Origin of the sequence: Oceanospirillum sediminis, from assembly GCF_014164585.1 — a bacterium.
Taxonomy (GTDB): domain Bacteria; phylum Pseudomonadota; class Gammaproteobacteria; order Pseudomonadales; family Halomonadaceae; genus Oceanospirillum; species Oceanospirillum sediminis.
On record NZ_JACJFM010000005.1, the window covers coordinates 115343 to 173013 of the forward strand.

51 protein-coding genes and 1 pseudogene (2 of these 52 running past the window's edge) are annotated in these 57671 nt (G+C 45.0%); 21 read left to right on the forward strand and 31 right to left on the reverse strand.

Features of this window, described 5'->3' with window-relative positions; all coding sequences use genetic code 11:
* The 4 genes from H4O21_RS05850 to H4O21_RS05865 all read left to right on the forward strand — a co-directional run.
* Positions 1-737 carry the end of a putative bifunctional diguanylate cyclase/phosphodiesterase gene (locus H4O21_RS05850; RefSeq protein ID WP_182807907.1) on the forward strand. It extends 1126 nt beyond the left edge of the window, so 737 of the gene's 1863 nt are visible here — the last part of the coding sequence; its start codon lies beyond the left edge, outside the window; the stop codon is at positions 735-737.
* Between the two features lie 236 nt (positions 738-973).
* Entirely contained in the window at positions 974-1483 is a 510-nt protein-coding gene (locus tag H4O21_RS05855) for a hypothetical protein (RefSeq protein ID WP_182807908.1), read from the forward strand.
* Between the two features lie 459 nt (positions 1484-1942).
* Complete coding sequence (locus H4O21_RS05860) at positions 1943-2479, forward strand: YaeQ family protein (protein WP_182807909.1); 537 nt, start codon at positions 1943-1945, stop codon at positions 2477-2479.
* 136 nt (positions 2480-2615) lie between these two features.
* The gene (locus tag H4O21_RS05865; protein WP_182807910.1) at positions 2616-3476 is read left to right on the forward strand and encodes an urea transporter; all 861 of its coding nucleotides are present in this window, start codon (positions 2616-2618) and stop codon (positions 3474-3476) included.
* Between the two features lie 67 nt (positions 3477-3543).
* Here the strand turns inward: H4O21_RS05865 and H4O21_RS05870 are convergent, their stop codons facing one another.
* A complete protein-coding gene (locus H4O21_RS05870) occupies positions 3544-4827 on the reverse strand; it encodes a glycerophosphodiester phosphodiesterase family protein (RefSeq protein WP_182807911.1) in 1284 nt (427 codons plus the stop codon).
* Positions 4828-5479: 652 nt separating this feature from the next.
* On the opposite strand from H4O21_RS05870, the gene H4O21_RS05875 reads away from it, so the two are divergent.
* Positions 5480-8122, forward strand: coding sequence for an MFS transporter (locus H4O21_RS05875; RefSeq protein WP_182807912.1), 2643 nt, complete (start codon positions 5480-5482; stop codon positions 8120-8122).
* Between the two features lie 328 nt (positions 8123-8450).
* On the opposite strand, the gene H4O21_RS05880 is transcribed toward H4O21_RS05875, so the two are convergent.
* Together H4O21_RS05880 and H4O21_RS05885 are read right to left on the reverse strand one after the other, a co-directional pair.
* Positions 8451-10157 (reverse strand): protein adenylyltransferase SelO, encoded by a 1707-nt coding sequence (locus tag H4O21_RS05880; RefSeq protein ID WP_182807913.1) that lies wholly within the window; start codon positions 10155-10157, stop codon positions 8451-8453.
* Between the two features lie 158 nt (positions 10158-10315).
* A complete protein-coding gene (locus H4O21_RS05885; RefSeq protein WP_182807914.1) occupies positions 10316-10927 on the reverse strand; it encodes a LysE family translocator in 612 nt (203 codons plus the stop codon).
* Positions 10928-11188: 261 nt separating this feature from the next.
* On the opposite strand from H4O21_RS05885, the gene H4O21_RS05890 reads away from it, so the two are divergent.
* The 3 genes and pseudogenes from H4O21_RS05890 (at position 11189) to H4O21_RS25770 (ending at position 13362) form a co-directional block, all read left to right on the forward strand.
* The gene (locus H4O21_RS05890) at positions 11189-12157 is read left to right on the forward strand and encodes a GlxA family transcriptional regulator (protein WP_182807915.1); all 969 of its coding nucleotides are present in this window, start codon (positions 11189-11191) and stop codon (positions 12155-12157) included.
* Between the two features lie 183 nt (positions 12158-12340).
* Positions 12341-12816 (forward strand): annotated as a pseudogene (locus tag H4O21_RS25765) (CobW family GTP-binding protein); the annotation flags it as partial.
* Between the two features lie 57 nt (positions 12817-12873).
* The gene (locus H4O21_RS25770) at positions 12874-13362 is read left to right on the forward strand and encodes a GTP-binding protein (RefSeq protein ID WP_255487167.1); all 489 of its coding nucleotides are present in this window, start codon (positions 12874-12876) and stop codon (positions 13360-13362) included.
* A 163-nt stretch (positions 13363-13525) separates the two neighbouring features.
* Here H4O21_RS25770 and H4O21_RS05900 read toward each other — a convergent pair whose 3' ends face one another.
* Positions 13526-15787 carry a transporter substrate-binding domain-containing diguanylate cyclase gene (locus H4O21_RS05900; RefSeq protein ID WP_255487159.1) on the reverse strand — a complete coding sequence of 754 codons (2262 nt, stop codon included), beginning with the start codon at positions 15785-15787 and terminating at the stop codon, positions 13526-13528.
* A gap of 490 nt (positions 15788-16277) precedes the next feature.
* Here H4O21_RS05900 and H4O21_RS05905 point away from each other — a divergent pair, with 490 nt between their 5' ends.
* From H4O21_RS05905 to H4O21_RS05915, 3 genes are all read left to right on the forward strand, one after another.
* Positions 16278-17288, forward strand: coding sequence for an alpha/beta hydrolase family protein (locus H4O21_RS05905; protein ID WP_182807917.1), 1011 nt, complete (start codon positions 16278-16280; stop codon positions 17286-17288).
* 327 nt (positions 17289-17615) lie between these two features.
* On the forward strand, positions 17616-19040 hold the full coding sequence (locus H4O21_RS05910) for a JHBP domain-containing protein (protein ID WP_182807918.1): 1425 nt from the start codon (positions 17616-17618) through the stop codon (positions 19038-19040).
* A gap of 149 nt (positions 19041-19189) precedes the next feature.
* Positions 19190-20941, forward strand: coding sequence for a lipase family protein (locus H4O21_RS05915; protein ID WP_182807919.1), 1752 nt, complete (start codon positions 19190-19192; stop codon positions 20939-20941).
* A gap of 272 nt (positions 20942-21213) precedes the next feature.
* Here the strand turns inward: H4O21_RS05915 and H4O21_RS05920 are convergent, their stop codons facing one another.
* From H4O21_RS05920 to H4O21_RS05955, 8 genes are all read right to left on the reverse strand, one after another.
* Entirely contained in the window at positions 21214-21882 is a 669-nt protein-coding gene (locus H4O21_RS05920) for an HAD family hydrolase (RefSeq protein WP_182807920.1), read from the reverse strand.
* The gene (locus H4O21_RS05925; protein WP_182807921.1) at positions 21882-22901 is read right to left on the reverse strand and encodes an ABC transporter ATP-binding protein; all 1020 of its coding nucleotides are present in this window, start codon (positions 22899-22901) and stop codon (positions 21882-21884) included. Before H4O21_RS05925 ends, H4O21_RS05920 begins: the two co-directional genes overlap by 1 nt.
* Before the next feature lie 8 nt (positions 22902-22909).
* Entirely contained in the window at positions 22910-23683 is a 774-nt protein-coding gene (locus H4O21_RS05930; protein WP_182807922.1) for an ABC transporter permease, read from the reverse strand.
* A complete protein-coding gene (locus H4O21_RS05935; protein ID WP_182807923.1) occupies positions 23673-24572 on the reverse strand; it encodes an ABC transporter permease in 900 nt (299 codons plus the stop codon). Before H4O21_RS05935 ends, H4O21_RS05930 begins: the two co-directional genes overlap by 11 nt.
* Entirely contained in the window at positions 24569-25381 is an 813-nt protein-coding gene (locus tag H4O21_RS05940; protein ID WP_182807924.1) for an alkaline phosphatase family protein, read from the reverse strand. Before H4O21_RS05940 ends, H4O21_RS05935 begins: the two co-directional genes overlap by 4 nt.
* Positions 25382-25474: 93 nt before the next feature.
* Positions 25475-26539: an ABC transporter substrate-binding protein gene (locus H4O21_RS05945; protein ID WP_182807925.1), complete on the reverse strand. Its 1065-nt coding sequence runs from the start codon at positions 26537-26539 to the stop codon at positions 25475-25477.
* Between the two features lie 39 nt (positions 26540-26578).
* Entirely contained in the window at positions 26579-28072 is a 1494-nt protein-coding gene (locus H4O21_RS05950; protein ID WP_220495526.1) for an inorganic phosphate transporter, read from the reverse strand.
* The gene (locus H4O21_RS05955) at positions 28072-28734 is read right to left on the reverse strand and encodes a DUF47 domain-containing protein (protein ID WP_182807927.1); all 663 of its coding nucleotides are present in this window, start codon (positions 28732-28734) and stop codon (positions 28072-28074) included. Before H4O21_RS05955 ends, H4O21_RS05950 begins: the two co-directional genes overlap by 1 nt.
* A 183-nt stretch (positions 28735-28917) precedes the next feature.
* On the opposite strand from H4O21_RS05955, the gene gcvA reads away from it, so the two are divergent.
* Entirely contained in the window at positions 28918-29823 is a 906-nt protein-coding gene (gene gcvA / locus H4O21_RS05960) for a transcriptional regulator GcvA (protein WP_182807928.1), read from the forward strand.
* A 117-nt stretch (positions 29824-29940) separates the two neighbouring features.
* On the opposite strand, the gene H4O21_RS05965 is transcribed toward gcvA, so the two are convergent.
* From H4O21_RS05965 to H4O21_RS06000, 8 genes are all read right to left on the reverse strand, one after another.
* Complete coding sequence (locus H4O21_RS05965; RefSeq protein WP_182807929.1) at positions 29941-30453, reverse strand: hypothetical protein; 513 nt, start codon at positions 30451-30453, stop codon at positions 29941-29943.
* 62 nt (positions 30454-30515) lie between these two features.
* Positions 30516-31328 (reverse strand): hypothetical protein, encoded by an 813-nt coding sequence (locus H4O21_RS05970; protein ID WP_182807930.1) that lies wholly within the window; start codon positions 31326-31328, stop codon positions 30516-30518.
* A 90-nt stretch (positions 31329-31418) separates the two neighbouring features.
* Positions 31419-32003, reverse strand: coding sequence for a hypothetical protein (locus H4O21_RS05975; protein WP_220495527.1), 585 nt, complete (start codon positions 32001-32003; stop codon positions 31419-31421).
* Between the two features lie 401 nt (positions 32004-32404).
* Positions 32405-33265: a CsgG/HfaB family protein gene (locus H4O21_RS05980; protein WP_182807932.1), complete on the reverse strand. Its 861-nt coding sequence runs from the start codon at positions 33263-33265 to the stop codon at positions 32405-32407.
* Positions 33266-33269: 4 nt separating this feature from the next.
* Positions 33270-33665, reverse strand: a complete 396-nt coding sequence (locus H4O21_RS05985; protein ID WP_182807933.1) for a curli assembly protein CsgF — start codon at positions 33663-33665, stop codon at positions 33270-33272.
* Positions 33666-33675: 10 nt separating this feature from the next.
* Positions 33676-34095 carry a CsgE family curli-type amyloid fiber assembly protein gene (locus tag H4O21_RS05990; RefSeq protein WP_182807934.1) on the reverse strand — a complete coding sequence of 140 codons (420 nt, stop codon included), beginning with the start codon at positions 34093-34095 and terminating at the stop codon, positions 33676-33678.
* 29 nt (positions 34096-34124) lie between these two features.
* Positions 34125-34778 carry a response regulator transcription factor gene (locus H4O21_RS05995; protein WP_182807935.1) on the reverse strand — a complete coding sequence of 218 codons (654 nt, stop codon included), beginning with the start codon at positions 34776-34778 and terminating at the stop codon, positions 34125-34127.
* 718 nt (positions 34779-35496) lie between these two features.
* Positions 35497-36396, reverse strand: coding sequence for a LysR family transcriptional regulator (locus H4O21_RS06000; RefSeq protein WP_182807936.1), 900 nt, complete (start codon positions 36394-36396; stop codon positions 35497-35499).
* A 104-nt stretch (positions 36397-36500) separates the two neighbouring features.
* Here H4O21_RS06000 and H4O21_RS06005 point away from each other — a divergent pair, with 104 nt between their 5' ends.
* Positions 36501-37667, forward strand: coding sequence for an FAD-dependent monooxygenase (locus H4O21_RS06005; protein ID WP_182807937.1), 1167 nt, complete (start codon positions 36501-36503; stop codon positions 37665-37667).
* A gap of 217 nt (positions 37668-37884) precedes the next feature.
* On the forward strand, positions 37885-38349 hold the full coding sequence (locus H4O21_RS06010) for a nuclear transport factor 2 family protein (protein WP_182807938.1): 465 nt from the start codon (positions 37885-37887) through the stop codon (positions 38347-38349).
* 63 nt (positions 38350-38412) lie between these two features.
* On the opposite strand, the gene H4O21_RS06015 is transcribed toward H4O21_RS06010, so the two are convergent.
* Entirely contained in the window at positions 38413-38982 is a 570-nt protein-coding gene (locus tag H4O21_RS06015; protein ID WP_182807939.1) for a hypothetical protein, read from the reverse strand.
* Positions 38983-39034: 52 nt separating this feature from the next.
* Positions 39035-40222 carry an MFS transporter gene (locus tag H4O21_RS06020; RefSeq protein WP_182807940.1) on the reverse strand — a complete coding sequence of 396 codons (1188 nt, stop codon included), beginning with the start codon at positions 40220-40222 and terminating at the stop codon, positions 39035-39037.
* Positions 40223-40353: 131 nt separating this feature from the next.
* On the opposite strand from H4O21_RS06020, the gene H4O21_RS06025 reads away from it, so the two are divergent.
* On the forward strand, positions 40354-41313 hold the full coding sequence (locus H4O21_RS06025; protein WP_182807941.1) for a LysR family transcriptional regulator: 960 nt from the start codon (positions 40354-40356) through the stop codon (positions 41311-41313).
* Between the two features lie 417 nt (positions 41314-41730).
* Entirely contained in the window at positions 41731-42483 is a 753-nt protein-coding gene (locus tag H4O21_RS06030) for a substrate-binding periplasmic protein (protein WP_182807942.1), read from the forward strand.
* Between the two features lie 120 nt (positions 42484-42603).
* On the opposite strand, the gene H4O21_RS06035 is transcribed toward H4O21_RS06030, so the two are convergent.
* The 3 genes from H4O21_RS06035 to H4O21_RS06045 form a co-directional block, all read right to left on the reverse strand.
* Positions 42604-43806 carry an MFS transporter gene (locus H4O21_RS06035; RefSeq protein WP_182807943.1) on the reverse strand — a complete coding sequence of 401 codons (1203 nt, stop codon included), beginning with the start codon at positions 43804-43806 and terminating at the stop codon, positions 42604-42606.
* 54 nt (positions 43807-43860) lie between these two features.
* Positions 43861-44445, reverse strand: coding sequence for a TetR/AcrR family transcriptional regulator (locus H4O21_RS06040; RefSeq protein WP_182807944.1), 585 nt, complete (start codon positions 44443-44445; stop codon positions 43861-43863).
* 246 nt (positions 44446-44691) lie between these two features.
* Complete coding sequence (locus H4O21_RS06045; RefSeq protein ID WP_182807945.1) at positions 44692-45795, reverse strand: hypothetical protein; 1104 nt, start codon at positions 45793-45795, stop codon at positions 44692-44694.
* A gap of 953 nt (positions 45796-46748) precedes the next feature.
* Here H4O21_RS06045 and H4O21_RS06050 point away from each other — a divergent pair.
* Both H4O21_RS06050 and H4O21_RS06055 read left to right on the forward strand, forming a co-directional pair.
* Positions 46749-47165, forward strand: coding sequence for a hypothetical protein (locus tag H4O21_RS06050; protein WP_182807946.1), 417 nt, complete (start codon positions 46749-46751; stop codon positions 47163-47165).
* Between the two features lie 252 nt (positions 47166-47417).
* Positions 47418-48086: a YoaK family protein gene (locus H4O21_RS06055; protein ID WP_182807947.1), complete on the forward strand. Its 669-nt coding sequence runs from the start codon at positions 47418-47420 to the stop codon at positions 48084-48086.
* An 84-nt stretch (positions 48087-48170) separates the two neighbouring features.
* On the opposite strand, the gene H4O21_RS06060 is transcribed toward H4O21_RS06055, so the two are convergent.
* Positions 48171-49046 carry an MBL fold metallo-hydrolase gene (locus tag H4O21_RS06060; RefSeq protein ID WP_220495528.1) on the reverse strand — a complete coding sequence of 292 codons (876 nt, stop codon included), beginning with the start codon at positions 49044-49046 and terminating at the stop codon, positions 48171-48173.
* A gap of 693 nt (positions 49047-49739) precedes the next feature.
* On the opposite strand from H4O21_RS06060, the gene H4O21_RS06065 reads away from it, so the two are divergent.
* From H4O21_RS06065 to H4O21_RS06075, 3 genes are all read left to right on the forward strand, one after another.
* Complete coding sequence (locus H4O21_RS06065) at positions 49740-50015, forward strand: hypothetical protein (protein ID WP_182807949.1); 276 nt, start codon at positions 49740-49742, stop codon at positions 50013-50015.
* Positions 50016-50253: 238 nt separating this feature from the next.
* Positions 50254-50565: a hypothetical protein gene (locus tag H4O21_RS06070; RefSeq protein WP_182807950.1), complete on the forward strand. Its 312-nt coding sequence runs from the start codon at positions 50254-50256 to the stop codon at positions 50563-50565.
* A 103-nt stretch (positions 50566-50668) separates the two neighbouring features.
* The gene (locus H4O21_RS06075) at positions 50669-51166 is read left to right on the forward strand and encodes a DUF4351 domain-containing protein (RefSeq protein WP_182807951.1); all 498 of its coding nucleotides are present in this window, start codon (positions 50669-50671) and stop codon (positions 51164-51166) included.
* 43 nt (positions 51167-51209) lie between these two features.
* Here H4O21_RS06075 and H4O21_RS06080 read toward each other — a convergent pair whose 3' ends face one another.
* From H4O21_RS06080 to H4O21_RS06100, 5 genes are all read right to left on the reverse strand, one after another.
* A complete protein-coding gene (locus tag H4O21_RS06080) occupies positions 51210-52973 on the reverse strand; it encodes a hypothetical protein (protein ID WP_182807952.1) in 1764 nt (587 codons plus the stop codon).
* Between the two features lie 246 nt (positions 52974-53219).
* A complete protein-coding gene (locus H4O21_RS06085) occupies positions 53220-53921 on the reverse strand; it encodes a response regulator (RefSeq protein WP_182807953.1) in 702 nt (233 codons plus the stop codon).
* Positions 53918-55141 (reverse strand): tetratricopeptide repeat protein, encoded by a 1224-nt coding sequence (locus tag H4O21_RS06090; protein ID WP_182807954.1) that lies wholly within the window; start codon positions 55139-55141, stop codon positions 53918-53920. The genes H4O21_RS06085 and H4O21_RS06090 overlap by 4 nt, the downstream gene beginning before the upstream one ends.
* Positions 55142-55434: 293 nt before the next feature.
* Entirely contained in the window at positions 55435-56316 is an 882-nt protein-coding gene (locus H4O21_RS06095; RefSeq protein ID WP_182807955.1) for a hypothetical protein, read from the reverse strand.
* Positions 56310-57671, reverse strand: partial view of an ATP-binding protein gene (locus H4O21_RS06100; RefSeq protein ID WP_182807956.1) — the 3' portion only. The gene runs 264 nt beyond the window's last position; the window shows 1362 of its 1626 coding nt (coding positions 265-1626); its start codon lies beyond the right edge, outside the window — the gene reads right to left on this strand; it ends in the stop codon at positions 56310-56312. The genes H4O21_RS06095 and H4O21_RS06100 overlap by 7 nt, the downstream gene beginning before the upstream one ends.

Here is a 57671-nt window from a genome sequence, read left to right on the forward strand (position 1 = left end):
GTCTCAGAAAAGCAGTGCAGAATGAAGAGTTTCAGCTGTTCTATCAGCCTAAAACAGATCTTGCCTCAGGTCAGATTAAAGGTATGGAGGCTTTATTACGCTGGCCACAACCTGATGGCAGTATGGTTCCTCCTGATGAGTTCATACCTTTAACGGAGGATACAGGTCTGATAAATCCTCTTGGATACTGGATTGTGCGCCAGGCTTTTCTGGATACGAACCGTATTAATAAGCTCACTGAATTTCCACTGCAAGTTGCTATCAATCTTTCAGTACGACAGTTCCGCAACCCGGAGCTGGTGATTATGGTGTCAGACCTGATCCGTGAAACAGGCATCAATCCGGAATGGGTTGAGTTTGAAATTACCGAAAGCATGCTGATTGAAAAAGTAGACGAAGCCTGTGAGGTGATGAAGGGTTTGAGAAAACTGGGGGTAGAGCTTGCGATTGATGATTTTGGTACAGGCTACTCCTCATTATCCTATTTGCGTCACTTCCCGGTTAATACATTGAAAATTGATCAGACATTTATCAGAGATCTTTCCAGTGATGAAAGCAGTGAGAGTATTGTGCGTGCAATCATTGGTCTGGGTCATGGGCTTGGCCTTAAAATTGTCGCTGAAGGTATTGAGACTCAGGTGCAGTCCGATTTTCTGAAATCGACGGGATGCCAACTTGGGCAAGGATATTATATGTCCCGGCCATTACCTTTAAAGGACTTTATTAAGCTACTTTAATGCATGTTTCAGAGTATTGAGTTATCAGCGAATATTGTTACAGAAGTGCTTTTCGTCGGGTTATAGTTAATTTTATAAACTGATTCCATTTTTTTTCTTGTCTGTGTTTTCACTCCCACGGCATAATCAATGCGTAGCCTTTTTGAAAGAGGCTTTTTTTACCGTGAGTCCTGGCCAGAACTCTGCTTTATTGTATGTTTATCGATTAAACGTGTACCAGGGAGATTCAGGTATATATGACGGAATATTTTGGACTTGTAATAGTGGTTACATCGGTCACTCTGGCATTAGTTGCATCGCTGATGGCTTTATCTTTCAAACAGAAGATGGACTATGCTATGAGTCGTGTCGGTGTAGAAATCGAAGTTCTTAAAGCCCGGCAACAGGTTTATACCAGAGCTGCGGTTATGATGGAAAGTGCTGTGTCGTCAGTGAATAAAGGCAAAGATTATGCCTTTGATGAACTTTTTAATAAGCTGACACCTGAACTCAATTTACATGCTTCTGAAGAGATTAACTCTTGCTATATTGAAGTTTGTCTTTTATTGGAGAACTGGACGGCGATGAGAGATGATCTGAATAAAACGCGCAGAGAGATACAAGCCGCTCCAGAACTCAGTCCTCAGCTTCAGGGACTGTTGAAAAGGCAAGGACAGCAGGAGAGTGATGCTTGTCAGTTATTTCAGAAAAAATTCAGCAAACTGATATCCAGAATGCGTGATGAAATTAACCCTGACAAAGTATAGCTTCCATATAATATCTGTTTAGCTATATTTATAGTCTGTACCTGAATGAAAGTCGTGCGGAATGTTCTGGTATGCAGGTAAGCCGAGTAGCCAGTTATTCCAGCCAAGTGCCTCAGAATAGATCTTTATTACCTCTCCGACTAGTGGTCGGGGAGGTAAAAGATTAAATATCCAGAGAATTTTTGTACAGGTGCTTAAGGCATTTTTCTTCAGTTAATTATCTGCTTATATTCTATGGTTATTGATCAGTGGATACAAAGATTTCTTATTCCAGTCTTATTTATTCAGCTCCTCTGTAGACATTTTTTTCTTTCGTGCCCGGAGAGACAAAGGGTAGAAATATCGAAAAAATTTCTGCAGGTCATTTCAGAATATTATAGATATTGTTCTGAACATCTATTGTGCTTCTGCTGATCAGGCTTTATATTCCTCGCAAAATAAATTTGTCAGGAGTGCTCTATGGCACTAAAAGCAACGGTATTTAAAGCAACGGTCAATATGGCTGATATGGACCGAGGGGTCTATCTGGAAGAGCATCTGACTATCGCTCAGCATCCCTCTGAGACAGATGAGCGTATGATGCTGCGTATTCTGGCGTGGGCACTCAATGCTACAGAAGGTCTTGAGTTCACTAAAGGGTTATGTGCCGATGATGAACCAGAGGTCTGGAAGAAAAATTATTCAGATGACATTGAATTATGGATTGATCTTGGATGTCCGGATGAAAAGTGGTTGCGTAAAGCATCTGCCAGAGCGAAGGAAGTGATTCTGTACGCATATGGTGATAATGCTGCGCCAGTCTGGTGGGATCAGACCAGAAATAAGCTGACCCGTTTCAGTAATCTGCGGGTGTTCTTTATTCCCGATGAGGTTGTGAAGGGGCTTTCTGAAATGACAGAAAGAACTATGCAGCTTCAGGTGACAATTCAGGATGGTACTGCCTGGATTAATGCCGGGGGAAAAACAGTCGAAGTCACACCTGAAAGCTGGAAATAATTGTCTTCATCATGATATTACTTCAGGTTTACTCTGATTGATTATTTCTTTCTGCCCGGCAGTTTTCCAGCGAACCTGTCGGGGCCTATCGTGCTAACGAACAAAGAATGTCGAAATATTTTTATCCATATATGTCATGGTGAAATTTCAGTGGATTTCTTCAACCCTGAATAGCTTTGCTCAAATCGGCTTTCAGCAAAACCGGTTTATTGGGCTGCTATTTATGCTGGCTATTGTAGCAGGTGCTCCCATATTGCTTCTGAGTTCTCTGATTACGGTGCAAATTGCAAACCTGACTGCTTCATTATTACAGGTTGATAAAACCCTGCTTAACTCAGGGATATATGGATACAATGCAGCCCTTCTGGGCATTGCTCTGGCAATCTGGTTGCCACTATCTCCTATAACAATTATGGTGCTCATTATTGGAGCGGTCATGACCGTTATCATTATGGCGCTCTGGCTAAAGCTCTTCTGCTTTAAGCCGTACAGTTCCCCTTTTATTGTCAGCAGCTGGTTGGTAATAGCTGCTTTGAGCGCTATTGACTATCCATTTAATGCGTTTAGCGTAACGTCGTCCGGGTGGTCACTCCCGGAGGCTGTATTGAATGGTATTGCACAGGTTGCTTTTCAACAAAATGAGCTAAGTGGTGTGATTATCCTGATTGCTCTGGTAATAAGTCGATGGCAATGTACTGGCTGGATATTGTGGGCGGCAGTGAGCAGTTCACTTTTCGCTGATATTCTGGTTACAGATGCAGCGCTTATTCAGCAGGGTTTTTTCTGCTTTAATGCTATTCTTGCCATTCTGGTTCTATTAAGTAATCCATCATTCAAAAAGCGGTGGTGGTTACTGTTCCTGTCGCCATTTGCCTGCGTCTTACTGAGCCAGGCTTTCCTCGGGATGAATATTATTGCTTTTACCGCTCCTTTTGTCTTGCTTGTATATAGCCTCCTGATCATTGATTTTTTGAAGGAAAAACAGCCTTCAGGCTGAATTTAAAAATAATGGATTAAAAGTGATCTGTCATACCAAAAGTCCCTGAATATCTCTGTTTTCCGGGTTAATTGGCAGGTGTGTTATATTCGATGAAAGACGATGTTGTATTCATACAGCCTGCATAATAAGTCACTGTAGCAGGCCAGTCTGAAAATATACCCCGTATACCGATATCCTGCACCAGGACATCCAGAATCTTATATACATCGCCATCATTGCTGATAGCATCAGAAATACTTCTGTAATACCAGCCCCCACCTTCGGTCAGATTGCCTGAACGCTCCAGAGTCCAGGTAATAATACCAAGTCCTGCTTTTTGCGCTTCTGTTGCATAAGGTGATGGGATAATTCTGTTACTATCAATGGCTTCTGAAGTGGTTACCAGCATCCATAAAGGTGGAGCAATAATATTAATACCACGGGATTTCAGTTCTGCCATTGAAGGAGTAAAGGTGTCCGGATCTGTTGGTATAAAACTCTTATCCCGGTAGCGACCATCCAGATAAACGGCTTGTTCAGCAAACTCAGGAGTGTGTTTTATCCAATAGGCTATATCCTGCAGGCTGAAGGACTGAGGGTATACATCAGCAGCAGGAATCCCGGCTTCTTTGTATTCATTAATGAGCTTTCGGGCATAATCCTGCTGGCTGAAACTACTCTTAAAGGGCATCTTTTCCACAGGCTGCTTCAGTTCCGGTGTCATTTTTACACCGAGTTGCCTGAAAAGCTCAATACTTTGTTTGTGGCTCATCAGAGTACCTTCACTGGCATATAAATCTGTACGGAAAGATGCTGTGGCACTCATATACTCTTTCAGTGTGCTGGCTTGAGGGTTTCCTGAATCCATTTTCCCCTTTAATGACAGAAACTCTGTCAGGGTGATATCGCTGGTACGGCACTCAACCTGTTTAAACGGCGTTGAACTGCTGTAGTCAGGCGGTGTTGAGCATTTTGCGGCCAGTTCAGGTCTGGTCAGTATATCTGTTGTCGTGTGCAGATCATTCTGAGAGTGCCTGCATATGAGTTCCTTATCCTGAGTGAAGGTTACATCGCATTCCAGGATTCCGGCTCCCATTCGGGCTGCTGCAATATAAGATTCACGAGTATGTTCAGGAAACTGCAGAGGGGCGCCACGATGACCAATTGATAATAGGCTGGGAGGAAATGACTGGTTCTGGCATTGAGTCAGGCGCTCTTTTAATGGGCTGTCTGTCATAGCATCAACCAGAAAAAAGGGGCGAGGGCCAAGTTGGGCAGTGGTGATTGGGGCCAGGGCCAGACTGACAGGGCTCAATACTGTCAGAATTAATCCTGCCCATCTTCTCAGGATGGTTGTTCTCTGCTTCATAATCGTGCATGCCTTAATATATAAACAGTCCGGGTATTCAGGTTTTGCTTATGAGCAGTATTGGATCTGCCTGATACTGATGATACACACTTACATTAAAGTTTTTCGACATTTATTCCCTGTGCCTCTCTGGCCAAGGAGCGAAGAGGAAAGCTGTATTTATATTGAGACATTGATAGAGTAATGAAAAAATAGCAAAATCGAATATGTTCAGGACTTAATAATTATCAGGTTATTTTATTAAGGAGTCGAATGAAAGAGGGAATGGAATTGTCATATAATCATTCTGCCTGTGGGCTGACACTATCCGGGAACGAGCTTATGTTGCCGTCTTTATGACTTGACTGATCGAAGATGCGGGACTGTCGAGCCATTGAGTTGTGAATCCATATATATAAATTTTCTATATATTGTCTTTGTTATTCAGTTTGGTGATAACTGCTAAAAAAATACTCAGGAGACAAATATTTTTCTGCTAATCTGGTAATGAATAAACCGTTTATATAAAGGACAGATACAATAATATAAAAATAATTGCATTCTGAGGGGTTCACATCTGCTTTTTCTGGCCCTATACTCGCCCCCTCGTTAACCTGTTCAGGTTAACTCCTGATAAATTTTCTTAAATTCATTTTTACCTGAGTAATCGCCTGTGCGCTCGACAATTGTGTCGCTGCTGTCGTTGTTCATCAGTTGTTTTATCCTGATGCTCGGCAATGGCCTTATTAATATTCTACTACCCGTTCGTATGCAGCTGGAGCTGATGAGTACAGACACTATTGGTCTTGTGCTTTCACTCTATTTTGTAGGTATGCTAGCTGGTAGTGTAATAAGTAAAAGCCTGATTAGTCGGGCTGGGCATATTCGCATGTTTGCCGGATCTATTGCACTGGCTGCAGTGAGTATTCTGGTGTGCAGTCTGTATGCTGATCCAGTCCTATGGGGAGCCATGCGTATCCTGATTGGTTTCTGTAATGCCTGTGCTTATACCGCAATGGAAAGCTGGTTGAACGGTGCTTCGACCAAAGATACCCGTGGTAAAATTCTGGCTTTCTACAATGCCGTTATTCTGGGGGCTACCTTTGCAGGACAGTTTCTGATTAATATTGCTTCTCCGACAGAAGCTATCTTGTTTGTACTGAGTGGTATTATTCTGTGTCTGGCTGTGATTCCTATGTCCTGGAGTCGTCACCGAGGGCCTGAAGTGACTGAAACTGTCTCAATGTCTATTGTGGCCTTGTTTCGTCGTTCACCGCTTGGGGTTGTCGCCTGCTTTACCTCTGGCATTGTGTATGCAGCTGTTTTCAACCTGATTCCCCTGTTTGCTTCCCACTATGGAATCGAGGGCTTTGATCTGTCTATCTATGTCGGTTCTGCCACGCTGGGTGCATTTTTACTGCAATTCCCGGTGGGCTATCTGTCTGATCGTTTTGATCGCCGTTCCGTATTGTTGATGGCGTTACTGTTGTCCAGTGCTGTGGGATTCTCAATCCAGCTTCTGGCTGATCTGGAAATGTTTGTTGCTATGTCCGTTGCCACGGCAATTTCTGCCGGGATTATCGCCTGTACCTATCCGCTCAGTATTTCGGAGACTTTCGATAAACTGAAACAAAGTGAAATGGTTTCGGCGATGGGAAGTCTGATTCTGGCTTTTTCCATTGGCGGGATGATAGGTCCATATTCTATTTCACTGCTAATGGGCTTGTTTGGCAGTCAGACATTGTACTACCAGGTGGGTGTTGTTCAGCTGATTCTGGCTGCATTTGTGGTTCTGAGAATGCGTATTCGCCCGGCTCTGCCTGCAGAAGATCAGGAAAACTTTGTGATGCAAAGTGGTGCTGTACCGGCATCTGTTGAGCTGGACCCGCGTATTGAGTACACCGAAGCGACTATGCCTTTAAGCCCTGAAGTCAGAACGGCAGTTGAGATTGCAGAAAGTGATCCGGGGACTGCTGTACGTATGGCTAAAACGATGGTCCAGGCTAAACCTGAGCAAGGTGTGGATATTGTTGCTGAGGTTGCCAAAGTAGAAGGGGTTGATCCGCTGCGACTGTATGAATCTATGCTTGATGTTGTGCCGGATCAGATTCTGGAGATTACTTCCGCCATGGTTAAAGCAACACCTGAGCTGGGGTATGAGCTGGTACGCAAACTGGCAGAGAGCAACCCGGATGATGTTGTAGCCGTTGCCGCAGAAATTGGCAGAATCTCTCCGGAGCTGCGTGTTGATATGGCGCGGGTTGCTGTTGAATCTGCGCCTGAATCTGCTCTTGAGGTCGCTGAATATTATGCCCAGGTGATGGGAGATGAATATGGCGCAGTCAGACCGGCAGACAGAGAAGATGACACCTCTGATCAGGCTGCGGCAGAGCTGGTAAGTCAATTGTCTGAACTGGCACCTGAACAGACTTTGGATGTGGCGTCGGCTATTGTTGAAGCAGTACCGGATAGTGCCGCCACAGTGGCAGCGGAAGTTGCCAGTAATTTATATGAAAGGCAGGCTGATCTTTCAGATTCAGGTCCTGAAACTGCCGAAACAGCGATAACGGAGAGTTCTGCAGAGTCCGAGATGATAGCGAATACCGGTGATGAATCCTGGCAGCAGGATGCAGTAGACCTGGTAACCCGCCTTGCCGAGGTTGCTCCGAAGCAGGCAATTGATATTGGTGTGGCGGTTGTTGAAGCCCAGCCTGATGTGGCTGTTGCTGTTGCGACTGAGTATGCCAGCACTATTTCGGATCGTCAGTCAGAACTGGCTGAAGCGGATTCAGAAACGTCTGTGCAGGATCAGGGGTACACAGAGACCATCGGTGTATCTGACGATAATCCGGAAAAAAATAGTGTGGCGGCTGAAGCTGCCGAACTGGTATCCCGACTGTCGGATGCTGTACCTGAGCAGGGGGTTGATATTGGTGTGGCTGTTGCTGAAGCGCTGCCTGAAGCTGCCGTTGCTGTTGCAACGGGATATGCTAATGCCCTGTCTGAACGTCAATCTGATGATGAGAATGACTCGGAGGCTGTGAATATTGAGATACAGGCTGAGTGGGAAACATCGGTGGATAATCAGGGTGACGGCACAGAACAAACGGCTCGTTTGGAAGTAGCACAAGAAGCTGCTGAACTGGTATCTCGTCTGGCGGATGCTATGCCTGAGCAAGCTGTTGATATCGGTGCTGCAGTGGTTGATGCTCTGCCTGAAAGTGCATCAGATGTTGTTGAAGCTCTAGAAGGATCGGATCAGGTGCAATCCAGTGATCTGGTCTCTGATCTGGATAAGAATAAGAGGCAGGATTAATATTGATACTTCCATCTTTGAGTGACATTGGCTCAAAAAACGATCGCTACTGCCCTTGACGGGTTGGGTTTGAAAGACCTGCCATAGTAAAACGATGTTTGCCGAACATAGATAGCTGAACCCGGTTACAGCAACCAGCCACTACAGAAGATCTGTTTGTTCTGCTTAATCTACCTATTATGGCGTACACCGAGGCGGGAGTATTTTTTCATCATTCACATCCATCACTGCCTGACTAAGCTATCCAGATTATTAGTCAGACAGTGATAATGTTTTATCTGCGGGCTTTTACAGCAAGCTACGTCTATTCAAAGCATTTATTTCCAGGTCAGGAAGAGCAACTGTAGTGTGATACCCCGCCAGCATTAAAAAACTCTTTCGGTTTAAGGCGATAGTATTTCTCTTCCGTTTCGGCAGACTGTTCATCATAGGGATGATTCAGTACCGTTTGCAGCTCTTTAACCAGGCTGTAGTCTCCTTCCATCGCTTTCTGATAAGCCGGGGCCACCAACCATTCCCGCCAGGCGTATTTAGGATTCGTCCGCTTCATCCGGATTGAGAGCTCTGTCTGATCACTACCTTGTTCTGCTAGCAGGACATGCCAGTTTATCAGCCATGCTTTCCATTGTTCATCCAGTGATGATGACGTGTTGACGTAGAAGCTTTTTTTCAGTGCTGAGATATCTTCTGGTAAGTCTGACAGTTCACGGAAGAAAATGGTGTAATCCACTTCTGCACGTTCCATCAACTCTTTCAATGCCGAAAATAATTCCGGATTAAAGTACTCCAGGCCCAGTTTAGCCGCCCACATTATTTCAAGCTGTTGTTTCATTGTTTCGGCAAAGCCACGGCGAATCTGGTCCAGTTCATTCATCGCGCTGGAATCATCAGCTAGCAATGGCCGAACTGCGCTGAAGAACATATGAAAGTTCGCCTCAGCGGCAAGGGGCTGATTAAAGAATGAAAAATGTCTGCCGCCGCCAGTCCAGGGCTGAAACTCAGGATCAAATGCTTCGCAGAAGCCAAAAGGTCCATAATCCAGGGTAAAGCTGCCTGCTGCGCAGTTATCGCTGTTAAAATTACCCTGGCAATAGCCAACTCGCATCCAGTTAGCGACTAATGAGGTTAAGCGCTGGCGGAATAACCGGGCCAACTCTACCACTTGCTGTGTAAAAGCCAGTTCTGAATCGATCTCTTGTTTATACTCCCGCTCAATCAGGTGGGTAACGATCATTCTTAGTTCTTCAAGTGCATGAGGATAGGCACTTTTACGAACGCGACGGGCAAATAACTCGATCTGCCCCACACGTAAAAAAGAGGGGGCGACGCGGGTCGAAATCGCGACCGGGTTGTCGATCATAATATCCGGATCGGTAGAATATGATCCCGGAGAGTACCAGGGACGCGCGACCGTTTCAGATTTTGAAGTATACAGCGTCAGTGAGCGTGAGGTCGGTACTCCCAGGGCATGCATATATTCCTGGGCTAAAAATTCACGCACACTGGAGCGCAGTACAGCACGTCCATCCGCTCCACGACAGTAGGGTGTTGGGCCTCCTCCTTTAAGCTGCATCTCCCAGCGCTGACCGTTGATGTTTGCTTCAAATACTGAAATGGCCCGGCCATCGCCATAACCATTACCGGTACGAAACGGGCATTGCTGAGTGTATTCGGTACCATAAATAGATAGCGCGTATCCTGTTGCCCAGCCTTTTTGGCTCATGGGCTCTGGTGCTACTGAAAGATCGCCGGAAAAGATCCGGCGAAAGGCATCATCCTGCGCCAGAGCATCACTTAGCCCCAGCTCGTTAAAAAAAATACTGCTGTGGCTGACATACTCTGGTTCGGTTATCGGTGTTGGTATTACAGGCACAAAATGACCAGAGAACACCTGACGAGGACGATGATCGTAACCGTCTTCTGTTGCATCAGGGTCAGCATTCAGGCTGTTTATCAGTGAATAATCAGCAAGTTGTGCAAATGCTTCCAGGCTGGCCACTTCTGATGGCACTGAAGATTCGGATGGAGATGTCATAGTAGCAAAACCTTTTATAGTCAGTCAGATACGATATATCGCAGCCGTATACGCAAATGTATCTACAGTGGTTTAAATAAAAATATACTTCAGTTTTTTGCTCAGGAGCATAGCACATACAGAGCTTTGAAGCCTGATTAGGTGATACTGTAACGTTCTTATTGTGAAAACGGCAGAATAACTGCCAGTGCGATGAACAGCGAGCCGCATAATTGATTAAACTGCTGGCCTTTTTTTTGTAACCATGGACGAGCTTTAAAAGCTGCCATAGCGACCAGAAGTTCCACCACAAACTCAATGATCACCAGAGTTAATGCCATAGTGATAAACTGGTTTTCCAGCGGTTGGCTGGTATCAATAAACATGGCCAGAAAGACGCCCAGAAACAGAATCACTTTAGGGTTGGACAAAGCGACCAGCACACCTTGCCTGAACAGCTGACTTTTACTTCGCAGTGGCTCTGTGCCTGTTTGTTCTATACCGGTAAATGGCTTACGCCATAGCTGCATTCCCAGCCATGCCAGATACAGACTGCCAAAAATTTTACACAGTGTCAGAGCCAGTGGGGAGCTTTGCAGCAATAGCCCCAGTCCAGCGACAGAGATGGCAAAAAGAATCAGAAAACCCAGTACACCACCCAGAATAGTAAAGCAGGTCCGCCTGTAGCCATATGTGACGCCGTGTGTCAGCGCCAGTAAGCTATTTGGTCCGGGAGTGATTGATAAACCAAGAGCTGCAGCAGCAAATGTCAGCCAGATATAAAAATCCATAACGCTATTCCGTCATATCGTTGATCAGTCAATTGTTTCAGGGAGAGATCTTTGTGTTCATGTTCTGAACGCTGGCAAGATTCACCCTATTACATTGTGAACAAAGGTATTGCAATATTTCCTCGTTGTTACTGGAGAAGACTGTTGTCTTTTACAGCGACACTTTTGCTCAGATCTTCAGTTTAAGTGTCATTGGTGTTTTTGTTTCTGTATTATCTGGACGTATTTTAAGATGTTCTGGACATTTTGAGACAAACCATAATGAGCTCTTTGCTTTCATTTCTTCTGGTGCCCCTGCCTGATTTTGCCCTGTTACCGTTTTCCGGGTTTATCGAGAAACTACGCTTCACGGCAGATGAAGAAGATCTGAGTCGCCAGAAATTCTGCCAATGGCAGGTGGCGAGTATCAATCAGTTACCTCTGTATTCCAGTAGTGGTATCCGGGTTGAATCAGATATTGCTCTGGAGGCAGTAGATTTTCAGTCTGTGGATTATCTGATCCTATTTGGCTGCCGAAGCTCGCAGCAAGCCTGTTTACAGGCTGATCTGGTCAGACCCTGGTTAAGAAAAGCACTGGCACAGGGGATTCATCTGGTGTCAGTGGATAATGCTTGCTTTACGCTGGCAGAAGCCGGTGTGCTGAGAAGGAAAAAAGTAGCGGTACACTGGCGCCATCGTCAGGAGTTTAAAAGTCTTTTTCCGAATATTTCAGTGCTGGAAAATGATCTGTTCTGTACTGACGGACAAGTTAGTAGTTGTGGTGGTGGAACTGCGGCAATCGATCTGGCTGTGGAGCTGCTAGCCAGGCACTTTGGCAGAGAAATGGCGCTTAAAGGGCTGGCAGATATGATGGTGGATGAATCGAGAGGGCAGTCGCATTTACTGCGCTCTATCGAAGTCAGTCTGCCTCCTAATGAGCTGTTGCATCGGGCCATTGCGCTGATGCGCAGCTGGATGGCAGAGAGCAAAACAATAGCCGATATCGCGTCGGCTACAGGTATCAGCCGGCGGCAGCTGGACCGGCAGTTTCAGGAAAGTTTTGGGGTAACCGCTCACGCTTACTGGATCGAGATGAAACTCCAGTATATATGCTGGCGTTTAACCAATAGTCACTACTCACTGACTCAGATTGCTCTGGAGACCGGTATCAACGATGTGAGCTACCTGAATCGATTGTTTAAGAAACACACAGGTATCACCCCTGGCGAGTATCGCAGGCAGAGCCTGTAAGAAAAATATTCTCGACAGTAAAGTTGTTGATCATATCTTGCGGATTAAAACAAAATGCTTAACGGATTTGTCTGATATCCCTCGCCAGCTATTAAATCGCGGCAGAAAGCGACACTCCATTTGACCTGATGCTGCATAATCATGATGATGAGCGCGGCTGTTACACTATAACAAAGAGACGTTATGAACCAACAATACCAATCCATTCCAACAAATATCATCACTGGATTTCTGGGAGTGGGCAAAACCACAGCAATTAATGGATTACTGGCTAATAAACCGGAAGATGAATCCTGGGCTATCCTGGTGAATGAATTTGGTCAGGTCGGTATTGATCAGGAGATGCTACCAGATCAGGACGGCCTCCATGTTAAAGAACTGGCTGGTGGTTGCATGTGCTGTGCTGTAGGTGCTTCCCTGAAAAAACACTGACCCTGTTAATTGAGCGCGCTAACCCTGATCGCCTTATTATCGAACCTACAGGCCTGGGACATCCGGAAGGGATTATTGATACACTGATGGGCGCTTCCTTCAAAGATGTGCTGGACCTGCGAGCAACAATTTGTTTGCTTGATCCTCGTCTTCTTACGCAAGAAGAGGTTGTTGGCAATGAAACCTTTCAGGATCAGCTGAGTCTGGCTGATGTGGTGCTGATCAATAAATGTGATCTGGCAGATGAAGCCCTGGTTGAGATTGCCGAAACCAGTCTGGGCAATATGTTCCCGCCTAAGCAACATATCGGTCGAACGACTCAGGCGGTCATTGAACCTGCATTTCTGGACTTTGTGAGAAATGGTCAGTTCAGTGCTCAGTTTCCCCATGCCCATAAGCACCATCATGCTGATCACCACCACGATCACCAGGACAAAGAGGGAGAGGACGCTGAAACCTTACCAGAACCGGGTAAACCGATTTGTAAAACGGGTCATGGTAGCGGATTCTTCAGTTGCGGCTGGATTTTCCACCGGGATGATTGTTTCGATTACTGGGCACTGGAAGAGATTCTGAATGGACTGGAGGGGATCAATCGAATTAAGGGAGTCATCCGCATCGGTCGTGACTGGGTATTGTTTAACCGGGTCCAGGACGAACATGATTTCGATAAGGTAGCCTACCGTCGGGACTCGCGCATCGAAATTATCAGCCCTCGCCAGTTAGACTGGGAAAAGATTGAAAACAGTATGAAGGCCTGTCTGAACCGATAACTACTCTGTTATATCAGGATGGAAATCGTGTCTGGCTTTATGGGGGACAATATGACTCCTCTGCTCGGGTGAGTCTCAGGCCAGAATTCATAGGGTTTCAGATAAAAAGCTAATTGGCCTCGGGTCAAAACATCCCCTGCTGGATTTATGATTCAACAGTCACTTAGCTTGCATCAATCACACAGTTTTTCCCATTGGTTTTAGCCTGATACATGGCTTCATCGGCACGCATAATAAGGCTGTCTATGGACTCTTCATTATCGAATTGTGCAATGCCAAAGCTGCAGCTGACCTGACGGCTGATGCTGAAGTCGTGTTCGGCTACTTTCTGGCAAATTTTTTCTGCTGCGGCATGAGTTCTGTTCAGGTCACTATCCTTCATTATCAGGATAAACTCCTCGCCACCCCATCGGCCAAACAGATCGCTTTGGCGTGTATTACTCATCACAAGGCGAGTCAGATCAATCAGTACCTGATCGCCGGTACCATGTCCCAGGCTGTCATTGATCTGCTTGAAGTTATCGACATCAAAAAAGATCAGAGAAAGTGGTTTGCGGCGACGATCAGACTGTTTTTCGAAGGCTTCTAATTCCTGATGTAACTTACGTCGACTTAAAATGCCAGTTAGTTCATCCCGCTCAGCCAGGCGGACTACCTTTTTGTTGTAACGCAATACATGGAAGTAGTGATATAAAGCGAAACTGGCTAAAACGCCTATTCCGGCAAGGATCTTCCACAATAGGGAATAATCTACCACGGTGTTAAAATCAATCTTAAACCAGCGTTGCAGAATCTGTTCATGTTTTTCCTGGGGAATGGCACTGATTGCTTTATTAATAGCACTCAGTAATATCGGGTTATCCTTAGATAGGGCAATACTGATATCCCAGCTATCGTATAGGAGATTACTGATTGACAGGCCTGTGATCTGATCTGTTCTCATTTTATGGATTAAACTGGCCTTTGCGTCAATCAGAGCCTCGACTTCACCATTAAGCACCATATGAAACCCATCGCTCATGTCGTCTACTGCTACAATCTCAGCCGTTGGAAAACGATCCAGCAGAATATCATGAAAAGCGGATTGATCTTTAACCGCAATGCGTTGATCTTTTAGTTGGATGTTTCGATTTTCGGGCAGTGTAGCAGCGACTGCCGGAATACTCAGATAAGGACTGCTGAAATCCAGATAATTACTGCGTTGAATGGTCTGCATTGCTCCGGCGACAAGGTCGCACTTGCTGCTACGGGCCAGTTTCAGGGTTTCACGCCAGGTACTGGATGCGACTATGCGGTATTTAACGCCAATATCATCCATAATCTGCTGGAGATAGTCGGCCACCATGCCCTGATGCAGGCCGGCCTGATAGGATTCATAGGGATGCCAGTCAGGGTTGATACAGATCTTCAGGGAATCCTGATGTGCCAGATAGTCCAGTTCATTCTGAGTAAAACGTAAATGATTACTGGCAGGTTTATAGATAAACTCATCGAAGCGATAACCTCGGGTAATACTATTCGTGATCAAATAAACCTGAGCCATTTCATTAAACCTGCGCAGAGATAAGGTGCCGAAGTTTCCCTGGTCATCGTAAGCCAGCGGCTTTAATGCTTCCCCTTCAAATATCAAAGCCTCCAGCGATTTGTTCTGACTATTGTAGTGATCATAAATAACTTCAGCAGTTTGCCGGATGTTATTAAATGCGTAATGCCAGCCGCGTATGGAGGCTCTGTAAAAGCGCTCTGTCAATTCAGGATATCTGAGAGCAAAGTCTTTGGTGGTAAATAAAATATCGGAGTACATATCAAAGCCAGAGTCTTTAGGATGGATAATGTTAAAACCCACCCCCGCTTTGGTCATGACATAAGGCTCGTTGGAAATATAGGATGCCATTGCATCGGTATGGCCATCAATCAGATCCTGAATATTATAGCTATGCTGCTGCTGCTTAAAATCCTCTCTGGTAATATCGGATTGCAGCAACATTGCCAGTAACTCACCAACCTCCTTTGCATCATTCGTGATCATAATACGTTTATTCAGCAGATCTGCTGGTTTTGCAATGCCTGATGATTCAGTTGTTAGCAGCATCAGAGGGGATTGCTGAAAAGCTGCAAACAGAGCCACAAGCCTGTTTGCTTTAGCATTATTAATCAGTAAAGCTGAACGTCCGACACCGAAGTCAGCATCTCCACTGGTCACAGCGCTATATGGATCTGTACCGTCATCGAACTCAGTCAGCTCAAGCTTAATGCCCTCTTCAGCATAGAAGCCCTTATGTACGGCCATATAGTAGCCTGCAAACTGAAACTGGTGTTTCCAGAGCAACTGTAAGCGCAGGGTATCTTCAGCCTTAACTGACAAGGGGATGAGAGCGACAGCTAAAATTAGAAACTGCGCAGATAAGAAAAATAACTTTGGCATCAATAAAAACTCGGTATCAGTAAAGGGAAGGTGATTACTTCTTAATATTTAAAGGTTCATAAATATATTAGACCCAAATCGTCAACCTGCTGAGTTAATTGGTTTTATTTGACACAAAAATCGATTTTTTAGCCCCTGTTTACCATCTGTGCCAGCAGAGCGGTTGTGATAAGCAGTGCTTCTCGTATAGAAGGAAATCAGAACGATACGTTACATTCTTTGGGTGTATCCTGAAAATGGCTGCTTGTCTGATGGACTGAAACAAGGTAAAAGTGCAATAGCCATAAAAGAGCAGTGAACCGTGTGAGTGATTTAAGGCGTGGACAGCCGATAAAAATACTCACAAGTAAACAGCAGGTTGACAGGGAAAAAAGAATGCTAAAAGCCCCTGTAAAGCCAGTAACCACTCAGCAATTTAGCCCTGATCACTCTGGCTGTGTTATGTAATCAGGCTGAAGAATAGTCATAGAAGCATATCCGGGAAGTTAAAATGAAAAAAATACAAAGCATTGTACTTACAATGTTATTAGCTTTTGGATTTGAAGCCGTTGCAGATATTAATGCTGCTTTAAAAATTGAAAGTATCTATAGTGAAGACAGAGGAAAGAATATAGAAGTATATTATTGGTATCCTACGAAAGAACAAAAATTAAACTTTCGTTTTGGTAATAAAAAAATTTTCTTACCTGTTGATGTCGCTCTGGATGCGGATATAGCTCTTGGAAAATTTCCAATTATTGTTCTATCTCATGGTGGCATGAGGTCATCCTTTTCTCATGTTGGGTGGATTGCATCATCTTTATCAAAAGAAGGGTACATTGTTATTACTCCTAAACCACCTGAATATGATGAACTTGTGCCAGATCAGGCCATTGATGAGCTTTATTTAAGGCCTGGTGATATATCTACAGGTCTGTCAGGTATTGATAATATTAGTCTTTTTGATGGTAACATTGACAAAGAGAATACTACAGGTGTCGGCTTTTTCTTAGGTGGTACATCCATGCTGACGCTTGCAGGAGCTAAATTCGATCTTAAAAAATATAAGGCGTCCTGTAATGATGCTGGAGTTAATATCGATTGTAAGTGGTTTTCAAATAACAAAGTAGATATTAGTAGTGTCTCTGGTGACCTGGTCACTAAATTGAAAAAAGACGATAGAATAAGAAGCATTGTAATTATCAATCCAGAGTTAACTAAAACATTAGATGCTAATAGTCTTAGAGATGTAAAAGGTAAGGTGTCAGTGATTAGCCTTTCAGGAGAGCTTGACTCTGCGCTAGCTCCTTCAGATAATCTTTCTAAAATTCCATTATTCAATATCAGTGAAATTAGCTCTGCAGTAGCATTTAGTGCATTTAGCATATGCACCCCTAAAGGGATTAAAATATTATCCATTGAAGGAGAGGCAGGCATATGCAGTGAGTTAAACCAATACACACGAGAGGAAAACCATAAAAAAATAATTGCGAGTATTGTACAGAGTCTGCCTGGGCGATAATCCATTCATGATAGTATGTGCCGACTGTATAATAAATCAAAAACATCAGTTAGCGCTTGCTGACAAATTGACAGGGGTTAACCTGTTCTCAGTTAATCTTATTTTCTCTGATTTTATTGTCTGTGTAATGAGCAGTAATAGTAAGTTAATTATATTTTTGTGATGATTCTGCCTGAAAGCTTCCACTTCTTTTTATGCAATAAAAGAGGTGATAAATATCTGAAAAAAGTATTCCGATACTCTCCTGTTTACTGGCAGGAGAGCCTGGTTGCTTTCGACCGAGGCGCTTTTTTCAGGTGCTGATTGACGTATACAGGAATCATCAGAATGAATGGACAAGCAGGCTCTTCGCACTCATTACACGACTTTTTTACTGAAAATCTAGAGATGTTATCGGGTGTTATTCGCCAGGGGTATCAGAACGGTAAGATCAATATCCCTCCTCTTGATCCATTCACCGTAGACGCTGAAGTGAACGAGCAGGTTGCGCTTAAAAAAGTGAATATGTCGGTCAGAATCGGCCAGCCGACCCTGACCGGGCTGGCTACTTTGCAGCCGGAATCCAATGTGCATCTGGATCTGCCAAATCGTAAGGTTAATATCGATCTGAGATTTTCTGATATTAAATTGAGCAGTGATGATTTCCATTTAAAAGGTAATTACAAAGTATTACTGCTGAAACATAACTTAAAATCGGATGGTAGTTTTAATATACGGGCAAAAGATATAAAACTTAAAATATCGCTGAAACTTGCCGTCTCTGAAAGCGGTTCGGGTATTAGTTTGGATTCTGCGAGCTGCGATATAAAAGATTTAGATTTTAAACTGGAAGATAGTTATGCCCTGAGCAAATTATTACCTTTGTTTAAATCCCGCTTTGAAACACTGATTGCTAAAGCCGTCGGATCGAAATTAGCATACTTTATTGATGTCCGGTTACATCAGGTTTGTACCGAGCACGCTGCAGTGATCGCCAGACTGGAAGGTTTGTACAAGCTGAAAAAGCAGCAAGGTAGCACACATAATCCACCCCGCTTATTGCAGGGGCTGGATGGCGTCGGCCAGTTGCCTTTCCCTATGTTCTGGCAGGTGCCTGCTATTGATACCAATACGGCTCCTAAAGTCAGTCTTGATAATCTGCTGGAGGAAGCCAGAACCGGTGATCTTATTCTGTTTGCCGGTTCTTACCCATCCTCTCTGAGAATTCGTCGCTTAACTCAGAGCCGGTACTCTCATGTCGTCGTAGTGATTAAAGAATCCGATATCGCCGATGGCCGGGCCTGTATCTGGCAAGCCACGTCCAGTACCCATCATGGCGTCCTGAGAGATATGGAAGCTAAGTCAGGCATCCAGCTGAATTATTTAGAAGATATGCTGCGCGATTACCGTCATGAAGATGCCAATTCGGTTATTTGTTACCGCAAAGCTGTCCAGACCGGGGCTTCTTCTGCCATCGCCAGAGACAACTGGCCAGAGGTCAAAGGCTTTATAGAAAGTATGGATGGTAAGCCTTATACCGATGATATGGATGGTCTATACATCATGGGGTTAATGGAAGTGGATAACCCGAATAAGAGTGACTATTTCTGCGCTGGTCTGGTGGCAGAAACCTTAATGAAAATGCAGCTGCTGGATACAGAGTTTGTTCAGTACCAGTACGCACCAAGAGACTTTTCTGAGCTGCAGACCGCGTTGCCATTACTGCAACCGGGTATGCATTATGGCGCAGAAACCGTCATTGAAGATATCTAGTGTTTTCAGGCGTCATGCTGTGATGATGGCGCTCTTTCATACCTTAAAACATATCTTGTGTTCTCCGGCCCGTGGTCGGAGAGCATAGCGAGTTACTACGCAGTACATGCCGTTAAGTGACTTCGCAAACCGCTTAAAAGGGATTTATTGTGAGTAACGATACTAAACATATTTTTGTTCTGGTGGCCGGAACCGTTGATCCGATCTGTCTGACTCCGAGCAGTATTAAACGTGCGGCCAGTTATACCAGCAGTAATAACTACTGGGCGGAGAATAAAGCGTTTATTGATAAGCTGAAGATGCTGTGTCAGCAGCACCCGAATCTTGCGCTATTTGATGTACATGGCTGGAGCGGGGATAACACCAAAACAAATCGTGAGATTGCTGGAGCATATCTTGCGAACAGACTTTGTGGCAGTAATGGTCAGGCTGCTTATTATTCGGGGTATCGCAAAAAAAATGTAGCCTTTCATCTGATTGGGCACTCTCATGGTGGTAATGTGCTTAATGAATTTACAAAGCGTGCTGCTGTGGCACCAGAATGGCCTGAGCAATGGCAGATCAAGAGCATTACGTATTTATCAACGCCATTTTTTAATCAGCTGCATCAGTTGGACTGCACCCGCTTTTCACCGGATTGCCGCATTATTAATGTCACCAATGATTTTGACCTGACCCAGCGGGTGATTGCTGACTTTTCCATGTATGACCTGGTGTCAGCCTATAATCTGGTAAAAGATGATACGCCCACACTGGCCCGAGTGGTTAATGAAACAAGTGTTGCAGGCATACGGGTAAAACTGCTGAGTATTAAAAATAAGTTGCCGCAGTCGAGTTTTCTCAGAATATTCCTGAATTCTGCCGGATATAAGTTCTCAAAGACTGATGGCCGGGAAATCTATCAGGAGACTCTGCTAGTCTTGTCAGACTGCAGAAAAATACTGATTGAACTGAGAGGGGCGGTCGATAAACTCAGTCAGACCCTGTATTACGCCTCGGACGATGCTGTTAAGCGTTATAGCGAAGAAAGCACAAGGTACTTTGTCAGTCCATCGTTGAAAGAAGAGCTGGATACACTGCTGGCGGTGTTAATTCAGGATATCACCAATATTTGTGATGCGATCGAAAAACGAAATGACAGCAGCGATTACAGTATCCTGCCGCTAATTAAAGATATTTCTGATGAACTGAATCATATTATTGATTTCTTAACCCTTGATGCCAGCCGGGCTTCCGGGCCTGTGGTAGATCTGCTGTTTAAGGTGATCGATAACCAGATCGAGTTTTTTGATAATACCTCTGCTACCCCGGAAGAGCAGCTGACCGATGAATTCCGCTCCCGTTTGTCCCACATTAATATAACCCGTAAAGATCAATATTATTCCAATATTGATCAGGGTGAGTTTAATGACTTTATCAGCCGCTTACAGCAATCTGAGCAGGATTATGAGTTATCCGATAACCAGAAAAACCTATTAAAAATCTGCATTAACTTACTGGCACCACAAACCGAACTGTGTGGCTTTAAACAAGGCTTAGCTGAAGCCAATAAGAGTATGGACAGCGCGTTAGGCTCTGGTTTCCGTCGATTCTTTGCCAGATCTTTGACACTGTGGGGCAATATAAAGCCTGTACGAAAAATGGCGTTCCGGATACAGGATCTGCTGAAAAGCTATGAGCAATTGCTTAAAGAACAGCATGGTGACAAGACCTTGCTGGATGAAAAGATTCTGCCGGGATCACTGGCCCATTTCTCCGTGGTGTCTCATTCTGTCAGCCGACAGGATCTGTACCCGGAAGTGATTGAGCTGCTTAAACCTCAGTTTGAACCAGAAATTACGCCGCAAGCGGATGAAGATTCTCAGCAGCAGGCTAAAGCCGTCAGCACTGATGAAGAGTAAGTATGTACTGAAATAATTGCCCTGTAATAGGGTGTCCTGTAATCGGGTGCGCTATTAGAGAGGCTGTCAGAATATTCTGAGCTGATGCCTGATCGGGATGTCGGGATATATCAGCGTAGAACAGCGACAGCGAAAACTCTGACACAACAGCCCCGAAAAAAAGCAATCAAAAAAAACAGCATAAAAAAACGGTACCCGGATAACCCGAAGTACCGTTCAATGACGCTATCAAACAGCTCTGAAGAGAAATATAGCGCCGAAAACGCGTTGATTTACTGGCGGATTTCCCAGTCGATAACAGGCCAGTTTCTTTCCATAGCCAGGGCTCGCAGGCGTCGATCCGGGTTAGTGGCAAAAGGGTTAGTGACCTGTTCTAACAATGGCAGGTCATTCATGGAGTCACTGTAGAAGCGAGCGTTGTCCAGTGATTCATTTTCTGTCTGCATCCATTCCTTCAGACGTTTCACTTTGCCTTCCCGGAAGGTTAGTGTGCCTGTGGTACGGCCGGTATGATGACCTTGATCGTCGTATTCCAGCTGTATTGCCAGTACATCATCAACACCCAGTGCCCGTGCAGCTCCCCGAACCACAAACTCTGCTGTAGCTGAGATAATCACAACCCGGTATCCGGCCTGGCGCAGTTGCTGGATCAAAATCCGGGCATCCGGGTAGATACAGGGTTCGATATTGTTGCGGACGAATTCAGGCATCATGGCGGTAATATCCAGTGCAGAAAGGCCTTTCAGTGGCTGCAGCGTGAAAGCCATATAGTCCGCCATATCCAGCTCACCGGCACCATACCGGGTCATCATATCTGCTTCCTGTTGCATAAAATGATCACCATCGGCAACCAGTCCCTGTTTTACCATCCACTGATTCCACAAAGTGGCCGAGTCGGCGTTAATCAGTGTTTCATCCAGATCAAAAAGAGCTAATGGCATCAGGCGACCTCTCTCACTTCGTCCATATTGACCTGGAGTTCAAGCTGAGTACCACGACTCACCAGGCGTTCTGAGGATCGGTTCAGCAGGTCGACGACCAGTTCACCGTTGTCTGTATCCATGCGATAACGAATGACGTTACCCAGCAGCATGCTGGATTTAACGGTTCCGCTGATCGGCTGGCTGTAGTGACTGCGGGTATCTACCGGACTCAGGCTACTGATAAGAATGGATTCAGGACGAATCGCAACTTTGAGCTGAGTGTCCAGTCCCAGCATAGCTCTGGCCTGTTCGGCCTGTAGCAGGTTGTAGTTGCCAATAAAGCTGGCGACAAAAGCATCGGCCGGTTCGGTGTAAATCTCTTCTGCACTGCCGGATTGCACGATCTGACCTGAATTCATCAGAAAGATACGGTCTGACATGGTCAGGGCTTCTTCCTGATCATGGGTGACAAAAATGGTGGTCAGGTTCAGCTCCTGCTGAATCAGGCGGATCTGTTCACGCAGGTTTTTACGGATCTTGGCATCCAGCGCTGACAAGGGTTCATCCAGCAGCAGGATACGGGGTTGCATCACCAGAGATCTTGCCAGAGCGACACGCTGGCGCTGACCACCGGATAACTGATGCGGGTAGTGATCTTCACGACCGTTCAGCTCGACCATTTCGATGCCTTCTCTGACGCGGCGCTGGATCTCATCCGATGACAGTTTCTGCATCTTCAGGCCAAAGGCGATATTGTCGGTGACTGTCATGTTCGGAAACAGAGCATAACTCTGAAATACCATGGCGATACCACGGCGTTGAGCAGGCAGGCTGGTTATATCCTCACCATCTACCAGGATAGAGCCGTTATCCACGCTATTCAGTCCGGCGATACAACGCAGCAGAGTGGATTTACCACAGCCAGATGGACCCAGCAGGGTAATAAACTCCCCTTTGTTGATGGTGAAATTGATCTCTTTGAAGACAGGGGTGCTGTCAAAACGTTTCGCCAGGTTTGTAACTTCTACATAAGACATGGCATGACTCACTTATTAAGACGGTTGGCGATCCAGGTGAAGATCAGCACAAACATGAAATAGGAAATAACAAGAGCACTGGTAAAGTGGCCGCTAGTATGGCGCATGTTAAACAGATAGACCTGTAGTGTTTCGTAGCGGGTGCCCACCAGGATATTGGCAAAAACGAATTCGCTGAACAGGAAAGAGAAGGACAGAAACAACGAAACAATCAATCCCTTACGAATATTGGGCAGTACCACCAGCAGAAACGCCTGCCAGGTACTGGCGCCTAACAGATGAGCAGCATCCATCAAATCCGGCAGATTCAGTGCATGCATGCTGTTGGCGATAGCCCGGTACATAAAGGGCAGTGCGATGGTAAAGTAGGTGAATATCAGAATCCAGGGCGTACCCACAATAGGAAACGGATCATCAGCATAGATCTGCAATAAACCAACCGATGACACCACTGGTGGTACTGCAAACGGCAGCAGAATCAGCAGGTTCATCACCCATTTCAGCCGTGGGAAGTAGTAGAACACTACAAAAATAGTTGGCACGATCAGTAGGGTACCCAGTGCCAGAGCACCCAGACAGATCAGAATGGATTGACCAAAAGCCAGCAGAAAGCGAGGATCACTCCAAAGCTGGATATACCAGTCAAAAGTCAGGCCATCGGGCAGTATAGTGGCTCCCCAGCGGGTAGCCAGTGAGTACAGGGCTGTCGATAGTAGTGGCAGCAACAGAATGGCAAAAATGCCATAGACCACGCCGTAGTGAAAGCGATTGCTATTTTGCATGGTAACTCCTCTTTAGCAGCCATTCGTTAACCGCAGTTACCAGAGCCAGCAGCAGTACCAGCAGTACAGAAACGGCTGCCGCCAGATTCGGATCAAGGAAGACATCACCGGAGACCATACTGGCGATACGTATGGTCAGTACGTTGTAGTTACCAGAGGTCAGGGCATACACAGTGGCATAAGCACCCATAGCGTTGGCCAGTAGAATAATAAAGGTGCCCAGGATGGCCGGTGATATCACCGGAATGCCCACTTTGCGCCAGAACTGAGCCCGGCTGGCACCCATCAGGATAGCGGCTTCTTCCCAGTCTTTCTGAATGGCATCAAAAGCGGGGTAAAGCAGTAACAGTGCCAGTGGTATCTGAAAATAGGTGTAGATCACAATCAGGCCACTGAGGCTGTACAGGTTAAAATCATCCAGCCAGCCGATAGACTTGAGCAGCAGGGTGATCGCCCCGTTAAAACCGAGGATAATGACAAAGGCAAAGGCCAGAGGCACACCGGCAAAGTTACTGGCCATATTATTGAATGAGAGTATGAAATCTCTCAGTCGGGTGTTGACATGACGCAGGCTGTAAGCTCCCATAGTGCCGATAATCATCGCGAACAGACTGGCCATAAAGGACAGTACAATACTGTTCCAGAAAGCCTGTTGCAGAAAGGCAGAATCAAGAATCTCCAGATAGTTATCCAGCGCCCACTCTTCGTCATAGATAAAGCTGTTGACCACAATCCAGATCAGAGGAATGATCTGGAACGCGGCAAACAGGCTGAAAAAGGGCAGGGTAATGCCTGCGGCAACCCAGCGCTCGCGCGAGACCTTTTTTTTGCGGCTCACAGGCGTGGCAGTATCCATCTCCTGTGAACTCTGATTAACTGACTGACTCATAACTGGATCAGCTCCGGGTTCTGAGGTTTATCGTGATCGATGCCAAGCAGAGTGCAGATAGTGCCGCACAGCTCTGTCTGACGAACATGGCATTCTGCTGCCAGGCTGAAACGTTCACCAATCACAAACAGAGGCACTTCCCGCTCTTCGGACAGCATACCGTTATGAGAGCGGTCGTTATTCATGCCGTGATCTGACGTCACCAGGATCTGGTAACCCTCTTCAATCCATTTGGGCAGATGGTCAGACAGCGCGATATCGCAAAAACGGGCGGTGTTCCGGTACAGGGTACTGTCGAGTCCGGCTTTGTGCCCGGCATCGTCAATATTCATGGGGTGTACCAGCAGAAAGTCCGGATCATGCTTGCGACGGAGCCATTCGGCATCCAGGAACAGGTGACTGTCCGGATAATGATCCTGATGATAGAAAACGCCGTACTGAATCAGCTGGCTTTCATCTTCGGTATGACGGTCACGCACAGCATCGTAAGGCGAACGATTATACAGCTCGCTGACCCAGTGATACGCTGCTGCTGCAGTGCTGAGCCCGTGCTGGCGGGCCAGGGAAAAGATACTCTGCTGGTCAGAGTTGCGGGTGATGTCATTATGGACGATACCGCTGACAGCCGGAGTCACGCCCGTAAGAATGCACTCATACAGTGGCCGGGATATGGCGGGCAGTTCACAGGTCAGTTTATACAGCTGTGCCGTGCCTTGCTCACGCAGCGCCTGTAAATATCCCATGCAGTCATAACCTGTCTGGTAGTTCAGACCATCCAGTACGACCAGAATCACCTTATTATTATTCATAACAACTCTCACTCAGACACCACGGTTTCAGGTGGTGCTTGTAACAGGGAAAAACCGCCGCCCATTGACTATGGACGGCGGGGAACTCAACGATCAGTTCTGGTGAATCAGCACATTTTCCTGCCATTTACGTGGCAGACGCTTGGCTGTTTTTGCCCAGGCTTTAAAGTCCTGAATCGGACGGGCTTTTGCGTATTGCTCATTAGGCAGCAGTTTGGCCTGTACTTCAGCTGGCAGAGTAATATGCTCGGCACGGATAGGACGCGCATAACCCTTCGCCAGGTTCACCTGACCTTCATCACTCAGGATATATTCACGGGCCAGTTTGGCGGCATTCGGGTTTTTGGCATGTTTGTTAATAATGGTGGTGTAACCAGAGATGATAGAACCGTCATTCGGAATCAGTACGGTAAAGCGATCACGGCCCACTTTGTCGGCATAGTTCAGGGCGTTAAAGTCCCACATGATGCCGACTTCAATTTCACCTTTCTCCAGGTTAGCCAGGGTAACGTCATTCAGTGCCAGACGACCCTGTTTTGCGATATCGCCAAATAATTTCAGTGCCGGTTTCAGGTTCTTTTCATCACCGCCGAATGCAAACGCCGCGCCCAGTACCGCGCTGTTTGACTGAGCTGCAGCACCCACATCACCAATAGAGATCTTGTACGAACCGTTTTTCAGATCGCCCCAGCTTTGTGGACGTTCATCAGCACTGACCAGGTTGTTGTTGATAATAAAAGCGATGGTTCCGGTGTAAGCCAGCATCCAGTGACCGTCTTTATCTTTAGCCCACTGTGGAATCTGATTCCAGGTAGATGGCTTGAACGGCTGGGTAACGCCTTGTTTGGCGGCAATAGGACCAAATGAGAAGCCAACATCACCAATATCTGCTGTGGCATTTTTGCCTTCAGCTTTCATTTTGGCGATCTCCTGAGCAGAGCTCATATCGGTATCGGAGTGGTTCAGGCCATATTTACTGTTCAGATCAGCCCAGGTGTCCTTCCAGTTTGCCCAGCTGTCAGGCATACCGACACTATTCACTTCACCTTCTTTTTTCGCCGCTGACACCAGGCTGTCCATATCAACAGCCTGAGCCTGGGAAGCGATGCCTGCCGTAAACAGGCAGGACAGGACTAGTGCTTTTGTTCTATTTTTCATATAAACCTCAGTTCATTATTTTTCTTGTTCGGGAAGCCACTACTGATGCGGAGGATTGATCTCCAGTAAGCGTTCCAGTTTGGTAAGTTGTTGTTGGAGTTGCCGGTTAGCACTGCGGTTGTGCGGTGTATCCGGTTTGTAACGCCACTGAGGGCTCAGAGCCGCCAGGGCATCACGCAGCTGCCAGCGGTAGCTGAACTGCTGATTCTTCAGACTTTGTACCGCCTGCCACTGCTCTGTACTGAGCCAGTTGTGGCTGTTGCGGTAGAGCTGGTGATTCAGTTCGAAACGACTCAGATAAGCGATATCCAGGAGTTGTTTACGTTGTTGCGCAGACAGAGGCTGATAGCTCTCTATCTTGTTGATAAAGGCTTTAGGTGAATGGAATTCAACACCGGCCAGATGGCGATAACGCCAGGTTTCGATACCTTCCTGCTCCAGCTTGTTAAACCCGGTTTCACTGATCACATAACGGCTGCTGGCGTAGACGGGTTGCTCACCGATATGCTCCATCAGAAACAGGCCGGTAAGGGAAAGCAGAGCAGCACTGGCCGGTGTTACCAGCCAGCCCAGGCTGATTTTTTTCAGAGTGTGCCAGTTAATTGCTTTACCGCCTTTCAGTAATGCCAGCCCCACTAAAGCACCGATCACTGCCTGAGAACTGCTGACCGGAACCAGTGGCAGAGTGGGCAGGTTCATATCAGATAACAGCTGTTCCAGGCTGCGGGATGAGAACATCAACAGCACAATGGAATGGGCGCAGACGATGATCCAGGCGGCAATGGGGGAGATATCCATCACTCCGTTGCCTATGGTCATCATCACACGTCGTGAGTAGGTAAAGACCCCCATAGCAATGGCCAGGCCTCCCAGCATAAACAGCTGCTGTGTGGCGCTAAGACTGAACTGGCCGGATTCGATATCCCGGAACGGTGATACTTCAACGAAGACCCCCATCACATTACCGATATTATTGGCACCCAGAGCATAAGCGCCCAGTGCTCCGGTCAGGATCAGTGCGATGCGGGTCAGGGCATCCTGAGTCAGCAGATGAGGACGACGCCATAGTAAGAAGCGTTCTGCTATCAATGTCAGTAATACCGCTACAATACCGGCCAGCAACGGGCATAGCACCCAGGTGGACAGAATACGCAGCAGCAGCTCGGTATCCATCACTGATGAGGAATACAGGTTCCAGCCAATAAGAGAGCCGATAATCGCCTGACTGGTAGAGGCAGTGACACCGCTGCGCAGGGCAAAAAAGACCGCCAGTGCTGCCGCCAGAGCGACAATAAAAGAACCGGCTATCCGGTTAACGCCACCAAAACTGGCAATGGTTTCTGAGGTTCCACCGCCAGAAATTACCGCGCCCAGTAACACAAATACCGAGCAGATGGTTGCAGCAGTAATAAAACGTATCATACGAGTGCCGACAGCAGTTCCGAAGATATTCGCCGCATCGTTAGCACCCAGAGACCAGCCAAGAAACAGCCCGCTGGAAACGAAAAACAGGAAACTGATATCCATAGACATCAGATACCGCGTTTAATCGCGTAAATCGTCAGACTGTCGCTGATATCTTCAGCGGCATTGGCCAGATCATCGATACGTTCGACAAAGTAGCGCAGGTGAATACGCTGAGCCAGATCCAGCTGCTCATCCCGGAATACAGCACGTAGTAAAGAGGTGCTGAGTTTATCGGCTTCTGATTCCAGCCACTGCACCTGGGCACTGTAATCCTTAACGCTATTCTGATCCCGGAAAAAAGCCCGGCAGGCATAGATAATCTGATCCATGCACTCGCACACAGTTTGCAGTAAGCGGCGAACGCTTTCTTTATGTTGTTCAGGGAACTGGGGTTGTTCGATTTCGAACTTGAACAGACAGGCTTCGACTCGATTGATCAGCTTATCAACCTCTTCCAGTAATGCCAGCACATCGCTACGTAATTCCGGAATAAGTGTATGGTGATAAAGGGCGACTTCGATATCCCGGCGAAGCTGATCCGCCTTACTTTCTATGGTTTCAACTTCTCTTAGCTTTTCCCGATATTCATCGCATATGCCATGATTAAGATATAGTTCCAGCGAGTTTCGGAAAATTAGTGTCGCAACAACAACTTTATCAAAAAAGTCATCCAGCTGATTTTCCAGTTGACTGGCCCTGGAGAGCATAGAAGGAAATCTGAGCTTCATAATTATTATTTTTTCCGGCGCAAAGTAACTGTTTTCCCTGGAAGAATCTGCTCTTCAGAGCCTTTGTTACATTTTTATAACAAGGTTGTAACCGATAATATTGAAGGGGCACTGGTGGGCCAACCAATTTTTTATTACCGTAAGGGATAGAAAATCTAATGCCTGTTCTGACAGAGAATTATAATGCTAAGAAAAATTCCCCCGTTAAATGCACTGAAAGCGTTTGAAGCCGCTGCCAGACATTGCAGCTTTGTGCGGGCAGCAGAAGAGTTGAATGTGACTCAGGCAGCGGTCAGTCAGCAGATTAAACAGCTGGAAGCGCGTCTGGGCGTTGAGCTGTTTCAGCGCAAACCAAGGGGATTGATTCTGACCGATGCCGGGCAGCATTATCTGCCGGGATTAACCCAGGCCTTTGAGATGATTGCAGCCAGTACCGCCAGCCTGGAGCAGGACCGGGAGTATCAGTTATTGACGATACGCACATCCAGTTCATTTGCCAGTCAGTGGCTGGTGCCTGTGATGACGGATTTCTTTCAGCGTTATCCCCATATTGATCTGCGTTTGTCTGCTCAGGATGATGACCCCAGATTCTTCTCGGAGGATATTGATCTGGAAATCCGGCATAAACATCGCTGTCCGGAAGGTATGGACGGTATTCTGCTATTGAAAGAAAAAATCATGCCGGTATGCAGTCCCAGGTTATTGCACAGTGGCAAGCCGATTCGCCAGCCAGAAGATCTGCTACAGCATCGATTACTGCACATTAATTATTATCCGGAAGACTGGTCAGCCTGGTTTCGCTCTGCTGGTTTACCGGATGCCGACTGTCACCGGGGCTTTCGTTATGATCAGTCGGTACTTACCATGCAGGCCGCGATTTCGGGTCAGGGGGTTGCTCTGGGGCGTTCGCCTATTGTGAATAATATGATTATGAATGGTCAGTTGGTTGTGCCATTAGAGCATCAGCTATTAGGTGAAGGGGGATACTGGCTGTACTATCCGATCAACAGACCTTTAAGCGATACTGCCTGTCTGTTTATCGACTGGGTTCGCCAGCAATCACAGCAGGATCACTGGTCTCAGAGCTAAGCATGTGGCGTGCAGTACATCGATTTTCATCACTCACACAAGGTTTCCTTTTTTATTTTCAGCCATTAGCCAGAAGAGGCTGAAAAACTTTTATGCAAGCGTGTATTCCACAGCTTTTTAGTGTGTATTAGTTGGATAAACATCATTGCCATTGATATTAATGTTGCGCTCGGTTAACAGGGCTCCATCCTGAAAAAGCTGAAAGTGCAGTGCATACTGTTCATCTTTTCCCATTTTAATCCGGGAGATGTTGATGATTTTTTCCGTTTCGCAGCACAGATCAATATTGCCTTTCTGAGTGGTTGATAAAGAACCGGATGCACTGTGTTTCTTTATAATTTGCTGATACTGATAGGTATCAGCAGTATTCTGAACCCCTGATACTCTGGTCTTAATAACGGTCAGTTCTGATGATTCTGTGATATCGAACGATATTTCTGGTAGATCAGATGAGGCTTTTGCATTGGTCTGTCCGAAACAAATCAGTATCAGAAAGATAAAAAAGCAGAGTAGTCTGTTGTTAACAAGTTCCTGAGAAAAAGCATCCTGATATTCTCCAGCCGTTGGCCGAGAACCTGGGCAACTGTTTTCTGAGATGCTTTTGCTTAGGTATTCAGCCTGTACTTTCATAACATGCTTCCTGCCAGAAAAAAGGCCTTTGGAATACCAAAGGCCTTTACAGATTTCAGAAATTACATGCCATTCTGTGTCACAGTGACGGAGTTATTGTCACCCATCGACGAAACATTCATAGTCTGGCCAGTATTATTCTGAGTCAGATTATAAGTGTTATTAGAGCCTTGCACGGTGTAGCTCACGTTATTGCCGTTATCAAATTGATTGACCGTGATGTTGTTATCGGAACCCATGTCTGAGAAGCCGGTAATCGTGTTCATTGAACCGGTCTGATTCAGGGTAATTTGTGACATGTTACCGTTATCCGTCACATCAAGCGAAAGATCCATACCTGATTGAGTTACGTTAATTATGGCATTGCTGCCATCAACGTTTGATGTAATCTGATTATTATCCCCATTTTGCGATAAGGTCACATCATTCAACATGCTGGTATCTGAACTGTTAGCAGTAATCATATTACCCACACCATCCTGGCTCAGAGTGAACATATTGGTTCCACCCCTCTGATCAATGATCGCAGAGTTGCTGTCATTATTCTGAATGATATTAACCTGGTTACTCATTCCGGCCTGATCAATATTAGTGGTGTTAGCATTTCCTGTCTGATCGACACTTACCATACCCCCTTCGCCTATCTGAGTACTTCGAACTAAGTTTGTTCCCCCATCCTGGTTAATACTCACGGAGTTAAAGCTCATGCTCTGATTAATTTCAATACTGTTAATCAAAGCCGAAGTTGAGTTCTGGTTTACCGTAATCTGATGATCGCTGCCGGTCTGGTTCACAATCAGATCATTTGTAGCGTAAGCCGTCCCTGCAGTACTTAAAGCCAGAGTAATGGCAGTTGTTAAAATTACCTTTTTCATGGTAGTTCCCTGTCTTTCTGATGGTCGTTTGATTTGTTTTATTGCATTCATAGATCATGAGTTTGCAGAATACTGGCTCCGTAAACTCTTTTACTGGCTTTGCCAGATATCTGTTCTCAGGTTATTGCCGTTTTGTATGACAACAGCCTGAAGTTCATTACCCTGCTGATAGACGTTGACCAGATTGCTATCTCCAAGCTGCTGAATATCAGCCTGATTAGCATGTCCTGTTTGATGTATGTGGGCCTGATTGTTCTGACCGTTCTGGATCAGAATCAGCAGATTTTCCATTCCTGCCTGACTTAACTCAGCATGGTTGAATTCACCGGATTGTTGCAGCTGACTGTGTTGTGCCAGACCGTTTTGCGTCAGACTAAGTTCATGTCCCATACCGTTCTGGATACCGGTAAAGCTGTGTGCTGACCCCATTTGACTGATATTTGCTCTGGAATCGGAACCTTGCTGCTGAAACTCAATATTCAACTGTTGTCCGGACTGGAATATTGTTGTTGATGCCTGGTCAGATTGTTGTGAAACCGATGCCTGGTTTGTTTCACCTTGTTGCACTACTTCAGCTTGATTGCTAAAACCCTGCTGGAAAATACTCAGGGTATTCTCTGTACCCAGATCAGATACAGGAGATAAGTCTTCTGCTAAAGAGGTATATGACATCATGGTAAGTGGCAACAGAAATATCACTCTGCTGATTGTTAAAGCGGATATTTTTTTGAGTGACTTTGCCTGAATCATCATGTCTTGCCTGTAAAGTTTCGCGGCGATATCTCTGAATGAAAAAATAGTTTTCTCTATACATGAGCAAAAAAAGATCACAGTACCTATCTTTGCAGAGAAAGCTTTATTCAAGTGTTTAGCTTGTCAGTTAGCACGGTTAAATTCTGGTTCAGAAAAGGAGAAAAAGAATCGGAAGAAATTCTTAAAATAAGATTTAAATTTGATGAAAACTGGTACTTTTTTATTAATTGCGACAAAAACTGACCTTGTGAGCTCCAGATTCAGGTAGTGAAATAAACGTTGCTCAGAAAAATGCGCTGCATTCACCACCTGATCCGGTGGGGTTAATCTATATCCATCACAACGATTTCTTCATTGAGATAACTCTTTATCACTGGATGCTGTATTGTCGAGGCATCAGACAAGGCCCAATGTTTTTTTCTGATGCCCTGAGTAATAAGGTGGATAACCGCTGTTTCAATCGCAGACATCAGACAAAGCTGGGCAGGTTCGTTTCGGGTATAACCTGCTTCCATTTCCAGTAAGCGTTTAAACTCAATGAACCGGAATACATCTGCTTTAACTTCCTGAGAAAAAATCGTTTTTGTCGTTGAGACAGTGTTCAGTATGCGTCCTGTTCTGATATCGACGGCTCTCAGGTTAACAGTGACCTGATCGGTACGATACTGTTCTGAAGTACCTATACCAAAATATCGTGCACCGGCCCCTCCGGTTTGTATATTGGTGTCATAGGCTGTGATGCCTCCTTCCAGCAACAGATTAGCAACCAGTAACGGAGGAATATCTGCTGACTGGCCTTGTTGTTTTTCCAGAGATGCCCTGCTTATCTTCCGTTCTGTCAGCAGGTTTTGCAGGCTCTCTCTTTCCAGAGTAATAAACCAGCCAGACTCGTCCAGCGCCTGGTTTAACATGGCTGTTCCACCCTGGCTGACTGCTGTAGAAAAAGTACTGGCAGGAGCAGGCTTGTATTGTCCGGTCTGGTCTCTGAAATTATAAACGGCTACAACCAGCTTTCCTTTGGGAGGAGGGAGGGATATGAGTTCCTCATATGAACTGGCCCTTGGAGTGAGTGCCGCTTTTAATTCTCCTGCTCCAGCCAGATCTTTTTTTTCTGGCAATGTAGTACAGCCGCCAGTGATAGTTGTCAAAATCAGTATGATGGTTGTTGATAACATTTTTAACATTGGCTTATTCCTGGCTTGTCACCATACCGTTTACTGAAATAACTGTCGATTCATTAGTATTCAGGTCGAGTACTTCAACCATCAAGCCTCCGTTGCCATCATCGATAATAGAGATATTAAAATCATCTGTCTGGATACTTCCGGTGTTACCGGATTCTACATCGTTAAGAAGCTGGCTCAACAAACGGGACTGAAGTGAAGATGTAAAACGCTCAAGCTCTGTTCTCTGGCTATATGAGCTTCCTCCTGATGTATCATTCTGTGCCTGAGCATTACTGATTAAATAGCTGCCATTCAGAGCATTACCTCCAAATGATGGATTCGCAGGGCGATAAATTAGTTCGGATGCATGCAGTGCTTCGATGTTAAAAAATAATAATAAATATAATATGTGCTTCATGATAATGCTCCTATAATCCGCTTGCACTGATATCAGGGTCTTTGTCTATAGCACCTCTTATTTTTATACGGTATAATTGTTGTTTAACTATATGGTATGCTTGTTCTGCTAATAAACTAATATCGCTTCTGGTATGCTGGATATTTTTTTGAAAAAGAAGTTTTTCATCTTTTTTTATAGTAATAATGCTGCCTGAGTGAGCAGAAAGCTGTTCATTAATGATGAGGGTGTCAGCTGACAGAGTATCATTTAGTCGCCATATGCCTGCAAAAGATTGATAAAAATTGAATCCAGTGTTACTGGTCGTATAATTTATAATTATGCCTGTCAGGTCTTGTTTTCTATAAGCGTAGGATATGTTGCTAATAATTATTGTTGTTGAAAGTAATAATATTGCCAGATAATGTGTTTTGAACTGTGATGTAAACATTAAGTTTTCCTTTGAATTCCTTGCCTGTATCAGGTGAAACTGATGCTATTAGCCGCTTGAACTCTGTTTGAGACATTAAGTTTTCGGAATAGATTGTGCATATGAGTTTTAATTGTGTGTTGGCTCAGGCATAGCTCATCTGCAATACGAGTATTGCTGGCTCCGGTTTTTACCAGTTTTAGTATTTCTATTTCACGTCTGGTGAGCTTCTGGTCGATATTGTATTCAGGCCAATCTTTGTTTGAAACTCTTTGTTTCTCAAGATATTTTTCCAGAATTTCTCTTGGGAACCAGGTTCCTCCAGATATTATTGTATGTATTCCTTTTAATAAATAGTAAGGTTCTGGTACTTTAGAAAAACAACCTCGAATAATTTTTCTGTTCATATTATGAAGGACCATGTTTTGGTTTGTATAATTTATAATAATTACTATTTTGACCTTATGGATTTCCAGATACTGGAGCTTGTTGTTAAGTTCAGAGAATGAAATATCTGTGCAGTCGATCATAAATATGCAGCGATCAATGCTTTTGATTTCATTCTTGTTCTCCAGGTTGGCAGTGATGATGCAATTGTTTTTAATGTTTTCTTCAAGGGCTTTTTTTATTGAGAGATTCAGTATGTTGTCCTCTCCATTGATTATTATTGACTCAAGCATCGATTTTTCTTTTTTTTCTTTCATTAGCTGTGATCTCGTGCTATGTATATCTCTGATTGTGTTCTATTTTATATTTGAGTGAACTTTGTTGTGATGGTATTTGTCATTCAGGATGAAGTCGGTCTGGTGTAATTATTATGTGTCTGGTTAGATAAAATATTGATTTGTACTAAAAGATATGATTTTGTAGTACTTCTGGATTATAACTGGAGGTATAAGTGGTTGTTGCTTTTATTGTAGTGCTGTGAAAGCCTGGTTTGCTGATCGTTGTTCATAGCTTTTCCTTAACTTGATTGGATTGTAGATAATGCGAGGTTTTTATTTTAATAAACCGGACTGATAATAATGGGTGATCGAGATTTTTATATCTTGAATTTCTTATTTATGTATATATGTTAAATGAGTGTCTGTCATCGGAGAACCTGCTATACCTGTGTATTTTGAATTTTATGGAGCTGATACAGCCAGAGCAATCGGGGGTTAGGAGTAGTTTTCTTGCACTGCAGTAAATTTTTTTTACATAACAAAAATGAGTAAATAATATGCTACTTTTTTTATGATGAGATCCTTAGCTGTTTTATGGGCACAGAGGGTCAATATTGTTATAGGGGAAAAGAGCTAATCTCACAGTTCACTAAAGTATTGTTTCTGAATCAATGAATAATAATATAGCCATATGGCATCAGGGGGGGTACATCCTTCAGAAAGAGTGAGTCATTCTTTGTCAACAGGACAGGAGAAATCACTCTTGAGTAAGTCGATAGTTAGCAAGTGCTGATTGCAGGTATTCCAGAAACACTCTCACTTTCTCCAGGGGGTACTTTCTGCCTGAGTAAAATGCATACAGCACCAGGTCCTCTGGCTCATCGTTCAGGTCAATGCTTATCAGAGAACCTGCATCCAGATCTGCCTGACAGGCATGAAGGGGTAAAATGGCAAATCCCAGTCCTTTCAGAGCGCCTGCTCTGGCCAGCTGACCGCTATTGACTTTATATGCGGATTTAACCTGAACGACTTTTTTACCCTTAAAACGCCACGGCATACCCTGCAGCACTGATAAACTGGTGATGCAGGGGGCTTTGCTGAGCTCATCCGGATTGCATGGCGCGGGGTGTTTCTTTAACAACTCTGGTGACGCCACGACACAACCCGGCCAGCGGATAATCTCTCTGGCAACCCAGCCTGAGTCTTCCAGTGGACCACGGCCAAAGCGCATGATCAGATCAAAACCATCTGATAAATCTTCTGTTGGATTTAGCTGAGTATCACAACTGAGCTGTATCTGAGGATGCATATGACAGAACTCCGCGATTATTTCAGCCAGAAAAGGAAGATCCGGCATGATAACTTTCAGATGTCCGGATAATGTATCTCCATACTTTGAGACATCTTCCAGCGCATCATCCATAGCCTGGGTGAGCGGAGTGATCGATTGGTAGAGTTGTTTACCCGAAGCCGTCGGCGTCATCTTACGAGTCGTACGATCCAGCAAACGTAAATTAAGCTGTTGTTCCAATAACGCAACATGTCGGCTGACATTGGATGTGGGGAGCTGCAGCCTTTCAGCTGCGCGCTTAAAACTCAGGTGTTCATATACCGCCTGGAAGCTGATTAACCATTGCAGCTCAATTTTCTCAATCATTTTTATCTCAAAAAATGGGATTAATAATTCAATTTTACCCTATTTATCCTGATTGATAGCTCTGCAAAAATCCAGAGCAGGTTTTATAACTCAGGAGTATTGAGGTGAATCATACAGGGCGTATAGCGATTGTTGGTGCAGGCATCGCTGGATTATCGCTGGCAATTCTGGCCAGAAAACAGGGGTATCAGGTAAGTGTGTACGAACAGAATAATCAGATCTCAGCATTAGGGACGGGGATTACCTTGTGGCCTAATGCCATGTTTGTTCTTACACAAATGGGATTAGAGAAGGAGATCAAAGACCTGGGAGGCATGCCTGAAGCGATGTGCCAGTATAGCCAGAGTGGTATCTTACAAAGCAGACTTGATATGAAACCGCTCAACGATATGAGTGGTTTTCCGACAATCACTATATTACGCCGTGATCTTATGCGAATTCTGGCGCGGGCAGCAGAAAAATCTGCTGTTGATATATATTTAAACTGCACCATCTCGACATTGGATATTGAGCTTCTGAAACAGAAATATGATCTGGTAGTGGGCGCTGATGGACGAATGAACTCCGTGGCGCGTCAGCTGTTATATTCTGGTCAGATAAGCCCCTGCTATCAGGGCTTTATTAATATTATCGGTATCAGTCAGCTACAGAAAAATGAGCTGAATAATACTATCTATGATTTCAGGGGAGGGGGGGAACGCTTTGGCATTGTGCCGGTAACATCCGATTTGTGTTTCTGGGCGGCAGCCTGGGTAGCGGATCAGGATAAGGTCAGACCCTTATCCGGTTGGTATAGCGAGATGAATCAGCGTTTTTGCGACTGGCATGATCGGGTTCAAACGGTTCTGGCAGCTCACGATCCGGCATCACGCAGATGTGTTTTTGTACACGATCTTGAGCCTTTACCTTACTGGCATAAGGATAATCTGCTTATTATTGGTGACGCTGCCCATGGATCTTTACCCACTTCCGGGCAAGGGGCGTGTCAGGCGCTGGAAGATGCCTGGCATTTGTATCGTTTACTGCTCAGCGATACAGAACAGAATGGGAATACATTGCAAGGCAACGCCAGATCAGAGTGTATTCTGTATGATTTTTATCAGTGTCGTATTGCTAAAACCTCAGCGGCGCAGGCTATCGGAAGGCAGGTAGCACGGGGTATTTTTAGCCCGGATGAAAACAGCTCTGGCATAAAACACCAGGCTACCGTGTCTGCTATATCTGCTGAGCAATTAAGTCGCTTCTGGATGCAGGGGCTGGAGGCGTTATAAGCCTTTTGCACGGACTGAAAACCCGCTGATTAAAGTCTGGCTTGATTCAGATAAAACTGCAGGATACGGACAGCTTATCCATTGCCCAATTTTTTGCGGTATGCACCGGGGGCTAATCCGGTATTATTGCCTACTTCCTGAGACATATGCTACTTACTGAGTCAGGCTAAGGTTTTACATTGGATGTACTATTTACACTGTTATGCAGGAGTTTGCTATGAGTACCCATAAAGAGCTGATCGAAACGTTTTACACGGCTTTTCAGAACAGAGATTACAAAACTATGGCTTCCTGCTATCACCCGGATGCGTATTTCAGGGATGAGGCATTTGAACTCCGGGGTAATGCACCGGGAGCTATGTGGCATATGTTGTGTGAGCGGGCTCAGGGTATGACGCTTGAATTTTCTGTGACCGAGTCAGGGAATAAAGTAACAGCGCACTGGGAGCCGAAATACTGCTTCAGTCAGACCGGGCGTCCTGTACACAATATTATTGATGCTGAGTTCGAGTTTCAGGATGGCAAAATTATCAGGCATATTGACCATTTTAATTTCTGGCGCTGGAGTCGTCAGGCTCTGGGGTTGCCCGGTTTATTACTCGGCTGGTCTCCTTTCTTACGTCGGAAAGTCAGCAAAATGGCTATGAAAAGTCTGAACAAGTTTATGGAAAAACACTACTGAGCTGCGACGTTATTACAGAAATAATCTGTAGCAGCTCAGATCAGTGGAGATGAAGAAAGCCTGTTACGTTTTATCTGATGCCGGTGCAGGCTCTGCTAATGGGGCTGAAGGTAAAGACTGGTCAGGAATCTGAATCCGGCTGCAGGCTGAGCCATACCCCAAAGTGTATTTTAATGCAGGATAAACCCGTGTTGAGCTAATAGCATAGCCAATGCTGATCAGCCCTTCTTTTCCCCATAGCGCAAGAATCTTTTCCCGCAGATCATCTGCTTCAGGATTATGGGCCAGAACCAGATCGGTAAATTCTGTAACTAGTGCGACATCTTCTGGCAGCTGACTCAGATCTTTATCTATGATCGCACGTACTGTTTCAGGAGAGACTCTGGCTTCAAGAGCCATATTAACAATTAACTGTGTGCAAGGGCCGCAATCATCCCAGAGAATCGTCCGGATTCTGGCTGCAAACAAAGGTGCTGCTGGTAAATTGCCGGAGTGAGCAGACATGGTCTGAAAGCCCATAAACTTAAGGAAGGTTTTTACGTCGGTTTGCAGAATATCCTGCATATAGCGAACATCGTAGTCGTAACGCTTTTTCATTGATAACAGTGTTTTGTTCAGCAGATAACGGATCATTTTATTACCTTAATATTCTGTTTTAGTGTTTGGATGAAAAGATGTCCGGGTTTTATGGATAAGTCGCAGTGATTTGTCGGGTGCTTTCTTTCCGGGCTTTCACTGGCTTGACAATCAGGATCAGGCCCGTCAGGAAAATGGCTGAACAGCTATAAAGCATGAATGAGAAGTCATCTTTATTCAGTAAAACGGATGCAAGCAGAGGCCCGGATGCCATGCCCAGCGAAGACACTACGGCGGCAATGGTTGACAGACGACCACTGATATCCAGTTCAGCGGTAACCGCCAATAAACCGGACAGAACGGCAGGCCATGAAAAGAACAATAGTGACATAGACAGGACATAAATCGATGCTATCTGAGAATAGTTAAGCATCACTGCGGCCCCGGCCGATAAGATAATCCCGGAACTGATCAGATAGGAACGTCCGGCAGTTTCTTTCTGAATGACAGGCAGCATAGCACCTGCCAGTCCGAGTAATCCTGTTATGGCAATATAGAAACTGACATTATCACTGGCTATTCCTGCACTCAGGCCGATCAGACCAACATAGGCCCAGATTGCACTGGCTGCCAGCTGATAAAAAAAGATTGCCAGCAGGATCAGCAGACAGTTGATTGAAAGGTTTTCTCTTTTTTCTGAGAGTTCCTGCGATACTTCCTCTTTCGACAGGGGCGGTAAAAATGGCAGGAAAAACAGGCTCAACAGAACAAAACTGGCCATGATATAAAATACTGCATAAGCATTGAGCAGAGATTCCAGTGCTGGTAGTAACGACATTACGACAGAGCCAATACTGAATTGAATAAACAGTAAAAGGCCAAAAGCCCGATCCGGGTTATTCAGTCGGGCCAGAACAGAAAAAGCGATGCCAACACTGAGACCACCCAGAGTGCCTGCAAGAAAGCGCCAGATTAACATGGCATCATAGCTGTCTATCCAGGCTGTACCCGCTTCAAAAACCAGAAGTGTTGCCAGAGCGTAAAACATAGCAGGTTGCCAGCGAGCTCTTCTTATCAGGAAGATAGCGATGGAGCTACCCAGAATGCCACCATAGCCATTCATAGCAATGATTTGTCCTGCTGCTGCCTCGCTGAATCCGATACCTTTCGCCAGAGCATTGACGACACCAGGCATAAAGTTCATGTAAGACAGGCCAGTCATCGCGATAAAAGCCATAAACCCATAGGTCAAAAAACTGTCTGGCCAGGATTTTTTTAACAGGTGTTGTTTCAACATAAAGTATTCTCATATTTGAGTGATGGTGTTCTTTGTGCTGAATTTTTATGGATGAGGTTTGTTTGAAAAATAGGGTGTAATCCCTAATAGTCATGAATATTGTTCATGAATATTCTTGCTATACTTTCAGGATGGACAAACTTCGAACCTTAGAAATTTTTATAGCGACTTGTGACGGCGGTAGTTTTGCAGCGGCAGCCAGGCTTTGCAGCAGCGATCCGTCTACAGTCAGTAAAGCTATCAGCCGTCTGGAATCTCAGCTGGGCTTGACGCTGTTCCAGCGCTCGACACGACAGCTGCGTATTACTACTGCCGGTCAGTGTTACGCCCGCACGGTGCGCAAGATGCTTCAGGATCTGACATCCTGTGAGAGTGAATTAAAATATCTTAATGATTCGCCCAGTGGCACTTTGCGTATTAGCTCTGCTGTTTGTTATGGGCACCTTTACCTGCGCCCGTTATTGAAAGCATTCTGTCGGCAATACCCGGATATCAGACTGGAACTGGAGATCAGTGATTTGCACGTCGACATTATCGACAATGATATCGATATTGCGCTGCGTACCGGGTATGTCAAAGATAGTCGATTGATTGCCCGGCGATTAAGCCCGATGGACTTTCTGACCTGCGTTTCCCCGGATTATCTGAAGAATAGGGGAGTACCGGACTGCCGGGAGGATTTTAACCAGCATCACTGGATTGGCTTTCGTATTAAAGAAACTCAGCAACTACAGCCGATCTTTCTGCCCGATGACAAGGGGGAGTATCAGCCTTATGAACTGGAACGAACCCATATCACCGATGATGGGGAAGCGATGGCTAATATGTGTGCCGATGGTCTGGGGTTTGCCCAGTTACCTCATTTTCTGGCCAGAGAAGGATTAAATAGTGGTGAGCTGGTGTCTTTATATCCCTGTTTCAGAGTACCGCAACCCGATAGCGGTGTATTTGCTATTTATCCTAAACGTGATTATTTGCCAGAAAGAGTACGTGTATTTATTGAGTTTATGACAAAAGCTCTGGCAGGAATGGGAGAAAGTCCGAATCATACATGGGCAGAGCAGTGGAAACCTTATCTGAGCCGTCATTAGCATAGGAGCAGCCAGAAGCATGGAGAGTGTTCTTTCATCTACTAATCATCAGGGTAGCGAATAGTTGGGATAAGACCGAATGGTTACAACCTGATTTTTTTATAAAAAATCAGGCATCATCCCATGACCAGAAAACATGTTATACGGGAGTATTACAGAAGTAACATCATATTATTCATTCTGAAATTGAACCTGGTTTCTTGAGGATGGTTTTCTTTGTGGCTCGTTTAGTGGTAGACATCAAGCCTGCATTGATAGCAGAATTGATGCTAAGTACCTGAGCAAAGTGTTGCTGTAAAGGCTGTCGTATTCTCCAATGAACAGCCGGAGGATCAAAATACGTTGTTCAGGTATATATTGACTGACTGTGCGCAATAAGGATTCCACTTACGGGGTGGGTTTTGTAAGAGGTAGCTGATGTATATAAAGCTGGTGTTATTGCTTTTCTCTTTGTTTGCTGCCAATCCTGCTCTCGCAAGAACGTACTATTTTGTCGGTACCAGCTTTCCTCTGATTCTGGAAAAGGGTCCTCAGGGCGAAGTCCGGGGACTGGGTGTTGATATCGTCAGAGAAATTGCCCACAGGCTTGGCCATAAGATCAAAATTGAAATTTTTCCCTTTAAGCGAGCACTGAGAATGATTGAAACCGGTAGAGCAGATGCCTTTATCGGACCGTATAAATCTGAGGAGCGTGAGGCATTTATGATTTATACCCAGTCATACTTTTATCAGGACCCTATGGCTTTTTATGTCAGAGAAAGCAATGAGTTCCAGTGGGATGGCAGCCTTAGTTTACTGACCGGAAAAAAAATCGGCCTGATGCGGGGGTGGAGTTATGGGACAGAGTTTGACCAGTTCAGATCTCAGCTGAACATTTTTGAAGTGGAAAACATTGAAGCCAGTCTTAAAATGCTGCTGTTCGATAGGATCGAGCTTGTTGCCAGTCATCCCAGGGCGACTAACAGAGTGATTGATCAGCTCGATATCAGAGGGCAGGTAAAAATGATTCTGCCACCTATTATTGTCAATAAGGGGTATTTCGGCTTTTCCAGAAAAAGAGAGCTTGACTCTTTTATTGATCAGTTTGATTCAGAATTCAATAAAATGGTCAACAGTGGCGAAATTCAAAGGATGAATCAGGCGTATGGCCTCTATTACGTAACGGAATAACTCTGGGAGAGGCGGGGGTATACTGATGAACGCGGGTTATTCTCTGGTGTCTTTTGAGAAACAGACATCAGACTAAACCCGCATATCGCTTTTTATTATGTTTTAAACAATGATGCAGATTCAATCGGCGTTAAGCTGCTTTCTGAAAGACAGATAACTATCAGGAGAATATCGAATAGCCAGAAATACTAAAGTAACAATCCCTCCCCCCATCGCTAACCAGGCTTGCGTAAGGTCTGAAAACTGATCCCGGATTATTCCTGCCAGAAAAGGTGCCAGGCTGGCAATTAAGTATCCTCCACCGGTAACAAAAGCTGAAAGGTCTCCGGCCTGCTTTGGATTTTCAATATGATCTACAGTAATGATTAATGACAATGGAAAAAGAAGGCCTATGCCGACACCTGATAATCCGACGGCAGCCCACATGAGTGGTAAAGGCGCGACGATAAGACAGGCCAGCCCGGAAATAACCAGAGTCAAAGACAGAACGAGAGGTCCTCGACGATCCGGGTAACGGTGAATTAAACCGGAAATAAGGAATGCCGTGACTAGTTCTATTAGCGTAAAGCCTGCCAACAAATAACCAGAAAATACCTGGGTTTCTCCCAGCGAGGTGTAGTATGGGGGCAACCATGCCAGAATGAGCATGAAGGCCCCTGTACCAATACCAAAAAAAAATAACAGTGACCAGCTACGTTGTTTTTTCCAGTAGGCTATTTTTTCTTCCACTTCACGGCTTTGTTCGGGTTCGGAATGAGCGATACTATTTAGCATAACCAGCCATAACGCCAGACCTGCTAAAGCAAGATACCCCCAGAAAGATAGCGCGGAGATCCAGTTCGAATACTGAGCTAACTTCGCTGTACTGGCAGCCGCTACTGCTGCACCTGCAACAATTGCAGCAGAATAAAAGCCAATCATTCGTCCTGTATTAGAGCCTGAATGGCGCTTAATGAAGGCGGGCATAAGCGCCTGAACCATAGCAATCCCAAGCCCGGCACAAATTGCTGTTATTAATAAACCACTGTCATTATTCATCCAGTGACGACCAAAGCATGATACTGCAATAATCAGAATTCCAATGCTAATACCTTGTTTTTCTCCAAATATGTACCTTAATAACCCTACAAAAAGTGCGCCTGTCCCCATAAAGAAAACAGGTAATGCTGATAACAGACCAATGCCTGATGCATTCAGAGTCGTATGTGCTTCAATAAGATCAGCCAGCGGCCCAATAGCAGCTATAGCAGGCCGAAGATTTATTGCTACAAGTAGCACTGCAAAAGTGATTAGTAGCTGGTGATCAGATTTTGCTTGTTGCATAGATTCTCCAATTTTTTGGTATGATCGTTCCAAAATAAAGCGAAAAAAAGCTGCTTACAGATAAGCAGCCAGTGACACATTAATTGAATTCATCAAATGTTGATGTTGGTTAACCTGGGATGCTTTACTCAGGACTCTCAGCCCTTGAATCGTTGTCAGGATACAGGTCGCCAGAACATCAGCAGGAAACTCAGAACGGATAGAACCAGATTGTTGGCCCAGTTTTATGTTGCGGGTGAGTGCGTTTTCCAGAATAGTCAGGTTTTGTCTTACACGCAGATTCACCTGATCATTAGTGTTTCCCAGCTCAACCGCTGTGTTCGTGACAAAACAACCCCGCCTGGTTTCATCGACTAGGTCAGCGTTTACAATTTCCACCAGTAAAGCATGTATTGCCTCTTTCTTATTGTCAGATTGATCGAGTTTATCTGCGCACTTTTGGGTGTATGTCTGGTAATTAACCAGGGCTTGTTCAAACAACCCTTGTTTATTTTTAAAGGTATTGTACAGGCTGCTGCGGGGTAATCCCGTTGCATTGACAAGATCCTGGGCCGATGTCGCTTTAAAGCCATTCTGCCAAAACGCTTCCATAGCAGAATCCAGTACCTGTTCATCCTGATATTTCTTAGGGCGTGCCATACAATCACTCACATATTTTGGAATGATCGTACCATAATGCTTAAAGAGCAGGCATGTCAAATAAAATAGTCTGAAAAAATCTTGTGCTGAAGTTGCTTTTCGCAGCGCCTGTTCAGGGTTACTGGCTAAAGTCTGGCGTTAATAAGCTGATTTGTCTGATCTTATGAGGGCTTGATAAATATCGTTTTCTGAGAGCGAAAGGCTATGCCTTTCGCTTCTTAAAGCCGTTGTTCGGGTCTGGCATTATCAGATAAAAGCGTCTGCTTCTGCTATGCCTGAGACAGAAAGGTTATGTGCTGATTGGGCCACATTGAACGAATAAGGATTGCCTCCATTATCGCTATCTCCGGCTGAATCGAGCATATTTTTTACCACAACGTAATACTGTCCGGTCTGCTCTGCCTGAAATGACACAGAGTTGGAGAAGCTCTGTAGTACTATTGATCTTGCTACAAACTCTGTTTCTCCGGCTTTCTGCATTTCAACCGTTACCAGAAGTGTTTCCAGAGCATCAAGCGCTTCGTTTCCATTGACAGGATTGTCTATCGATAGGGTATAAGACTGACCTGCGTTGAGCTGCAGCTCGAAGACATCCTTATCACCATTCAGATCGATGACGCCGGATACGGTTTGACCAATATTGATATCCGTAGCGCTGTTATCCAGAAAGTCAGAATGGTCATCATTGTCAACAGCTTGATTGACCTGCAAGCCGTAGGTGTTCGTAATACCATCATGAGAAACTGAGCCTAAAGCCTCGATAAAATATCGGCCGCTTGCCGTTGTTTCAAATGTATAGCTGGTGGTTTGGCCACCAATAGCCAGGACAGTATCAACCAGCTCGCCATACAGACCATCATCACGATTGATCGTTGCGGTAAATGTTTCGTCATCGGCACCATTGAAATCAGTGTGATTGATGGTTGTCAGAGTGTATTTCTGACCCGCATCAAGCTGGATGCTGAAAACATCTTTATCCTGTTGATACTCAAAACGCCCGTTATATGGTGTATTCAGCTGAATAACGGTTGCACCGCCATCTGCAACATCCCAGTGATCATCCTGTTGGAAATCACTCCAGTACATCTGAGTATAGTCACCGGTTCGGTATGCCTCGCTCCAGACCGGTGTACTCTCACTGACCACCATGCCTTTAGTCAGAAAGAAATCGATAACATCATTTTCCGTAATATCACTATTCAGAATTTCGGCAATCATCTTAAAACTGATACCAAACTCAGCACAGGTCTTATATATCTCATGAGGTTTATCAATATTACCTGTAATAAACGCCCGAGCAGTATCCATAGACACATTGTACTGGGCTAATAATTCCTCTGCAGAAGCCATACGTCTCTCCATGTTAAAATAATGTTTATTGAATCTGGTTATAACAAAAATTCCTGAAATATGCTGGCTGGCCCAAATAATTTCTGCCACACAAGAATATATTCAGCGATATAAATTAAAAAAAATATTACAAGCGGCAGTGCAGTTGCCGCGGGCAATAGAGAACAGAGTGATAGTCAGTCAATTAAATTAGTATGATTTGATATTTCATTGCTGAATAACATATGCCGATATTTTTTCAGCCCAGCGCAAGCAGAATAACTCTGCTTTCAGCAGAAATCTTTGCCTTCAGGAGCTTAATATTTATACCATTTTCGTCTGTCTGAACACTCAGGGTAACCCTCCTTGTATCGCCTTAACAATCTATTGCATATAAGATTTCCTTTATATTACCACCCTGTTGAGTAACAATTTCAGGTAGGTATTTTATACAGTAGTCTATTACTCAGGGGAAGGATAACAGAAATGCTAGTGATTTTTTATAATAAAATCATACATGGCGATTGATATTGCTATCATGTTTATAAGGTTAAGTAATATTTTAAACTCTTGTACTATTTGATGTTTTTTACATGTGATTTTTGGCATTAAAAAATAAGTGAATTTCTATTTTGCTGAGGCTCTGTACGCATATCTGATGCTTCGGAGTATTTTAATTGATATATTAATTATACAGATAACACTTTAACGCGCTTAATAAAAACTATAAATATTGGAGGTTAATTATTTTTGCAAGCTTAAGCGTCAGCCTGTCTGTCAGAAATCTGCTGATCCAGCAGGTTTCAGTATAGTTGTTCTGCTTAGAGGGAGCATAGTCCGACAGGCTGAATACGGCCTCATGAATACGATCTTATCCTGTTGTTACGGTGGCTGTAGTCTTATAATCTACCGAAAAATAACGAAGCAATGGGCCTTTATACAGGCTGTTCAGAGTTAAAATGCAATGAAGTCAGATGAAAAAATACTTCTGGTTTGTATTCGTCGTTTTGCTGGGGGGAAATATTGTATCAAGCATGATAGCCCGTACCCTGGCTGAAGGAGATAGCGGCTGGTGGCCTGTGATGTTACTCATTTCAGCAATGGTATCCGGATTATATGCCCTTGTTTTTTCATGGCTGGCAAAAAGGCTTAATTTTGAACAATTTCCTGCTGGTTTTGTTCATATCGCAGTAGCAAGCCTCCTGGTTGTAATGACCGTGTTATATTATCAGTGGCCAGTTAACTGGCAGGAAATCAACTCCGGTGGTAAGTTGACGTTGCTCCAGATGATAATATATTCAGATATGGCATACTATTTGATTTATCCGGTTGGTTTGCTGGCGTCTGCAGGGATTGGGTATTATTCAATGCTAAAGCGGAATAGCCGCTGACCATACTGAAAAAGTATGATCGACTTTTTCAGTTCTTTGACGACTAATTCTGATACAACAAATCAAGGATGCTTATCCGTGAATTGTGAGTTTACAAGGATTGTGCTGTGTCAAAAAGCGGTGCTCCAGCCAGGGACTTAACGGCTTAACACAATAATGAGGATGTCGCTGACTGGGCTACTGGTAATATCAGCCCGGATTCATATTAGCCTGCCAAAGCTCCACGGGAGCTGCCAAAGGAGTGTTCTAACATTGATTTCACGGTTGCCCAAATGGGTTGAGCTTGGGGCATTTATCCTCGCATTAATTGCGGGCTGTGTGAATGCAATTGGTCTTCTTGGTTTTGAACAGCAGGCCGTATCTCACTTGTCTGGTACAGCGACATCAATGGGGACCGAGTTATTCAGCCTTTCGTATCAGAAAGCGCTATTTTTGACAGGTATTTTGCTGTCATTCCTGGCAGGATCGTCTATTGCTGGTTTTTTACTGCATGGCTCAACTCTGAAGCTGGGCCGGCATTATGATACTGCCTTGTCGATTGAGTCTGTCTTACTGGCTTTTTCTTCATTACTATTGTCGGCCGGGTCTGTCTATGGCCTTTTGCTGGCATCGGCTGCTTGTGGTCTTCAGAATGCGTTGGCGACCACATACAGCGGCGCTATTGTTCGGACGACCCATGTCACAGGTCTTTTTACTGATCTGGGCATAATGCTGGGTGCTTTTTTCAGGGGGCAGGAGCTTGATTACCGAAAAGCAAAATTATTCCTGTTTATCATTCTGGGTTTTATTCTTGGGGGGACAGCGGGCGCATTCCTCTATCAGGAACTTGATTTTAAGGCGTTGTACGTTCCGTCAGTGTTGTGCCTGATAATAGCAATCACATATCGTGTTTATGCCAGTAGGCACAGAGAGTCTGACTGATGATACTGAGACAAGATATGATTCGAAAATACAGAAAGTCTGATTCCGATTCTTATCAGCCAGTCTTCCGGAGTTATCTGATTTTTATGGCGATGCTGTATTTTCTTTCTGAACAGTCATTGTATTAAGGCCTGACGGTCCAGGAGAGCGTTCAGCTTCTGCCGTTAGCGCCGATAGCTTCACCCTGCCGAGTTCTTCTTGCTTGTCCAGAAAATCAAAAAAGCCCTGGCTATCTATAAAATAATTTTTTCCATCATCCTGTTTGCCTGAATCTCTTTTTTCAAACAATGAATTCTTATGTGGATGATTTGCCAGATTGATGCTGACCCTGGGGCTCTCTGAGGCTAACGCCCGTATTCTTTTCATGCTTTTTATAAAATCGCGAGTCAGCTCAATGTCTTTATTTGATGGACTATGCCCTCCAACCATAAATGCACGATGTGATATACCGGCGTCTTTAACCATGAAATCAATGGATAAAGAACCTGCCGTATGGCCGGGTGTCATGTAAAAATTAAACTCAGTATCTCCAACGACCAGTTTGTCACCATCTTCTGCGAAGAGACTGACTTCAGGTGCATGAAAAGATCCTTGTCCTGTGCTCTTTTCCGATTGCGCCTTAGCTAAAGCCAGTGCTTCCTTCGACATGACGACTTTACCGCCATACAGCCTTTGAATATATTCTGCATTACCAACATGATCTGAATGACCATGTGAAACCAGTATGTATTTAATGTTGTATGGGTTCAGACCTAACTTTTTTATATTATCCGGAATCCACCGACCAAAAGGGCTTTCCAGGGTTTCAAGCAGAACCAGTCCTGCCGAGGTTTTGATTAAATAGGATGAAGCCCACTTATCACCAATATAAAAAACATTATCAAGCATTCTGAATGGCTCGACATAGCCATTTTTCTCGCTTCTTTCTGGTATAAAATCTTTTGCGATAGCTTCTGTCATATTTAAACAACAGATTAAAAACAATGTAATAGCCGATTTCATAAATTCACTGATTTAATACTTAAATTGAGATGTATCTGATTCATACCCTGTACTTCTGCACCAGAATACGCAAACAAAAACACCAGATAGCGATTGCATTAAATCGATATCTGGTGTTTTATTACCTGCTAATCTATTCAACAGAAGGAGTCTGCCTATCGCAAGCATTTAAATCTCACAAGCGCTACCCCTGAGTGCTACCAACACATCAGAGGCAGCTAACCATCATCGATAAGTAGAGTATCAATAAATGGCTAATTTGCATTTTACGCCAGAGCTTCGCTCGGCTAAAGAAAAATTTCTTCTTTATTTTCATGATCTTACGGCCTGTAATCGCGTTTACGGTGCCAGGATTTTTTACGCCCTCAATTCTTTCCGGCTCTCGGGCCAGAACCTTCACTTTCCGTCGTTTTTGCATTATTCGGGGGTTTTATCCCGAGGTGTTTTGACGTCCGGATTGTTATCTCGTGCTTCTGAACGGGTTCTTGTTTTATCGGATTTACGGCGTTATTCGCCTGCTTCGAATCTGTGGCGCGGGTGTTATGCCCGGCTGAAGTCTGGATCGGCGGTATTCGCGGTTAATCCATTTAAAACACTGATCTCTTTCAGCAAACAGGGTAACCATCTTGATAACTACCGGAGGTTTGCGTTATGAACCCGAGCCACAATGTCTCCGGCATTAAAGACGGAGAGAAAAAAGAAGGCGTCGATCCACTGGATATGCACCAGCTCAGTCAGGCCTTTGAGTGTTTCAGGCATCGCAGCGCGTTTGTGATGACGGCGCTGGAGCATATGGCCTTTAAAAATGAGCGCTCTTTGCATCAGAAAGATGTGGCTTATGGCGCAGGCTATTTTATCTCTGATCTGATGGATGAGCTGCAGCTGATCCAGAAAATGGTGGATAAAGATCTGAAAACTGGCGATTAAAACTCAACCCTGTTTCTGAATGGCAGGGTATTGAGTGATTTAAATGCTTTGCCGGTAAGGACGTCACCGGTGCCGTATTCTGTGGAGGGAATACGGCACTTCCGGTATGGCGCGCGGCTATCGGAATGATATGACAACCACCCATCCGACAGAACGGGTCGATTCGATTCGGCCACCTGTATCAGGCTGATCGTGTCCTGTGGCTCTGAGGTGCGGTGGACTGGTAACGAGGGATGATATGATGTTACCCAGAGGCTGGTATAAAACCAGCGAAATTAGCGTCTGGTTACTGAGCGATAAATTAGACCAGGCCATAGGAAGAAATCACGTCTTATACGGTCAATCGCTTCGGATTATTGCCCACGAGGATCTGGTCAACAGTGGCCGGTTGCTGTGCTGGCACCCGAACGAAGAGAACCTGTACACACTGCTGCAGCTCAGCTGGGCGCAGAACTCATCTGAACTGTGTCATTTACCACCCATCGTAGAAATGCAGGGCAGTTTTCAGGATTTTCTGGATTACACCGAAACCGCACAACAGAAGGACTGAACCGGACTATCAGGCTGTCGGGTGTTGTGCTGTTGTTATTCTGAAGCACTATCTGAGCAAGCCCGTACAGCCTGTTAACTGGTATCAGCAGGAGCTGATGATTGTGAGTAAGACTGATCTATCCAATACCGGGTCTGATCGGGTTAAAAAGCCTGGTAAACGACTTTATGTACTCAGCCCGGACGAAGAAATCCAGCGGTTATTATTTATGGCGCTGTGCGGTGAAGCCGGTTTACTAAAAGATGCCGAAGAGCGCGGCTTTGAGTTTGGTATTGAAATTGGCATGCAGCGTGGTATCTCAATTGGAGAAAAACGAGGTATAGCCGTAGGTGAGCGACAAGGACAAGTTAAGGTGCTGACTCGCCAGCTCTGTCGTCGTTTTAGAATAGCTCCAACGGAAATAATCGCGAGAGTGCATTCTGGCTCTGCTGAACAGCTGGAACAGTGGGCAGATAATTTTCATTCAGAGCTGAGGATAAAACAGAGAATGTTTACGGAGGCGGCGTTTCAGTATAAAAATGCAAAACTCATCGGGATCAGTGTATCGAATAATATCGATACACTGATCCTGCAGCCGGGAAAAGATGATCGCTACGAATAAAACGGTTACACAGAGTTATGGATAGTCTCCCTCTTTTAACTCATTAAAAAGCAAAGAAGTCAAAATCGAAATCCAGATCATCTAATCCGATCAGTTCAATTTCTTCCAGACCTTCAGCTTTCAGGAAATCATCCCGTTCTTCAAAAGAACCATCCACGGAGAAGTCACCTGTAGCAGCAGATACGATATCCCAGATAAACCCTGAATCAGTCGTGTCATTATCAAAGAAAAGATCATCGAAGAACAGTTCATTCCCCCCTTCCTCACTCAGAGTACCCGAGAATATATCTTCCCAAAACAGATCATCATCTTCTTCATCCAATGATTTACCTGCTGCAAAACCGTAGATAGCAGGTGCTTTGGCGACCAGCTGCTGATAGATATTATCAACAGTTTTCTGTTCCTCTGGTGTCAGATCATCATAATGTTTGATGCCATAAATATCATCAACCTGACTCAGTAAACCATCCAGTTGAGCCATATCAGCTTCAGGCCAGTTTCCATCAGCGTCAGGCTCAAAGAGTGCATCAATCTGGGCATACAGCTCATCCACCTGAGCCAGCTCGTCTTCGGTCAGTTCCTGCTTTGGCAATCCGAAAATGTCATCAAGCTGCCCATAAAGAGCAATCAGCTCAGAATCGTCTTCCCAGGGTTCAATAACGAGATCATCAACATAATCAATATTATCCAGCTCAGCATAGATAGCCTCGACCTCAGCCTGCTCTACTTCCGTCAGATCTTCGTAATGACGGATACCCCATAAGTTATCCAGCTGTTTAAACAGATCATCAACCTGTTGCTCCTGCTCCTGAGTCAAATCTGGCCATTGCCCATTTTCATCCGGTGCCCACAAAGCCTCAATCTGACTGTTAATCTGCACAGACTGAACCTGTTCATCATCGGTCAACTCTGTTTTTTCAGAGCCATTAAAGATTTCATCCAACCGATCATAGAGCTTCTGGTGATCATCACTGATAAATCCGGGTTCAACAGGTAACTGAGTGTCCGGGCCCAGGATCATACCGTCATCAAGATTAGCATCACTGTACTGCAGTTCTTCTAATCGGGCATAAATTTTGTCAACATTTGCCTGCTGTTCCGGTGTCAGATCATCATATTCCGTGATGCCATAAATATCGTTAATCTGGTCATACAGGGCGTTGAGAGTTGTTTGCTGTTCTTCTGTCAACTCCGGCCATTCGCCATTATCATCAGGTATAAGAACAGACTCAATCTGACGGTTCAGGTCATCAACCTTCTGCTGCTCTTCATCAGTCAGATTCCTGTCAGGAATACCAAAAATAGCATCAAGCTGTTCATAAAGCTCAGCTTCTTCTTTCATGATGCCAGTCTCTTCAGGTTCCTCCGTCAGAGTATCCAGCGTCACATATAAGAGTTGCACCGTTTTCTGCTCGTCACTGGTCAGATCATTCCAGTCTTTTACTCCATACAGCTTATCAAGCTGCTGATTCAGGCGATCCAGTGTTTTCTCTTGCTCTCCGGATAGCTCCCCATCTGTTTCATTAAACAGATACTCGATCTGAAGATTAATATCATCAGCCAATTTTTGTTCGACTGATGTCAGCTTTTTCGGGATACCAAAAATGGCATCAAGTTGCTGTTGAATAGCTTTAATCTCGGGATCTTCTGGCACAGGTTCAACAGGACATACGGCAATCACATCCCCGGACTCAGAAGGTTGAAAGTCAGTACCAGAAGGCAGGGAGCCGGCAGGAAATAAAGTATCTGACAGAAGATCAACGGAAACAGGATCTGCCAGTACAGTCTCATTTGTAGCTATATTCATAACTGTATCCTTCATTCAGTAAATGCCGACCGACGTTACTCTATCGGACCTGCTTCTGATTCTGGGCCAGGATTTGGTCCGGGTCAGCGCTGACTGAGTTCCGGCCATGTAACAGCATGTACTGTTACAGCCGGAACTTGTACAAAAATCTATTTATCCGATTACAGGCAGCACCTGAAACAAGAAGAGATCTGAGCGCAGTCCCGGCAACTTGCTGAAAAAGCGTGCTTCTTCAGAGAATGCCGACTACGGAGCCAGCAGATATCCTCTGTTCCGGACAGTTTTGATTCGAACCGGATGATTGGGGTCATCACCAATCTTTTGTCGTAAACGGGATATGGTAATATCTACAAACCGACTGAGACCATCATACTCCAGCCCCCGAACCTCACGAAAAATAAACTCACGGGATAACACTTCACCAGCCCGACTGGCCAGCAGATAAATCATGTCATATTCCAGAGTACTCAGTTCAACCGCTTCGCCATTACGACTGACAATCCTGGCACTGTCATCAATCACCAGATCCTGCACCTCTATTCGGGAATGCGAAGAGGTATTACCCGCAGCGTCACCACTTCTCTGACTGCGTCGGGTCACAGCATTTACTCTGGCAACCAGTAAGCGAGGTTCAACGGGTTTACAGATGTAGTCATCAGCACCAATTTCCAGGCCGATAATCTGGTCAATCTGGTCAGTGCGAGCCGTCAGCATAATGATAGGATTATCAAAATCCTGGCGCAGTTCACGACATATATCCGTTCCATTCTTGCCAGGCAACATCACATCCAGAATCACCAGATCAGGCTGCTCCTTCAGAATCTGTTCTACCGCATGAGTGCCTTCGTCAATATGTATGACCTGATGATCAAATCCCTGAAGGTATTCAGTAGTCAACTCTGCCAGTTCTATATCATCTTCAACCAGTACAATCTTTAACCCGTTCATTTTGCTCCCGAAAACAGCCAGGTCAGCTTCAGCTCAGCCTGCTGACGTTCATATTGATAGAGTTTCTGATTAGCGTCATTTTCAAAATGAGCTACAGAAATGTCGATATCCAGAGCCGGAGACAAGCGATAACGAATCCCTGTTCTGAAGGTATGGTAGTCTTCGTCTCTGGCAAATTTATATAAAGAATATGCTGCGTCATTATAATCCCTGGAACGGTATCGATACTGTCCCCATAGCAGCACATCAGAATTTAAAAGATAGTACAGGCGATTATCCGACTGTACGGCATAATAGTCATACTGAGGCCCGTTGTAATCGGCAATGGCATAACTCAGCTCAGATGATGCAAACAGTTCAGAATTAATCCTGACAAAATACTGCACAGATGGACTGATAAAATGTCCGTTTTTAGAGGATAAGCCCTCGGCATAATGTCTTTTTCTCAGCTTAAGATTAACTTTAATCTGATGTCGGCCTTCTCTCCAGCGAAGCCAGGGAGTCAGCGTCGTATAATTAATCCGGTCACCGGCATACTTAAATTTCTGCAATTCAGCTTCTGCACCCAATTGCCAGGCAGGTGTCATATTATAGGATAAACGACTGCTCAAACGCCCTCCGGTCAGACTGACGCCTCTTGTATCCTGATAGTCTCTATTGAAGACTGTCGCCTGATTATCCCACTTCAGATAGCCACCGGCGTATTTACCCGTTTGTTCAGAAAGTACTTTTTCAGCTGAAAACTCAATCTGCGCTGAACTGAAGCTATCATCCTGCTCTGTTGCACTGTTCTTCAGTCTTATGCCATCCAGACCAATATCCTGATCAGCAGGGCCTGTATTGGCATTTGAATCAAAACCGGCCCCAATTGACAGCTTTCCGGAGAAATCCCACGCCAGAGCATCCTGCGATGCCTGGACAATGCTCTTACTTTCGACCTCCAGGACTTTTTTGTAAAATACCAGTACATTTTTCTTCACCGCATCAGGCAGCTCAGCTTCTTTAACAACGGTCTTTACCGCAGCTTTTGCTTCTGGATATCTCCCCTGCAGGAAATAAGCTCTGGCCAGCTCCAGCCTCCCCCTGTGCCATAAAGGATATTGCCGTAACCGTTTCTCCAGAACATAAATAGCGTCCTCTGGCTGAGAGGTCTGGATTGCCTGAAAGCGCGCTAAAAAATCTTTGTGACTTTCCTCCGCATGCGCTGAAGTCGCTAGCAATACCAACCCTGTCAACAATGATGTACGAAAAACTGAATTCCCTGTGATCACCGACGTTTACCCTTAGGCAATAGACTTATATCAAGTTTATATATCTGTTGGTTATCGTTATCCATATGACTCTCCGCTCATCTGTAATAACGAAAACCGTTATAGTTTTTATATTCCGGTCTTTAGCAAAAATAGGACTCTTAAAACCGCCTGAACAAAAGCGTATGTGCTGAAGTTTGTTGTATTGTCCATTCACCATTCACTGACAAACACAAATCGGGATACGTCTGTTCAGATATCTATCAATCTCGAAACGAATCGTCAATGACATCTAAGTCCTCCGGTTCATCGATAATAAAAGAGCCATCATCTGCTTCAAAAACTTCGCTCCCTTCTGTACCCTCAATGACAAAAGCGCCATCAGATGCATTTATGCCATTGATACTGAATCGACCGTCATCAAGTTCAATAATTTCTATACCATCCATTCCCTGAGCAGATAAGGTTTCTCCTGTTCCCTGAAGTAAGAAAAAGCCATCATTTATCTCTATAATCTTAACGCCATCAAGATTTTCTATCTTAATAGAACCTTCCAGTCCGCTACCACTGATACCAGCATCTGTTGCTACCTCAGTAGATAAGCCCCTGTCTGCGTCAGTAGAAATAATGATACTACGCAGTAAATCAGCTGGAGAGTTAATGTCAGAGCTCAGCTCATGCAGGCGGCCATCCGCTCCTAACAGTTGCAGCTGTTCCAGTCTCTCCAGGCTTTCCAATAAGCTTCCAGCAGGTAACTCTGGTTCCCGGGTCATTTTTTTCTCACTGTAGTCACTCAGAGAACTGTTATCCAGAGCCCGGAATACTGCCTGTTCTTTGGCATCCAGAGGAGCAATGCGTTCAAACTCTCTCTGATTCTCTTCATCACTTTCCAGATCCGAGATTGTACTTTCCAGATCTGCTGACCCATTGAAGCTATTCGTCTCTTTACCCCAGTCCCCCCAATCTTCAGCATAAGAGGTACCGGAGTACAAAGCGAACAGCGTCAGTACCAGACTGGCAATGAAGATATTCAGTGTCGTGTTCAAAAGTATCCCCTTGAAACTCTCTATTACCACTATGCCTTTCAGATGATCAGTATTAAATAGCGTGATTGTTTCCGGGTGTAACAACTTACGAATCAGCATTTTGCGGGTAATTCCAGCGTTGCACGCGCGCCACCCAGTTCCGAATGATCGATACGTATGCTCCCGCCATGCCAGTGGCAGATCTGTGAGACAATTGCCAGTCCCAGCCCGGTTCCTCCGGTTTGCCTGTTACGACTGCTTTCAACCCGGGCAAAAGGTTTCAGTACATCTTCCCAGTGCTCTTCCGGTATACCCGGCCCATCATCTTCAACTCGGATAATACTCAGATTATGTTCAGATGAAATACTGATCTGAACCTGCTTATCAGCAAATTTCTGAGCATTAACTAACAAGTTCTGTACCGCCCGCTTCAGATGATGACGGTCGCCGCATACCGTCAACCCAGCAGGAAGATGGCAATCAAATATCATATCCGGAAACTGGTTTCTTAATGGCTGAATCAATTCATTTACCACATCAGAACAGTTGAACTCTGCCAGATCCAGTCCGGGAGAAGCGCTTTCCAGCCGGGCGTACATCAGAATTTCTTCAACCAGATGATTCAGTTCTTCTATACTATTTTCCATGCCATTTAAATGATTCCCCACAGACTTCAGGTCAGCATCAGCCCCTTCCAGTTCCAACTTGTATTCCAGCTGTTCCAGCTTCTGCATCGCCAGCTCCCGGCGAAACTTTAATCTGGCCAGAGGCGTTTTCAACTCATGAGACACTGCGCGGTTAAGCTCTTTCTGAGTCTGCAAAAGCTGATAAATACGCCCTGACATCAGGTTGATTTTGCCCGCCAGTGCTGTAAGACCATCATTTCCGTCCTGAGTCAGAGGTGAAGCATCACCTCCTAACCCTATCGCATCCACTTCTTTGGCCATTCTGTTCAGACGCGACTCCAGAGGACGCACCAGTAAAAAACCGACTACGGTCAACAGAACCAGACAGACGCTGCCTATAATCATGACAACAGGCCTCGGGAAATCGTCCAGTAACGGCCAGGGGCCAAGCTGAAGATAATCCCCGCTGTTGCCAATCGGTGCAATAGCTCTGACAGCCCGTTCTCCATTCTCTGCGGAGAAAAATTCAACCACGGTTTCTTTGCGCAGCAAGGCTCTCTGTTGCAGATAGTTCACCTGGATCTCATCAACGGATGACCAGGATAATGGAAAATTAAAGAACGCCTGAAGGCGCTCAAGTTCTTTCTTTCTATCTTGTTTTGCATGTCGCCCCAACTCATTCAACAACAGGAGAACAGTCCCCCGCATCAACTGTTCATTGACGTTAGTTTCCCTGGCAGACACCTGAAGAATTTCATCTTCATTGCCTGGCACAGGTAATGAAAAAATCCTGTTACCATCCGAATCAGCACTGATCAGAGTGAGTCCCTTCCGATCAGGCTGTTTCAT

Excerpts from the sequence above, each read along its gene's own strand:
- H4O21_RS05855 (WP_182807908.1), top strand. The coding sequence starts at position 974 with ATGACGGAATATTTTGGACTTGTAATAGTGGTTACATCGGTCACTCTG.
- H4O21_RS05860 (WP_182807909.1), top strand. The coding sequence starts at position 1,943 with ATGGCACTAAAAGCAACGGTATTTAAAGCAACGGTCAATATGGCTGAT.
- H4O21_RS05865 (WP_182807910.1), top strand. The coding sequence starts at position 2,616 with ATGGTGAAATTTCAGTGGATTTCTTCAACCCTGAATAGCTTTGCTCAA.
- H4O21_RS05870 (WP_182807911.1), bottom strand. The coding sequence starts at position 4,827 with ATGAAGCAGAGAACAACCATCCTGAGAAGATGGGCAGGATTAATTCTG.
- H4O21_RS05880 (WP_182807913.1), bottom strand. The coding sequence starts at position 10,157 with ATGACATCTCCATCCGAATCTTCAGTGCCATCAGAAGTGGCCAGCCTG.
- H4O21_RS05885 (WP_182807914.1), bottom strand. The coding sequence starts at position 10,927 with ATGGATTTTTATATCTGGCTGACATTTGCTGCTGCAGCTCTTGGTTTA.
- H4O21_RS05890 (WP_182807915.1), top strand. The coding sequence starts at position 11,189 with ATGAGCTCTTTGCTTTCATTTCTTCTGGTGCCCCTGCCTGATTTTGCC.
- H4O21_RS25770 (WP_255487167.1), top strand. The coding sequence starts at position 12,874 with ATGTTCCCGCCTAAGCAACATATCGGTCGAACGACTCAGGCGGTCATT.
- H4O21_RS05900 (WP_255487159.1), bottom strand. The coding sequence starts at position 15,787 with ATGCCAAAGTTATTTTTCTTATCTGCGCAGTTTCTAATTTTAGCTGTC.
- H4O21_RS05905 (WP_182807917.1), top strand. The coding sequence starts at position 16,278 with ATGAAAAAAATACAAAGCATTGTACTTACAATGTTATTAGCTTTTGGA.
- H4O21_RS05910 (WP_182807918.1), top strand. The coding sequence starts at position 17,616 with ATGAATGGACAAGCAGGCTCTTCGCACTCATTACACGACTTTTTTACT.
- H4O21_RS05920 (WP_182807920.1), bottom strand. The coding sequence starts at position 21,882 with ATGCCATTAGCTCTTTTTGATCTGGATGAAACACTGATTAACGCCGAC.
- H4O21_RS05925 (WP_182807921.1), bottom strand. The coding sequence starts at position 22,901 with ATGTCTTATGTAGAAGTTACAAACCTGGCGAAACGTTTTGACAGCACC.
- H4O21_RS05930 (WP_182807922.1), bottom strand. The coding sequence starts at position 23,683 with ATGCAAAATAGCAATCGCTTTCACTACGGCGTGGTCTATGGCATTTTT.
- H4O21_RS05935 (WP_182807923.1), bottom strand. The coding sequence starts at position 24,572 with ATGAGTCAGTCAGTTAATCAGAGTTCACAGGAGATGGATACTGCCACG.
- H4O21_RS05940 (WP_182807924.1), bottom strand. The coding sequence starts at position 25,381 with ATGAATAATAATAAGGTGATTCTGGTCGTACTGGATGGTCTGAACTAC.
- H4O21_RS05945 (WP_182807925.1), bottom strand. The coding sequence starts at position 26,539 with ATGAAAAATAGAACAAAAGCACTAGTCCTGTCCTGCCTGTTTACGGCA.
- H4O21_RS05950 (WP_220495526.1), bottom strand. The coding sequence starts at position 28,072 with ATGTCTATGGATATCAGTTTCCTGTTTTTCGTTTCCAGCGGGCTGTTT.
- H4O21_RS05955 (WP_182807927.1), bottom strand. The coding sequence starts at position 28,734 with ATGAAGCTCAGATTTCCTTCTATGCTCTCCAGGGCCAGTCAACTGGAA.
- gcvA (WP_182807928.1), top strand. The coding sequence starts at position 28,918 with ATGCTAAGAAAAATTCCCCCGTTAAATGCACTGAAAGCGTTTGAAGCC.
- H4O21_RS05965 (WP_182807929.1), bottom strand. The coding sequence starts at position 30,453 with ATGAAAGTACAGGCTGAATACCTAAGCAAAAGCATCTCAGAAAACAGT.
- H4O21_RS05970 (WP_182807930.1), bottom strand. The coding sequence starts at position 31,328 with ATGAAAAAGGTAATTTTAACAACTGCCATTACTCTGGCTTTAAGTACT.
- H4O21_RS05975 (WP_220495527.1), bottom strand. The coding sequence starts at position 32,003 with ATGATGTCATATACCTCTTTAGCAGAAGACTTATCTCCTGTATCTGAT.
- H4O21_RS05980 (WP_182807932.1), bottom strand. The coding sequence starts at position 33,265 with ATGTTAAAAATGTTATCAACAACCATCATACTGATTTTGACAACTATC.
- H4O21_RS05985 (WP_182807933.1), bottom strand. The coding sequence starts at position 33,665 with ATGAAGCACATATTATATTTATTATTATTTTTTAACATCGAAGCACTG.
- H4O21_RS05990 (WP_182807934.1), bottom strand. The coding sequence starts at position 34,095 with ATGTTTACATCACAGTTCAAAACACATTATCTGGCAATATTATTACTT.
- H4O21_RS05995 (WP_182807935.1), bottom strand. The coding sequence starts at position 34,778 with ATGAAAGAAAAAAAAGAAAAATCGATGCTTGAGTCAATAATAATCAAT.
- H4O21_RS06000 (WP_182807936.1), bottom strand. The coding sequence starts at position 36,396 with ATGATTGAGAAAATTGAGCTGCAATGGTTAATCAGCTTCCAGGCGGTA.
- H4O21_RS06010 (WP_182807938.1), top strand. The coding sequence starts at position 37,885 with ATGAGTACCCATAAAGAGCTGATCGAAACGTTTTACACGGCTTTTCAG.
- H4O21_RS06015 (WP_182807939.1), bottom strand. The coding sequence starts at position 38,982 with ATGATCCGTTATCTGCTGAACAAAACACTGTTATCAATGAAAAAGCGT.
- H4O21_RS06020 (WP_182807940.1), bottom strand. The coding sequence starts at position 40,222 with ATGTTGAAACAACACCTGTTAAAAAAATCCTGGCCAGACAGTTTTTTG.
- H4O21_RS06025 (WP_182807941.1), top strand. The coding sequence starts at position 40,354 with ATGGACAAACTTCGAACCTTAGAAATTTTTATAGCGACTTGTGACGGC.
- H4O21_RS06030 (WP_182807942.1), top strand. The coding sequence starts at position 41,731 with ATGTATATAAAGCTGGTGTTATTGCTTTTCTCTTTGTTTGCTGCCAAT.
- H4O21_RS06035 (WP_182807943.1), bottom strand. The coding sequence starts at position 43,806 with ATGCAACAAGCAAAATCTGATCACCAGCTACTAATCACTTTTGCAGTG.
- H4O21_RS06040 (WP_182807944.1), bottom strand. The coding sequence starts at position 44,445 with ATGGCACGCCCTAAGAAATATCAGGATGAACAGGTACTGGATTCTGCT.
- H4O21_RS06045 (WP_182807945.1), bottom strand. The coding sequence starts at position 45,795 with ATGGCTTCTGCAGAGGAATTATTAGCCCAGTACAATGTGTCTATGGAT.
- H4O21_RS06050 (WP_182807946.1), top strand. The coding sequence starts at position 46,749 with ATGAAAAAATACTTCTGGTTTGTATTCGTCGTTTTGCTGGGGGGAAAT.
- H4O21_RS06060 (WP_220495528.1), bottom strand. The coding sequence starts at position 49,046 with ATGACAGAAGCTATCGCAAAAGATTTTATACCAGAAAGAAGCGAGAAA.
- H4O21_RS06065 (WP_182807949.1), top strand. The coding sequence starts at position 49,740 with ATGAACCCGAGCCACAATGTCTCCGGCATTAAAGACGGAGAGAAAAAA.
- H4O21_RS06070 (WP_182807950.1), top strand. The coding sequence starts at position 50,254 with ATGATGTTACCCAGAGGCTGGTATAAAACCAGCGAAATTAGCGTCTGG.
- H4O21_RS06080 (WP_182807952.1), bottom strand. The coding sequence starts at position 52,973 with ATGAATATAGCTACAAATGAGACTGTACTGGCAGATCCTGTTTCCGTT.
- H4O21_RS06085 (WP_182807953.1), bottom strand. The coding sequence starts at position 53,921 with ATGAACGGGTTAAAGATTGTACTGGTTGAAGATGATATAGAACTGGCA.
- H4O21_RS06095 (WP_182807955.1), bottom strand. The coding sequence starts at position 56,316 with ATGCTGATTCGTAAGTTGTTACACCCGGAAACAATCACGCTATTTAAT.